The following is a 57,671-nucleotide window of genomic DNA, read 5'->3' on the forward strand; positions in this document are numbered from 1 at the left end:
GGGCGGGCTGATGGGCACGTCCTTGTAGCCGCTGCGGAACTGCACGGCGTGGACGGAGTCGCTCTGCTCGACGCCGCCGACGATCGCGCGCACCGTGTAGTCCGCCGAGTCGGGGGCCCCGGCGTGGAAGTAGTTCGTCGAGCCGGTGACCGGCGAGGCGTTGACCTTCGTACCGGCCCGGTAGACGTTGAAGGACACGTCGTCCGCGTCGGTGGCGAGCCAGCGCCAGCTGATCAGGTTGCCCGCGTCGGTGTGGACGCTGACGACGCCGCGGTCCAGTGCCTCCGCCTGGCGCGCGGTGGCGGCCTGCGAGGTCTGGCCGGTGGCGACCAGTCCGACGGCGGCCAGCAGACCCGCTGTGACGGCGCCGATCAGGGTACGGGTGCGGGTGGTGCGGCGCCCGCGGGAGGAACGGGGATGCTCAGGAGCCACGGTACGTGCCTTCCGGAGTGGGGGTGGGTCGGGTACCCCTCAGTGCCCGCCGGGACCGGAAAGGTTGCCGTCCGGGCGTACCGGATCTGCGGCGGTCGCCCGGCGGCGTGTTCACCCGTATGCCGCAGCGCGGTGGCGGGCAGGGCGGGGTGTGAGCAGGCTGTCCGCAGAGCTGCCGATTCGTAGGGGCGGCGGAGCCAGATGGGGGTGCGACGTGCCGGACGCCGGTGCACCGGTCCCAGGAACGCCCTCCGCCGACGCGATGGCGGGCGCACTCCTGGACACACTGTTCAGCCAGTCCGCGGTGGGGCTGCACGTCCTGGACACGGAACTGCGGGTGGAGCGGGTCAACGCGCTGTCCGAGGCGGTCGCCCCCGACCGGATCGTGGGGCTGTACTTCACCGACGCGTACCGGCTCCAGGATCCCGAGGACGCGGAACGGCTGCTGCGCGGGGTGCTGGAGAGCGGGGTGCCCGCCGTGAACCGGGTGATCCGCGGACAGCTCAGGGGGGCGCCCGGTCCCAACCGCAGCCTGATGGTCACCGTCCACCGTCTGGACGCCCCCTCCGGCAGGCCGCTCGGTCTGCTGGCGGCAGTCGTCGACGTCAACGAACGGGAGAAGGCGCGCGCCCGCGCGGACTGCCTGGAGTCCGTACGCAGGGAAGTGGGTCATTCCCTCGACGTCGCGGCGACCTGCGAGGGGCTCGTCGCTGCGCTGGTGCCGAGGTTCGCCGACTTCGCCATGGTCGAGGTGGTGGACGAGGTCCTGCGCGGCTCGGATCCGCCGCTCAGCCCGTTGGGCCGTGACGTCCCCCTGCGCCGTGCCGCGCTGCGGGGCGTGGGCGGGGACGGCCTGGTCGGTGAGACCCGACGGCTGCCCGACCGCACCCCCTTCGCGCTCGCCGCCGCAGATCTGCGGCCACGGCTCGTCGCGCTCGGCTCGGACACTCCCTGGCTGGACGCGGATTCCGGTACGGCGCGGCTGGTCAGGGCGACCGGCGCCCACTCCCTGATCGTGGTCCCGCTCAAACTGCACGGCGCCGTTCTCGGCCTGGTGAGCCTCTACCGGTGCCGGGGCAGCGAACCGTACGACGAGAACGACCTCGCCCTCGCGCTGACGGCCGCCTCCCAGGTGGCGCTGAGCATCGAGAACGCGCGGCGCTACGAGCACGACCATGTGATCGCGTCGACCGTCCAGCGCAGACTCCTGCCCCAGCACGACGGCGTCCGGATCGCCGTCGAGACCGCTCATGTGATGCTCTCGGGGCGCAACAGCGGATGCTGGTTCGACACCATCGGGCTGTCCGGTGCGCGGACCGCGCTGATCGTCGGCAACGTCGAGGGGCATGGACTCCAGACCGCCATCACCATGGGACAGCTCCGCACCGTCATCCACGCCCTGGCCGGTCTCGACCTGGAGCCCGATGAGGTACTGGCCCGCCTCAACGACACGGCCGACCGGCTCGCGGTCGAGCGCCGGTCCCTGCCGCCGGGCGACTCCCTGCACCGGCAGTCGCTGACGGCGAGCTGCCTTTACGCGGTCTACGACCCGTTCTCCCGGACCTGCACGGTGGCGCGGGCGGGTCATCCGGCGCCGGTCGCGGTCGCTCCGGACGGCCGCCCGATCGTCCTCGACGTGCCCGAGGGACCGCCACTGTTCTCCGAGGACAGTGCCCCGTTCGCCACCGCGACGGTCGAGCTCGTGGAAGGCAGTGTGCTGGCCTTCCTCACGGGTTCGCTGCTGCCCCCGGACCGGTCCGTGACCGGAGTGCAGGACGCTCTCGCCTATCCGGATCGCGGCTTGCAGGAGCTGTGCGACGCCGTCATCTACAGCCTGCCCGCCGAAGCCCATCCCGACGGCGCCGCACTCCTGCTCGCCAGGACAGGCGTCGTCCCGCCCGAGCGGGTCGCGACATGGGAACTGGCCCACGACCGGACCACGCCCGCCATCGCCCGCACCCTGGTCCGCGACCGGCTCGAAGGCTGGAACCTCGACGAGGAGACGATCGAGGCGACCGAGCTGATCGTGAGCGAGCTGATCACCAACGCGGTCCGCTACGGCACCCCGCCGCTGCATCTGCGGCTCCTGCTGGACCGCACCCTCACCTGCGAGGTCCACGACACCAGCCCGGTGGCCCCGCATCTGCGCCACGCCCGCACCGTCGACGAGGGCGGCCGCGGGCTGTTCATCGTCTCCCAGCTGGCCACGCACTGGGGCACCCGGTACAGCACCGACGGGAAGGCCCTGTGGACCGAGCAGGAGATCCCGCCCGACGACGGTTCCTGACGGCTCGGCACGGGCCGCTCCACTCGCAGCATCGCCCGGGGAGACGGAGCATGAGGACATGGGCACGGGCATGGAGACCTTCCGCGGGGAACCGCACCCTCTGCGTGCCGTCGCGTTCGTGCTGGCCGCCCTGTGCACGCTGGTGATGGCCCTGACCGCGACTGCGCGCAGCACCCTGGTCTCGCCGTCCTTCTATCAGTCGGTGCTCGACGACCAGGGGGCCTACGACCGGTTGTACGACGAGGTGCTCGTCGATCCCGGGGCCTCGGGTGTCACCAGGGACCTCCTCGCGCGGCTGCCGGTCCCGGAGGCGATCATCACCTCGAACATCAAGGTGGTGCTGCCGCCGGAGATGGTCCGTGACCTGACCCACCAGCAGATCGACAACGTGGTCGGCTATCTGCGCGGTGACGTCGACACGCTCCGGCTGACCGTGGACCTGCGGCCGGTCGCCGGCAACCTCGGCGACCTCACCCAGATCTACTTCGGCGATCTCGTCGCCTCGCTGCAGAACCGGGCCGAGCCGGACTTCGCCGCCTTCTCGGCCGATCTGGACCGGGCGCTGGAGGGTCTGGTGGCCGGGCGGACCCCGGACGGTCTGCCGGCTCTGCCGCTCTCCGCCGGGCAGGCCGAGCAGGCGACCAACGCGCTGCTGCAGTCCGTGCCGGCCGGCAGCCGGGCTGCGCTCCGTCCCGAGGTCTCGGTCGCGCTGGCCGAGGGCGATGTGGCCACGGCGCTGGCGGCGGTGGCGCCCGGAGCCGTGTCGGAACGGACCCGGGCATCGGCGGCCGAACTGCGGGCCGCTGTCGGCGACGGGACCTGGGACGTGACCCAGGCGCTCGCCGCGTCCGGAAACGGTCTGGACGCCGTCCACCGGGCGCGGGCGGTGACGCACGAGGGTCTCGGTCTGGTGGAGGCCATCGCCTCCGTGCTGGGCGTGGCGTCCCTCGCCGTGCTGTGGTTCGCCTCCGCGGCCGGTTCCGGCAGGCGGCTGACGGTGATGGGCTGGGCCCTCGCCTCGGGGGCGGTCCTCACCGGACTCGCGGTACTGATCGCGCGCCTGCTCACCGGCGGACGGGTGGTGGCCCCGCCGGACTCCTGGCCATCGAGCGTGACCGGCCTGGTGGACGACCTCCAGCATGCCGCCTTCGACCGGATTGCCGTCACCGCGCTGACCGCCGCGCTGGTCCCGCTCGTGATCGGGGCGCTCCTGGTGGCGGCGGGCTGGGCCGTCGAGACACGGCCCCGGGCCGCGTTCACCGTGCCGCGCGTCCGCGGTCTGGCCGCGGGGGCCGGCTGCGCGGCGATGGCGGGGGTGCTGCTCGTACCCCTGGGCGTGAACCAGTCCGTACCTCGCGCCTGCCAGGGCAGCGCCAGGCTGTGCGAGATGCGGTATGACGAGGTTGCCTACGTGACCTCGCACAACGCCAACTCGACGACGTACGACCGCTTCATCGGACCGCTGCAGGACCCGGACATCACGGCGCAGCTCGACGCGGGTGCGCGGGCGCTGCAGATCGACACGTACCACTGGGAGACGTCGCAGGAGATCACGCAGCGGCTGGACACCCCCGACTTCTCCCCGGAGCAGCGGCGGCTCATCGCCTCGGCGATCGACCGGCTCAACCCACCGCGCGAGGGCCTGTGGCTGTGCCACGCCGTATGCCGGGCAGGGGCGATCGAGCTGGTGCCCACCCTCACTGCGCTCGGCACCTGGATGCGGGAGCATCCGAGCGAGGTGGTCACGCTGATCGTGCAGGACGCGATCAGCGGCGAAGAGACCGAACAGGCCTTCCGGCAGGCCGGACTCGATGACCTGCTCCACACACCGGACCCCGACCCGGGCAAGGCATGGCCGACGCTGGGCGAGATGGTCGACAGCGGCCGGCGGCTCGTGGTCTTCGCCGAGGAGGCCGACGGGCCCGCGCCCTGGTACCGCAACTTCTACCGGTACGGGATGGAGACACCGTTCGCCTTCCGCTCCCCCGCCGAGATGAGTTGTGTCCCGCACCGCGGGGACACCGGCAAGCGGTTGTTCCTGCTGAACCACTTCATCACGGTCGCGGGCGGCAGCCGGCTGGACGCGGGGAAGGTCAACGCCCGTGACTGGGTGCTGGACCGGGCCCACCGGTGCGAGCGGGAACGGGGCAGTCCGGTGAACTTCGTCGCTGTCGACTACACGACGATCGGGGACGTGCGCGGGGCGGTGGCGGCGCTCAACGACGAGCGGGCGGCGGCAGCCGACGCCTCCTGACGCGGAAGCGGACGCGGGTGCGGCGCACCACGGCGGTCGGGCCGTGGTGCGCCGCGGTCAGGGCGTCGGCAGCCGCCCCTGGTTCAGTGGGCGGGCCGCCGACGGATCAGCGGTGGCCGCCGTGGCGGTGGCCCCAGGACTTGGAGTCGACCTTGTGGCCGTGTGCGTCCCGCAGGGTCGCCGTGTCGCTGTTGTCCCAGACGTAGCGGCGGAGGTCCTGGTAGACGTCGGTGCGGCTGTCGCGGCCGACGCCGGTGTGCACACGCACCGAGGAGCGGCCGGGCAGGCGCAGGTCGAACCTGTAGGTGCGGTGGCTCTCGTCACGCAGGGTCCAGCCGCGCAGGTTGACCGAGTGGCGGCTCGTGTTGGTGACGGTGACCCACTCGCCGTTCAGGCTCCGGTTCGAGCCGTTGTCGCGGCCGGGGCTGTTGTACTGGATCTTGCCCAGAACGACGGCCGAGCGAGGGGCATGACCGCGGCCGTGGCCGTGGTCGTGGTCGTCTGCGACTGCCGGGAGGGCGGCGGCGGCGACCAGCGCGCCGGAAGCAAGAACAGCAGCAGTGATCCGTCGTGCGGAACGGGACATGAAGACCCCTCAAGTGCAGGCCCGGACCCTGCGGTCCGGGCGTTGTTCGGTCCCGGCGTAGTGCCGGGAAGGCATACTTTGACCCGGTTGCCCGGTGTCCGGATACCACCCCGGCACGTGTTACAAGATGCAGACATTTCCGTCACAGGCGGTTGTACGCGACATCCACTGAAACCTCCGGGTACCTGTCAATCGCTGCCCGCTGCACCCACCCGCGCGGCGTCGGGTTGACGGAAGCCGGCGCACCACGCACCCGCCCACCACACCTCCGACCGGGGCCGGCCGCCCTGGTGCCGGGATCCGTAACAACGGCCACGCCACCGGAAATGAACACCCGTTCCGTTACCCCGGGAAAGCAGCACGGAGGTTCCCTCGAACATCGATCGAAGCCGGTGATTGCGCGGGGCTGCCGGGAGTGATTGCGCGGGACTGCCGCAAGTGGTTGAGTGGAACTCAAGGTATGAATCGAGGTTCAGAACATCATGGCCTACCGATCCACCGCCCGCACCGAGGCGACCCGGCTCGCCCACCGGGAGCGGCTGCTGGACGCCGCACGGGAACTGCTCACCGAGGGCGGCTACGCCGCGGCGAGCATCGCCGCGCTCGCCGACCGCGCAGGCGTCGCCACCGGCAGCGTCTACAACCACTTCGCCTCCAAACAGGAGCTCCTGGCCGCTGTTTTCCGCCATGTCGCCGGTCATGAGCTCGCCGCGGTGCGGGAGGCGGTGCAGGCGGGAAGTGGGGCGGCGCAGCAGGTGCGGGCGCTGGTCGAGGTGTTCTCGTACCGTGCGCTGCGCAGTCCCCGCACGGCGTGGGCGCTGCTGGCCGAGCCCGTCGATCCGCTCGTCGAGCAGGAGCGGCTGACGTACCGGCGCGGTTACCACGCGCTCGCCGAGTCGGTCGTCGCTGCGGGTGTGGCGACGGGTGAGCTGCCTGCCCAGAACCCCCGGCTCTCGGCCGCGGCCGTCATCGGAGCGGTCAGCGAGGCGCTGCTCGGGCCGCTCTCCCCCGTCGGCGAACGCACCGACCCGGGCCCGGTCGTGAACGGCATCACGGCGCTCTGCCTCCGGGCGGTCGGGGCCCCCGCCGGCTGACCCGGCCGGCCACCGCTGCTGCTGCTGCCGAGCGCCGAACGTCCCGAACCCCAGACAGGAGTCCCGCCATGACCACCACCGCAACCCCGGTCGTCCCGCACACCGAGGCCACGGCACCGCACCGCACGCACGAGGTCACCAACCAGGCGCCGCCCCGCACCGGCCTCGACGAGTACGGCACCAACACACCCCTGGCGGAAGCCGTCGACGCGTTCGGTGCGGGGTGGCACGGGCAGGAACTGCACGAGATCGGCCGGCTGGTCGGCTCGGAGGCGTTCCAGCACAACGCCGAGCTCGCCCACACCTCCCCGCCGGCCCTGCGCACCCACGACCGGTACGGGAACCGGATCGACGAGATCGACTTCCACCCCGCGTATCACGAGGTCATCGGAGCGGCCGTGGAGCACGGCGCGCACACGGCGGGCTGGGCCGATCCCAAGCCGGGAGCCGCCGTCGCACGGGCGGCGACGTTCATGCTGTTCGCCCAGATCGAGCCGGGCCACGGCTGTCCGATGTCGATGTCGCACGCCGTGGTCCCGGTCCTGCAGCGCGATCCCGAGGTGGGCCGGGACTGGCTGCCCGGTCTGCTGAGCCGTTCGTACGACCCGCGGCCGATCGCCCCGGCCGCCAAGTCCGGCCTGACCTTCGGCATGGGGATGACGGAGAAGCAGGGCGGGTCCGACGTCCGCGCCAACACCACCCGGGCTGTCCCGTTGCCCTCCGACGCGGACGGCCGGGCCCATCTGCTGACCGGCCACAAGTGGTTCTTCTCCGCCCCGCAGTCGGACGCCTTCCTGGTCCTGGCGCAGGCCGAGGCGGGCCTCACCTGTTTCCTGGTGCCACGGGTGCTGCCCGACGGGACCCGCAACAGCGTCCGGGTCCAGCGGCTGAAGAACAAGCTCGGCAACAAGTCGAACGCTTCCGGCGAGGTCGAGTTCGACGGCACCTGGGCCGTGCGGGTCGGCGAGCCCGGCCGGGGCGTTCCCACGATCATCGAGATGGTCAACCACACCCGTCTGGACTGCGTGCTCGGCACCACTGCGGGCATGCGGCAGTCGGTGTCCGAGGCGATCTGGCACGCACGCCACCGCAGCGCGTTCGGCGCGCGGCTGGCCGACCAGCCGGCGATGACCGCGGTCCTCGCGGACCTCGCGCTGGAGACGGAGGCCGCGACCTGGACGTCGATGCGGCTGGCCCATGCGTACGAGGCGGACAGTGGCGAGCAGGAGGCGATGTTCCGGCGGCTGGCCACCGCGGTGTCGAAGTACTGGATCTGCAAGCGGGGCCCGCACCACGCCTACGAGGCGCTGGAGTGCCTGGGCGGCAACGGCTACACGGAGGACTGGCCGCTGGCGCGCCGGTACCGCGAGCAGCCGGTGATGGCCGTGTGGGAGGGCTCGGGCAATGTCATCGCCCTCGACGTGCTGCGCGGGATCACCCGGACCCCGCAGTCCCTGGAGGCGTTCTGGGCCGAACTGGACGGCACGTCCGGGGCCAGCGCCGTACTGGACGCACACATCGCCCGGGTGCGGCGGGAGCTCGCCGAGGACCTGCGCGACCCGGTCGCCGCGCAGACCCGGGCGCGGGCCACGGTCGAGGGCATGGCGCTGGCGCTGCAGTCCTCGCTGATGCTGCGTCACGCCCCTGCGCCGATGGCCGAGGCGTTCGTCGGGGCCCGGCTCGGTGAGGGCCGTGGTCACCAGTACGGGATCCTGCCGCGGGGCACGGACGCGGCGGCGGTCGTGGCCCGGCACATCGGCGAGGCCTGAGCCCGCGGACACGGGCCGGGCACGCCCGGACGATCACATCCGGACCGTGACGGCCGCGGCCGTCACGGTCCGGCCGGCCGGACGGGGCGGTCCGCGGCGCCGGGCCGGCGCCTGCCGGACCAGCCGAGCAGGACCACCGAGCAGACGGCGGCGAACGCGCACCAGGTGGAGATGAACTCCAGACGCCACAGCGCGGCGCAGACCGCGGCCCCGCCCGCGACCAGCACGCCGAGCCACACCAGCACCCGGTCGCCGGACAGGAGCAGCGATCCGACGGTGGCCAGGAGGTAGCCCGCCACCAGCAGTTCCGGGCGCGGCAGGTCCAGGACGTACCCGAGGGTGTGCCCGCGGATCTGCGCCGTCACCGGCCGGGTCGCCAGGCTGTACGCGAGAGCGGCCGAGGTCGCCGCCCCCGCCACCAGCGGCACCACGAGCCGGCGCCGGGCCTGCGGCGGGGCGGCGCACAACACACCCAGCGGCACCCACAGCGCCAGGAGCGGCAGGGCGATGACCGCCCAGGCCACGGTGGCCGGACCGGTACCGCCGTCCGACCGCCAGACCACGGACTCGATGATCTGATGGGCCCCCAGGAGCAGCGGCAGCGCCGCGAGCGGAAGGTCCCGGGCCCGGCGGGATCGGGCCACGCAGGCCGCGCCGATCGCCGCGATCGCCGTACCCGCGACGAGATCGGCAGTCGCACTCCAGCACATGGCGCCACCCAGGGGTTCGTCATATCCGTCGGCCCGTCTCCGCCGCGGCCGCTCCCCCGGTCACGCTACGGCCCGGCCGGGCGGGCGCCGAAGCATGACACTCCCACTTCTTGACCGGTGCATGCCGTTGACGTACCGTCACCGCTGTTCTCATACAAGAACTCGGTTCACCATGCGGAACAGAACGGGACGTCGTTCCGATGGTCGAGGGATTGCCTACCACCGCACCAAACAACTCATTGGTGCCTGCGGGGTACACCGCAGGCGGTGAAAGGAAAACCCAGTGCGTACCAGAAATCAGCATGCCAGACGCAGAGGCGGCCGGGCAGCCGCCGCGTTCGTCGCGATCGCCTCACTCGTCCTCGCGGGACTCACTGCACTCTTCGCGACCGGTTCCGCGACGGCGGCCCCCGCAGCCGGTTCGTACAGCCTGTCGAACGCAGGCAGCGGTCTGTGTCTGGAGGTTCCCGGTGCGGGAACCTCCGACGGCGTCCAGCTCGGACAGCGGTCCTGCAGCGGAGCCTCGAACCAGACGTGGCAGCTCAAGGCCTCCGGCAGCGGCTACACCCTGACCGCCGCGCACAGCGCCAAGTGTGCCGGGGTCCGCGACGCCTCGACGAGCGCGGGCAAGGCCGTGGAGCAGCAGAGCTGCACCGGCGGAGCCGGCCAGGTGTGGACGCTGACCCAGGTCAGCGGCAACACGTACCAGGTCGTCAACGCCAACGGCGGCAAGTGCCTGAACGTGAAGGACAGTTCGACCGCGGCCGGCGCCCTCGTCCAGCAGAACTCCTGCGACTCGGTGACCAGCAAGCGCTGGACGTTCACCGCGGCTGGCTCGACCCCGACCGACCCGCCCACGGATCCGCCGACCGACCCTCCGACCGACCCCGGCTCCCCGCCCGCATGGCCGACGGCCACCAGCAGCCAGGCCGTGACCTCGACGATGAAGGTCTCCGGCACCTACGACGGCGGTCTGAAGCGCTTCTACGGAAGTGGCGACCTCGGCAGCGACGGCCAGGACGAGGACCAGCCGGCCCTGATCGAGCTGGCGGACGGCGCCACGCTGCAGAACGTCATCCTCGGCTCCCCCGCCGCCGACGGCGTGCACTGCCTGGGCGCCTGCACCCTGAAGAACGTGTGGTGGGAGGACGTGGGCGAGGACGCCGCCACCTTCCTCGGCAGTTCCTCCTCGCTGGTGCGCACGATCGACGGCGGCGGCGCGAAACTGGCGGACGACAAGGTGTTCCAGCACAACGGCGGAGGCACCCTGATCATCAAGAACTTCCAGGTCAGGGACTTCGGCAAGCTCTACCGCTCCTGCGGCAACTGCTCGACCCAGTACGGACGGCACGTCCAGGTGCAGAACGTATGGATCACCGCCCCCGGCGACGGTCTCGTGGGGATCAACCCCAACTACGGTGACACCGCCCGCCTCTCCGGCGTGACGATCTACGACGACGGCGACCGGGACATCGACATCTGCACCAAGTACAAGGGTGTGACGAGCGGCGAGCCCAGCCAGACGGGCACCGGCCCGGACAGCACGAACTGCCTGTACGCCACCTCCGACATCACCTATGTCGACTGATCACCGGTGACGTGCCGGACCCGCCCGCCCCGGACACCGGGGCGGGCGGGTCCACGACCGTGGTCATGGCCCGCCGGTGGGAGCCCGACCGGTGTCAGGCCGTCGCGTCCGACCAGGCGTACGGCGGCGGCACGGGCCCGTTCCCGGGGCCCGCGCCCGCCCGGCCCAGCTCGCGGTCGGCCACACTCATCAGCTGACCGGCGACATCGCGCATCGCGCGGCTCGCCGCCAGTTCGTCACCGATGGTGGGCACGTCCGGGTCCTGCGGGCTGCACCGGGCGACCCCGTGGCCGGTGAGTTTCGCCGTGCCGGTGTCCAGTACCGCCTCCGCCTTCGTCGTCCCGTCGTCCTCCGACAGATCGACACGGACCGTCCACTCCATCGTGCGATTCATCGCGCACCTCCCGGGCCGCACCGGCAGGCGGGCGCCCGCCGCCGTACGGGTCCGTTTCCAGCATCCACCCAACCGGCCCCGCACGCCCGTTCCGGCTCGGCCTGCGCGGATCCCCGGACCGAAATAGGATGCAGTGACCACGCCCGCAGCAGCCGGGCCTCGGCCCTTGCCCTGCCCTCCGGGTCACCAGCGTCGACCTCCCGGATCGACCCGCCACGGCTGAACCTGTGGCGCGGATGGCCATCACCTGCCCTGCGGAGCGGCCCATGAACCGGCGTCGCCCTCCCCGCCCGGCCAGTGCCGAGGAGCTGCTGACCACCCTCCAGCACCTCACTTCGCGGGCACGCCGGGAGGTGGAGCTGCACCAGGCGCGGGTGGAGCTGGCCGAGGCACTGCAGCGCGGCATGCTCCCCTCCGTCCTGCCTGCCCTGCCCGGTCTGCAGACCGCCGCCCGGTACACCCCGGCGCAGAGCGGCCTGGACATCGGCGGTGACTGGTACGACGGGTTCCGGCTGCCGGACGGTTCGCTGGCCTTCGCCATCGGGGACGTGCAGGGACACGACGTCGAGGCGGCGGCCTTCATGGGTCAGATCCGGATCGCGATGCGCGCGCTCGCGGCCACGGCGGCCGACCCGGGCGAGGTGGTGAGCCGGACCAATGACCTGCTGCTGACCGTGGACTCCGGACTCCTGGCCACCTGCACCTTCGTCCGGCTCGATCCGCGGACCCGGGAGCTCCAGAGTGCCCGTGCCGGTCATGTGGGCGCGGTGTGGGCCACGGCCGACGGGCGCTCGGGCGTCACCGAGGACGAGGGCGGTCTGCCGCTCGGGATCCAGAGCGGTGAGGAGTACCCGGTCACCACCCGACGGCTCACGACCGGCGGGGCCTTCGTCCTCCTCACCGACGGCGTGATCGAAGGGCCGTCGTACCCCATCGACGAGGGGCTGGACGCCGTCGTGCGGCTGGTGAGCGCGCGCGTCGGCGACAGCGCGGACGAGCTGGCCGACGCGATCCTGGGGACGGCGGAGCGTACCGGGCACGAGGACGACGCCGCCGTGCTCGTCCTGCGCCACGAGGCCTTTCCCGCCGCCCCGGGATGAGGCCCGGGGACCGGCGCGTGTCACGCAGCCGCCTCCTGTCACGGCCGGTGTCTGATGAGAACCGTGATCCGCAGCGAGAAGAACCGACGCACGGCCGTGGCATTACTGCGCATCCTGGCCGTCGCCGGCGCCTACTACGTGGCCGCGGACCTGGGGCTGCTCCGGAAGGTGACCGTGCACGGGGCGGTGATCACCCCCCTGTGGCCACCGACCGGAATCGCGCTGAGCGCCCTGCTGTACATGGGGCTGCGCGTCTGGCCCGGGATCCCGCTCGGCTCCCTCCTCGTCATCGCCACCCTCAGCGGATCGGTGACGCCTTCCACCGCCCTCGTCGTGGCGGGCAACACGCTCGCGCCCGTCTGCGCCTTCCTGCTGCTGCGCAGAGTCGGCTTCCGTACGGAGCTGGACCGGCTGCGCGACGGTGCCGTCCTGGTCTTCCTGGGCGCGATGGCAAGCATGGTCATCAGCGCGACGACGGGAACCGCCGTGCTGGTGGCAGACGGCAAACTGCCCTCGAGCGGGTTCTGGTCGGTCTGGGCGGCGTGGTGGGCCGGGGACGTCATGGGCGTCCTCGTGGTCACCCCGCTGCTGCTCGTGCTGCGCAGGATGCGGATGCCGCGGCTCTCCGACCGGTGGGCGGAGGCGGGGGCGCTGCTGGTCGTGGCGGTCGTGGGCACCTTGCTGGCCACCCGCAGCTCGCTGTCGATGCTCTACCTGGTGTTCCCGATCCTCATCTGGGCGGCGCTGCGCTTCCAGCTCGCCGGCAGCGCGCCGTGCGCCCTGCTGATGTCCGTCCTGGCGATCATCGCGGGAACGGACCGGGTGGGTCCGTTCGCCGGCCACACCATCCTCCAGATCATGGTCAACCTCACGGTCCTGAACGGCGCCGTCGCGCTGACCGCGCTCCTGCTGGCCGCCGTCGTCGCCGAGCAGCAGAACGTCCGGCGCCGGATCGAGCGGGCCTGCGAGGAGCTGGCCGATGTGGTGGAACAGCTCGCCCCGGGCAGATCGGCGGCCGCTTGGCCGTCCCGGGCGAGGGACGAACGCGAGAGCCGCTGACCGGACCGGGGCGGGCAGGAGCCGGATCAGCGCGGGAAGTGCCGGTCCAGGAAGTCGTTGCGGAACGTGCCTGCCGGGTCGTACCGGGCCATCAGTTTCTCGAAGTCCTCGTACTGCGCGTACAGGGTGCGCAGGACATCGGGGGTGGTACCGAAGACCTTGCCCCAGTGCGGACGGGCACCGTACGGCGACAGGGCCTCCTCAATCTCCGCGAGCACCGGCGCTACGGCCTCGCCGTCGGGGACCCAGGTGAAGTGGAAGGCCACCGAGTCCCGGCCGGACGCGGGGCTCAGCCACAGGTCGTCGCCGGCCACGGTGCGGATCTCGGAGATCTGGAGCAGCGGGGTGATCCGGTCCCGGAGCCTGCCCACGGCCTCGTACGCGGCGGCGGCGTTCTCTCGTGCCACGAAGTACTCGGACTGCAGTTCGTCGCCGTTGCTCGGGGTGAACTCGAGCCGGAAGTGCGGCAGCCGCCGGTGCCAGGCACCGGGGACCCCCTCCTGCCGGGTGCAGTTCCCGGCCGGTACCCCGGGGATCGGGTGCCGCGGACCGTCGGCGAGCCGAGCGCCGAGCCACTCCGCCGGAGCCTGCCGCGGCCCCTCGTCCCCCACCCGCTGCTTGAGCCACACCTGTCCCACCGGCCCCGGCCGCCAGTCGGTGAAGACGCTGACGCTGTACGCAGCCGACATCACCTCGTCGAAGGCGCCGGTCAGCACGGACTCGGGCAGGTCCTCGTAGACCCACTGCTGGACGTCGAAAGCGGGTACCAGGTCCAGCGTCAGCCGGGTCACCACGCCCAGGGCTCCCATGGACACCACCGCGCCGGGGAAGTCCGCGTCGCCGCGCCGCAGGGTGACCGTCCCCCCGTCCGCCGTCACCATGTCCAGGGCCCGGACGGCCCCCGCGAGGGAGCGGTTCCCGACGCCCGAACCATGGGTTCCGGTCGCGCAGGCACCGGCCACCGAGATGTGCGGCAGCGAGCCCAGATTGTGCAGCGCGAAGCCGCTCTCGTCGAGCTCACCGGCGAACTCGCCGAAGCGGAGCCCCGCACTGACCGTGACCGCCTGCGCCGCCGGATCGATGTCGACCACCCGCGGCAGCCCTGCCACCGAGACGAGGTCCCCGGCGGTGTCGGCGACCGTGTTGAACGAATGCCGGGTGCCCAGGGCCCGCACCGTGGTGGAGGCGGCGACCGTCTCCTGCAGTTCGGCCTCCGTGCGGGGCAGGCACAACCGCCTCGCCCCGAACGTGATGTTGCCGGCCCAGTTCGTCTCCGCGGGAGTCACCGTGCGTTCCTCTTTCGCTCGTGGCCGGGCACTGTCCCCGGCACCGCATTCTCCCAGACGGCGACGGGGACGGCGGAGGCGAGCAGGCTGCAGCGATCAACCTCGGCGCCACGCAACGTAGTTGTCGAGGGCTGGTACATATCCGCACACCATCCGATTCCGGCAGGGCCCAAATACCAACAGCCGACCACAGAACCTGAGATCCAGTACGGAACGGGACGAGTCCCGGGTCACCTCGCATGTCTGAACTTCACTGGAACTCCAGCGAAATGGCACGTGTGTGGATATCGTGCACCGAGCGAGGGCGCATCCGTCAGTCCACAGGATCGGCGGATGCGCCCCGTTTGTGGCGATGCAACTGTGACTGGGGGGTTCATGGGGCATGTCGAGCTACCCGAATCCGAAATATCAGGACCCGTGGGACTGGCGGGGGCGCCTCGTCCACGGACCGCTTCGAACAGGCCTCGCAGCCAGGAGTTCGACCGGCTGCGGCAGGGCCAGACCGTACAGCGCGACCGTTCCGCCCGGCCCGGGCCGAGGAGAAGACCTGGCCGGTATCTGCCACTCGTCATCGGCTTCGACCTGTTCGGCCTGGGGATTCCCGCCTGGCTCGTCCTGCGCACCGACGGACAGCCCAGGGCCCTGGCCGGCGCGGCCGCTGCCGCGATGGTCTGGTCCGGCGTACGGGCCGCCCGCGGCCGGTACACGGTACGGAGCACGGGCCGGCCGCCGGGGGCACTGACCGCCACCGGGGACTGGCTGCTGCTCGTCGGGCTGATGGCGGTGCTCTGGACCGTGGCCGACGGCACGATCGATCCGGCGACCGCCGTCGTGGCGCTGATTCCGGGCCTGCTGACGACGGCGGCGATCTCCGGGGCGCGGCGGCTGCCGTGGTCCGGGCGGCGCCGGACGGTCCGCCGTGTCCTGGTGGTCGGCGAGGCCGCGGGGGTGGACCGGGCGGTGCGGCTGCTCGTCTCCCGGGCGGACCACGGCTATCTCGTGGTGGCGGCCGTGCCCGTGGGTACGGCCGCCCTGAACTGCGAGGCCCCGGTTCCGGGGCGGCTCGCGCCCGAGCCCGCCGACGACGACGCCTCGACGGTACTGGGTGCGGCCTTCGCCCACGAGGCGGACCTGGCACTGGTGGTGCCGGGACCGCAGCTCGCCGAGGAGCGGTTGCGGCGGCTGTCCTGGGGGCTGCACGACGGCGGGCTCGACCTGTCCGTGCTGTCGCACCTCTCGGAGATCGCCGACAGCCGGGTCCGCCCCTCGTCGGCGGCCGGGCTGACCCTGCTGCACATCGTGCCGCCGCTGCGGCGCGGCCCGCAGCAGGCACTCAAGGCCGCGGTCGACCGTACCGGCGCGGCGCTCGGCCTGATCGCGCTGGCCCCGCTGCTGCTGATGGTCGCGGCCGCGGTCCGGCTCACCTCGTCCGGGCCGGTCTTTCACCGGCAGATCCGTCAGGGGCAGCACAACAGGCCGTTCACCATGTGGAAGTTCCGCTCGATGGTGGTGGACGCCGAACAGCACAAGGCACAGCTGGTGACGTCGAACGAGAACGACGGTCCGATGTTCAAGATGCGCCGGGACCCCCGGGTGACCCGCATCGGCCGGCTGCTGCGCCGCTCGTCCCTCGACGAGCTGCCCCAGCTCTTCAACGTGCTGCGGGGTGACATGTCCCTGGTCGGCCCGCGGCCGCCGTTGCCGGACGAGGTGTCCCGCTACGACGAGCGTGAGCTGAGGCGGCTCGCGGTCAGGCCGGGCCTGACCGGCCTCTGGCAGGTCAGCGGACGGTCCGACCTGTCCTGGCAGGAGACCGTCTCGCTCGACCTGTGGTACGTCGACAACTGGTCGGTGGCCACGGACATGGGACTCATGGCCCGTACGCTGCGCGCCGTCACCGACGGCCGCGGGGCGTACTGAGCGCGGGCGGCGTCGGATGAGAGGAACGAGAGCGGGCCGGGTGGCCGGTCGCGCAGTCGCGGCGGTCCACCCGGCCAGAGGGTCCGGACCCGGGAGCCGGTCAGACCTGTGCACCCTGCCGTTCCAGCCACCAGGCATAGGTCCGCGCGATTCCGTCGCGCAGCGGGATCTGCGGCTCGAAACCGAGGGAGGACAGCCGGGACACGTCCAGGAGCTTGCGCGGGGCGCCGTCCGGCTTGGCGGTGTCCCATTCGATCTGACCCTGATACATCGTCACTTCGGCGATGGTCGAGGCGAGTTCACGGATCGTCAGGTCCTGGCCGGAACCGATGTTGACGGGCGAGTCACCGTCGTACCGCTCCAGCAGCAGTACGCAGGCGGCGGCCAGGTCGTCGACGTGCAGGAATTCGCGTCGGGGGCTTCCGGAGCCCCAGAGCGTGACGGCCGGGGCGTCGCTCCGGCCCGCCTCGTGGAAGCGGCGGATCAGCGCGGGCAGGACGTGCGAGGTCTCCAGGTCGAAGTTGTCGCCCGGTCCGTAGAGGTTGGTCGGCATGGCGCTGATGTACGAGGCGCCGTACTGGCGGCGGTAGGACTGGGTCTGCACGATTCCCGCGATCTTCGCGAGGGCGTAGGCCTCGTTGGTCGGCTCCAGCGGGCCGGTGAGCAGTGCGGTCTCGGGGATGGGCTGCGGGGCCAGTCTGGGATAGATGCAGGACGAGCCGAGGAAGAGCAGCCGCTCGACCCCGGCGGCGTGCGCGCCTGCGATCACGCTCAGCTGGATGTGCAGATTGTCCTCGATGAACTGCACGGGATACGTGCTGTTGGCCATGATTCCGCCGACCTTGGCGGCGGCCAGCACCACGGCCTCGGGACGCGCGTCGCGCAGGAAGGCCCCGGTCCGCTCGGCGTCGCGCAGATCGAGGCGGTCGCGCCCGCGGGTTATCACTTCATGGCCGTCGGCGGTCAGCCGGCGCACCAGCGCCGACCCCACCAGACCGCGGTGGCCCGCGACGAACACACGGGCGCCGGGGCGTAGCAGGGACGGGACGGATTCCTGGGGAGGGCCGGGGAGATCAGTCGTCATGGCTCGGATTGTGCCAGCAGCTGTATGACGCGGTGACGTTTTACCGCAGATCGCTCAAACTCTGAAATTTCGGTGTTGCCCGACCGCCTCTCTCAGGCGGCCGCAGAAGGGGGAGACATGGCGAAGACCGCGCTCATCACCGGCGTGACCGGCCAGGACGGTTCGTACCTGTCCGAGTTGCTGCTCCAGAAGGGATACACGGTCCACGGCCTCATGCGCCGCTCGTCGAGCTTCAACACCGAGCGGATCGACCACATCTACCAGGGACCGGAGGAGGAGAACCGCTCGTTCGTGCTGCACCACGCCGATCTCGCGGACGGGGTCGCCCTGGTGAACCTGATGCGCGACATCCGGCCCGACGAGGTCTACAACCTCGGCGCGCAGTCGCACGTCCGGGTCTCCTTCGACGCCCCGCTGTACACGGGCGACGTCACCGGTCTCGGGACGATCCGGCTGCTGGAGGCCGTGCGCGCCAGCGGCATCGACACCCGGGTGTACCAGGCGTCCTCGTCGGAGATGTTCGGCGCCAGCCCGCCGCCGCAGAACGAGCGGACCCCCTTCCACCCGCGCAGCCCGTACAGCGTCGCCAAGGTCTACTCGTACTGGGCGACCGTCAACTACCGCGAGGCGTACGGCATGTTCGCGGTCAACGGGATCCTGTTCAACCACGAGTCACCGCGTCGCGGAGAGACCTTCGTGACCCGGAAGATCACTCGCGGGGTGGCCCGGATCAAGGCGGGTCTGCAGACGCATCTGCACCTGGGGAACCTGGACGCGGTGCGCGACTGGGGGTACGCCCCCGAGTACGTCGACGCGATGTGGCGCATGCTCCAGTGCGACACCCCGGACGACTACGTGGTGGCGACCGGCGAGGGGGTCAGCGTCCGGCAGTTCCTGGAGTACGCCTTCGAGCACGCCGGCCTCGACTGGCGCGAGCACGTCCGGTACGACGCGAAGTACGAGCGCCCCAGCGAGGTCGACGCGCTGATCGGGGACGCGTCCAAGGCCGCGGAACTACTGGGCTGGAAGCCCGCCGTGAAGTCGCAGGAGCTGGCCCGGATCATGGTCGACGCCGATGTCCGGCAGCTGGCCGACCAGCTCACCGGAGCGGCCGTGCGGGTGGACCGGTGAGCTGCCACGGGCGTCTCGGACGCAGCCGCAGCGGTGCGTTCGTCACCGTCCTGGCCCTCGCGGCCGGAGTCCTGACCGCTTCCGCGGTCACTTCTCCCCCGGCAGCCGCGCTGACTCCGCCGGTCGGCTTCACCGCCGACAACCTCGCCACGTACCAGACGAACGGCATCGTCTGGACCCTCGCCGAGGCGAACGGGGTCGTCTACGCGGGCGGAACCTTCAGCAATGTCCGCCCGGCCGGCTCCCCCGCGGGCAGCAACACCACCTCGGCGGTCAACTTCGCCGCGTTCAACGCGGCCACCGGAGCGCCCACCGGCTGCTCGCTCTCCTTCACGCGCAGCAGCGGCACCGCGACGGTGCGTGCGCTCGCGGTCTCCCCCGACAAGTCCACGCTGTACGCAGGTGGTTACTTCAACGCGGTGAACGGGACCGCCGCCAACGGACTGGTCGCTATCAACACCGCCACCTGCACGCTGCGTCCAGGGTTCGCGCCCAGCTTCGGTGCGACCGTGCGGGCGCTCGACGTGGCGGCGAACGGCACGGTCTACGCGGGCGGCGACTTCCAGAGCGTCAACGGCCAGAACCGCCGCTTCTTCGGCGCGGTCACGGCCGCCGGTGCGCTGACGGCCTGGAATCCGGACGCCGATGATCCCGGCAGGACTCTCAAGGTCACCCCGGACGGGCAGAGCGTGCTCATCGGCGGGGACTTCGTCACGGTGGGCGGCGCGAACTCGCACGCGCTCGCGGTGACCGCCGCCGGCACGGGCGCGCTGACCCGCGCCTACACGAACAACTTCATCCCGTCGTCCGCCGTGATCAAGGACATCGTCACCGACACCGTGTCCGGCGGGTGGTACGTGGGCGGCGAGGGTGCCGGCGGCGCCTCGTTCGACGGGCGTCTCGCCATGGATCTCACCACGTTCGACCAGCGCTGGCGGGACACCTGCCAGGGTGCCACGCAGGCCCTGCGGGTCTATCGGGGGGTGCTGTACGCGGGCAGCCATGTCCACGACTGCTCCACCATGGGCGGCTTCCCCAACCAGGTCCGCAAACACCTCACCGCGCAGGCCGTCGACGATCCGGCGATGCTCGGCTGGCTGCCGGACACCAATGACGGCATCGGTGAGCCGGTTGGACCGCGGGCGCTGACCGTCTCGTCCCGCGACGGACGCGATTTCCTCTGGGTGGGCGGCGAGTTCACCACGGTCAACGGAGTCGCACAGCAGGCGCTCACCCGGTTCGCCGACTCCCCGGACACGGGGGCGCCCTCCGCGCCCGTGGTCAGCCTCTCCGCGCCACGGTCCGGTGAGGTGCGGGTGAGCTGGCGTGCGAGTCTGGACCTGGACGACAGCCGGCTCACCTACCGGGTGTATCGCAACGGCGGATCGACGCCGGTGCACACGACGACCGGTTCCTCGCTGTTCTTCAGCCGGCCGCAGCTGACCTTCACCGACACCGATGTCGTGGCGGGCCGGAGTTACGCGTACCGGATCACGGCGAGCGACGGCACCAACACCAGCGCCCTCTCCGCCAACGTCTCCGTCACCGCGGCGGCTTCGGCCGGCCCGTACGCGGAGCGCGTGCTCGCCGACGGGGCGGATCTGTACTGGCGCTACGACGAGGCGGGCGGCGCGTTCGCCTCGGACGCCTCGGACAACGACGACGGCGGGGTGTACATGAACGCCCCGTCGTACCGCTCGGCCCCGTCCGCCGTGACCGGCTCCACGGCCCTGTCCCTCAACGGCACCGACGAGTACGTCTACAGCGACCGGCTGCATCACTACACCTCGCCGACCCCGTACTCCATCGAGACGTGGTTCCGCACCAGCACGACCCGCGGCGGGCGGATCGTCGGGTACGGCAGCAACATCGGCACCGCCCAGGGGCACACCAGCGGGATCTCCGACAAGATCCTCTACCTCACCGACAACGGGCGTCTCGCCTTCGGCGTCCAGGTAGGCAGCTCCAGCAGCCGGCCGACGATCACCTCGGCCGCCTCCTTCAACGACAACGCCTGGCACCACGCGGTCGCCACCCAGGGCCCGTCCGGCATGCGGCTGTACGTGGACGGTGCGCAGGTCGGCACCAACGCCACCACCGGCAACCGCTCGTACAACGGATACTGGCGGGTCGGCGGGGACGCCATGGCCACGGCCTGGCCGAACCGTCCGACCAGTACCTACTTCGCGGGACAGGTCGACGAGACCGCCGTCTACCCGTCGGCCCTGACCGCCGCCCAGGTGGCCGCGCACCACGATCTGGCGGACACCCCGTCCGGGCCCGGCGACACCACGGTCTCACTGACGCCGACGGAGGACGCGTACGTCAACGGTGTCGCGGCCAACACCACCTACAACGACAGCCAGCTCGCCTCCCGGGGCACCACGCCGTATCTCGGATACCTCCGCTTCACCCTGCCCGGCGCCCCCGCCGGGCAGGAGCTCAAGAGCGCCCGGCTCACCTTCCGTACCTCGTCGGACTCCACCGCGGGCTCGGCCGACAGCCACACTCTCGTGCCGGTCACCGGCGCGTGGACCGAGTCGGCGGTCACCTACAACACCCGGCCGTCGCTCGCCGCGACGGTGCTGGGGACCATCTCCGGCGCAACCACCGTCTCCACCGACTACTCGGTGGAACTGAACGCGCCGGCGCTGGGCGGAGCCCTGGGCTCCGCCTACTCACTCGCCCTCACCAGCAGCGGGACGGACAGTCTCCGCATCTGGTCGAGCGAGGTCGCAACCGCGGCCTACCGGCCGCAGCTCGTTCTCACCTTCGGAGCTGAATGATGAACGAAAGTACGGGGCGCAGACCCGGCGCACGCAGCCGCACGCGTGCCGCGGCCGCCGCGCTCTGCCTGCTCGCCGGGGCCCTGAGCGCCGCCGCTGCCGGGGGCTCCCCGGCAACGGCCCTCACGCCGCCGGTCTCGATCACCGCGGACGACCTGTCCACCTGGCAGACCAACGGCATCGTCTGGTCGATGGCCGCGTCGGCCGACGGGGTGGTCTACGCGGGCGGTACCTTCTCCACCGTACGGCCGCCGGACGCAGCGGCCGGTACGTCCGAGCAGCCCGCGGTGAACTTCGCCGCGTTCGACGCCGCGACCGGCGCGCCGACCGGCTGCAGCCTGTCGTTCACCCTCTCCTCCGGAACCGCGACCGTGCGGTCCCTCGTGCTGTCCCCGGACGGTGACACCCTTTACGCGGGCGGTCAGTTCGGGGCGGTCAACGGGGTCGGGGTCAGCAACATCGCGGCCGTCGACACGGCCACGTGCACCCCGCGCGATGACTTCAAGGTCGCCGTGTCGGCGACCGTGCGGGCACTCGCCGTCACCGACGACACGGTGTATCTCGGTGGTGACTTCAACAGCGTCGCGGGGCAGACCCGGAACAAGTTCGCCGCCGTGACCACCGGCGCCCAGCTCAAGCCGTTCACCGCGAACACGGACGAGGTCGGGCGGGCCGTGGAGGTCACCCCCGACGGTCAGCACGTGGTGATCGGCGGCGACTTCTTCACCGTCAACGGGACGAACTCGCACGCGCTGGCCGTGGTGGACGCGACCACGGGTGCCCTGGACAAGAGCTATCCGGGGTTCATTCCGAACACCTCGACGGTGCAGGACCTGACCTCGGACGCCACCCAGTTCTACACCGCCAACGAGGGCACCGGGGGCGGTGTCTTCGACGGCCGGATCGCGCTCGACCTGAGCACCTTCTCCCAGGTCTGGCGCGACACCTGCCTGGGCGCCACGCAGGCGCTGCTGGTGCACAACGGTGTGCTGTACAGCGGCAGTCACGCCCATGACTGCGCGTCCATGGGCGAGTTCCCCGACCAGCCGCGCAAGCACCTGCTGGCCCAGTCGGTCGACGACCCGAAACTGCTGCCGTGGTTCCCGGACACCAACGACGGCATCGGGGAGCCGGTCGGCCCGCGGGTGATGGCGCAGACGGACAAGGGCGGTCACCACTACCTGTGGGTGGGCGGTGAGTTCACCACCGTCAACGGCACCGCGCAGCAGGGGCTGACCCGGTTCGCCGACGGCCCGGACACGGGGGCGCCCTGGGTGCCCAACGCCAGTGTCTCCACGGTCCGGACGGGCGAGGTGGACGTGAACTGGCAGACCAGCTTCGACACCGACGACGGGGACCTGACGTACCGGATCTACAAGGACGGCGCGAGCACTCCCGTACACACCGTCACGGGGTCCTCGCTGTTCTGGGACCGTCCGCAACTGACGTGGACGGACCAGGACGTGGCACCCGGTGAAACGCACACGTACCGGATCAGCGCGAGCGACGGCACCAACACCAGCGCCAAGTCGCCCGCGGTGACAGCGGTCGTGGCGTCCGCGGCGGAGGCCTACCCCGCCAAGGTGATCGCCGACGGCGCTTCGCTGTACTGGCGCTACGACGAGGCCACCTCGACGTTCGCCGCCGACGCCTCGGGTGGCCTGGACAACGGATTCCTGCGCAACGCGCCGTCCTACCGCCAGACTCCGGCCGCGATCGCCGGACCGTCGACCGCGATGGGCTTCAACGGCACGGACGAGTACGCCTACAGCAACAAGCGGCACGCCCAGCCGGCCAAGTTCTCGGTGGAGACGTGGATCAAGACCACGACCACCAGGGGAGGGAAGATCATCGGCTTCGGGAACCTGACCATGCAGAACAGCGGCCAGTACGACAAGCATGTCTACATGCGCAACGACGGACGGCTGATGTTCGGGGTCCACAGCGGTGGCACCCGGACAGTGGCCACCTCCGCCGCGTACAACGACGGTGCCTGGCACCATGTGGTCGCCACCCAGGGCTCCGGCGGCATGGCGCTGTACGTCGACGGGCAGCTCCGTGCCTTCAACCCGCTGTACACCGGCAGCGAGAGCTACCAGGGCTACTGGCGGGTCGGCGGGGACAACCTCGCCAGCTGGCCGAACCGTCCGACGAGCAACTTCTTCGCCGGGCAGATCGACGAGACGGCGGTCTACCCGACCGCGCTGAGCAGCTCGCAGGTCGCCGCCCACTACGCGCTGAGGACGGGTGGATGAGGTACCAGTTCCTGGCCGGCGCCGCCGTCGTCGTCATGACGGCGGCGCTGGCCGCCTGCGGCTCGTCCTCCGACGGGAGCAAGGAGAAGGTCGCCGGCGCCGGGCCTGCCGCCGCGTCACAGCCGGTGGCGGGGCCGGAGGCCGGAGACGGGGCCGCGCCCTCCACCGGGCCGAAGGCCTCCCCCACCAGTGCCCCGCCCAGGATTCCGAGCGACGAACTGACCCCGGCCACCGGCTCGTTCACCAAGAAGCAGAAGGAGTACCTCGTCGACCGAGTGCCCAAGGGCATGGACCCGGCCGCCGTCCTCCAGACCGGACAGGAGACATGCGACCGGCTGACCTATCTCGTCAAAGGGGACCGGGACACTGCCGTCGGCGCGATCGTCACGGGTGAGATCGCCGGCGCGGAGCCGGCCGTCGCGCACCTGTGCGTCCAGCACCAGGATCTGGTGGAGCGGGCGGCCGGGGGCTACGCCGACGGTACGTACGAGGGCAGGCAACTGCGTCCGGGGCGCTACCGCGACGTCACCCCCACCAGGACCTGCAGCTGGCAGATCGCCGGGGCGAACGGGAAGGACCTGGCGTCGGGCTCCTCCGACGACGGGAAGCGGACCGCGATCACGATCCCGGCGGCGGCCCGCGGCTTCACCTCCACAGGCTGCTACGCCTGGCTGCCCGAAGGAGACAACGGATGAGCAAGCTGCCCATAGCCGTGGCGATCCCCACGAAGAACGAGGGGCTCAACATCGCCGAGGCGGTGAAGTCGGTCCTCGGCCACTTCGAGGCGGTCGTCGTCGTCGACTCGCACAGCACCGACGACACGGCGAAGATCGCCGCAGAGTGCGGGGCCGAGGTCGTCATGTACACCTGGGACGGCGGGCATCCCAGGAAGAAGCAGTGGTGCCTGGACCATGTCCGCACGGACCTGGACTGGATCCTGTTGCTCGACGGGGACGAACGGCTGAGCCCGGGGCTCCTGGCGGAACTGCGGCAGGTCTTCGCCGATCCGGACGCACCCAGGCCGGCGGCGTACGACATCCCGCTGGGGTACTGGTTCTCCGGGAAGCGGCTGCGGCACGGGTACACCATCCGCAAGCGCTCGCTGACCGACCGCACCCGCAGCCACTATCCGGAGGTGGGCGATCTCGCCGCGCCGGGCATCGGCGAGGTGGAGGGGCACTACCAGCCGGTCGCGGCGAGTGCCGGATCCCTCCGCAACCCGATCGAGCACCAGGATCTCGATCCGGTGACCGCCTGGTTCGAGCGGCACAACCGGTACTCGGACTGGGAGGCGTGGCTGGAGCACCATCCCGACGTCAAGGAACAGGTGCGCCGGGTCAAGTCCCGGCAGGGGCAGCTGTTTCACAAGGCGCCGTTCAAGCCGCTGGTGTCCTTCGCGTACATGTACCTGTACCGGCGGGGCTTCCTGGACGGGCGGGCGGGGTTCGACTTCGCCCTGGCCATGAGCTTCTACCGGTGGCAGATCGCGCTCAAGTCGCGTGAGACACCTGCTGCTTGAGTCAACGGCGCTTCCGGCGGACCACGTCCTCGTAGGTCCGCCGGAGCGTCCCGGTCACGATGCCGATGGTGAAGTGCTCGTTGACCAGCTCCCAGGCTGCCCGGCCCGCCTCGGCGTTGGCCTCGGGCTCCAGCAGTTCCAGGACGGCCTGCGCGACCTTCTGCGCGTTGGCCTCGTCCTCACCCACCCGGCTGTCGATCACCCGGCCGGCTCCGGCCTGCGCGACATCGGGGCCGAGGCCGCAGGTACGGGTGATGACAACGGGGGTGCCGACGGACATCGCTTCGAGGACCGAGACGCCCAGGGGTTCCTCGATCGACGGCAGGACGTACACATCGGCCTGCCGTCCGGCGGCCAGCACCTCCTCGTGGCCGAGCGGCCCGACATGGTCGAGCGAGTCCAGTACGCCCAGGCTGCGGGCCAGTCGCAGCGTGCCGGGGAGTGCTCCGGTGTCGGGACCGGCCAGGACGAACCGCGCGTCCGGGTGCTTCGCGAGGACGGCGGGCATCGCGGCCACGAAGTCCTCCGGCCGCTTGCGCTCCTGGATCCGGGCGAGGAAGAGCACCGTCGGCGGGCGGGACGGGTCGCGGGCCGGCTTGAGCGCCTGCGGGCGCACGCCGTTGACCAGGCGCACCGTCCTGGTGAGCGCGACGGGGGCCGCGACGGCGTTCACATCGATCCGTTCGGCCTCGGTCAGGTGGAGCACCGCGTCCGCGCCGCGCAGGACCTTCCGCACCCCCAGCAGGTCGGTCAGTTGTGCCACGCGCTTCTCCGTGGGGTCCACCATGCCGTGCGTCTGGACGACGAGCGGGGTTCGGGTGGCCAGCGCGAGCAGCGCGGCGGGCAGCGTCACCAGGTCACGCATCAGGTGTACGTGGACGAGGTCGGCGCCGCGCATCATGCGGCGCGCCGACAGCAGGAGCGCTCCGGAGGTGATTCCGCTGACCTCGAACATCGGCAGCAGGTGGCGGGCCTGGAAGAGGTGGACGGGCACCCCCTCCACGTCGCCGGGCAGCGGGCCGCCGAAGCCGTCGCCCAGGGCCATGATCCGGGCGTCGTCGCCCCCGGCGCGCTGGACCTTCGAAAGGTTCAGGGCCACCCGGGTCGGACCCCCGAAGGCGTGGTCCGGGGTGTGCAGTGTGACGATGTGCAGGATCTTCACCAGGATTCCCCTCGACCTCGGCCGGCTGTTCACAGACTAGTCATCACATCACCTCAAGTGGGTTGATTCGTTAAGGTGTTCAAAGGGTCACAGGCTCACGGAACGGGGGGACGATGACGTCCGTGCACGGGGCACCGCCGTCCGCGCCCGTACGGGACGGCAACCCGCGGCCGTCGGTCGAGCCGCCCGCCAAGCCGATGTCCTGGGCGATGCTGTCGCGGGCGATGGCCGTGCCGCTCATCCTGGGCCTGGTCTGCTTCCTGCCTGCGTTGATCGCCGCCCAGCCCGGGACCGGTTCCCGGGACACGGCGTACTGGCTGCAGCTCGTGCTGACGTGCTACTCCGGGGCCCGGCTGGCCACGATGGTCCTGTCCACGCGGCGCCGGCTGCTGCAGGGCGTCTTCTGGATGTTCGTGTACATCGCGATGGGGGTGGCACCGTTCGCCCAGGCGGTCATCGGTCAGACACCGACGCCGATGGTCGGACCGCGGGCCGATCTGGTCACGGCGATCGCCCTGATCCTGGTGGGGTGTGCGGCCTTCGATCTCGGGGCGCTGCTGGCGTCCCGGCGTCCGCTGCGACGGCGCACCCCGGCCCGCGTGGGCGGCGGCGGTCCTGCCACGGCGCACCCGGTCAGGCTGCGGCTGCTGGTGCTGCTCGCGCTCGCGGCGAGCGGCTACTACGTGCTGAAGCTCGGCGGGCCCGCCGTGTTCTTCTCCAGCAGGCAGGAGATCAGTGCCTCGGTCGCGGAGAGCGGCGTCGCTTCCGGGGAGTCCAATGTGGGCTCGGCGTTCCTGAAGGGTTTCGGTACGGTGCCTGCCCTGCTGGCGCTGCTCTTCTGCACCCGACGGCTGGTGACCTCGCGCCGGGCGCGGCGCTCACCGTCCACCGTCCTGGTGTGGATCGCCCTGGCAGCCGTCAACCTGGTCGTGAACAACCCGATATCCAACGCCCGTTACTGGTTCCTGACGGTGCTGGTCTCACTGTTGTTCACGGCGTTCCCCAGCAGTGCGGCGATGTACCGCTCGGTGCTGGCCATGGGGGTGGTCGGCGCCCTGGTGCTGTTCCCGTACGCGGACCGGTTCCGCTACGACGACACCGGGTACCGGCCGGTGCAGTCCTCGTCCGTGTTCGAGCCGCTGGCCACCAAGGACTACGACCAGACGGTGATGTTCGCCAACACCATCTCCTGGGTCGATACCCGTGGTCACACGTACGGCCGCCAACTGGCGGGGTCCGCCTTCTTCTTCGTACCGAGGGCGGCGTGGAGCGGCAAGCCGGAGGACACCGGGGTGCGCGTCGGGCAGTGGATGGGGATGAACATGACCAACCTCTCCGCGCCTCTGTGGACCGAGCTCTGGGTGGACTTCGGGGCGCCTGGCATGGTCGGCGGTCTCGCCCTGATCGGTTACGCCGCCGCCCGCACCGACCGCCGGTACGCGCGGGCGGTGTCGCGCGACGGTCCGGGGCCCGGCAGTGTCCTGGCGATCACGGCGCCGCTGATCGCGGGATACACCTTCATCCTGCTGCGCGGCCCGCTGCTCCAGGCCGTCGGGAAGCTGGCCATCGCGGCGCTGTGCCTGGCGCTGGTCACGAGTTTCACGGACCGGAGCCGGCGGCGGTCGCGCTGACCGCGGCGAGCCCGGGCTCGCCGCGGCGGGTCAGCCGCGCCACCCGGGTCCAGGTGGCGACCGCCTTGCAGACGGATCCCAGGCACAGGCCCCAGGCGGCGCCCATCACTCCGCCGAGGACGTAGCCGCCGGTGAGGAAGGCGACCGCGGCGAGGGAGAAGACCACCTGGATCGAGAGCGTGGTGCGTGGATCGAGGAGTCTGAGCGCCAGTAGCCCGCAGGTGCCGACGGCCATCGCGGCGTACTGACTGCCGGTCGCCGGGAGCAGTGCCGCCGCCGTCGGCCAGGTGTCACCGAGCAGATGCCGGCCGACCGAGCCGGGGAGCAGGGCGAGGACGGTCGCCCAGCCGGCTGCGGTCAGTGCCAGGACGGCGGCCAGCGCGGCGGTGGCCCGCACCCTGAGCCGTTCGGTGGCGAGCCGTCCGATGACCGGGGGGCCGAAGCCGGTGGCCGAGGTGAAAAGTACGTTGAGCGGGCCGAAGAGGGTGGTGGCGCCGCGCAGGGCGCCGACGACGAGGGGGTTGCCGACCGCGCCGAGCCCGAGCACGGAGAGCTGGCTGGTCGCATTGCCGACGCCGAACTCGACGACGAACCGCCGGCCGAGGTGCCCCTTCCTGACCAACGGTTTCAGCAGCACCGGGGTGCCGGCCGTCCTGCGGTGCAGCACGGCCGCGGAGAGCAGGAGCGCGGGCAGGGCGGAGAGGCCCCAGACAAGGACCAGCCAGGCCGCCGGGGTGCCGTGCGGCTGTACGGCCAGCGTACCGAGGACACAGACCAGTCGGAGCGTGTCGGCGGCCAGTGCCAGATGCTGCGCGTGCAGAGTGGCGAAGGCGTAGCGGGCCGTGTCCTGCGCGAGGACGACCGGCAGCACGATCCCGAGCATGGTCAGGGCGCGCGCCGTCTCCCCCGGCAGCATCGCGCAGACGGCGGCGAGCAGGCCGCCGGCGACGGCCGAGACGAGCAGGGTGAACCCGAGAGCGGACCGGCAGGCTCCGCGCGTCTCGTCACTCGCCCCGCGGCGCAGCACCAGTGGCTGGCCGGTGTAGGCGCCGGACACCCCGAGGAGCACGGTGAAGACGAGGTAGACGGCGGAGAAGCGCGCGAAGTCGGCGACGGTGGAGAGCCGGGCGGCCACCACCAGCACCAGGATGTTGGTGAGCGCGGCCACCCCCTGGTCCGCGACCGAGCAGACGACCGCGGTGCGTGCCCTCATCTGTGTCCCGCGGTGCTGCTGTGGTCGCTGCCGCCGCGCCCGTTGCCACTGTCCAGCGTGCGCAGACCGAGCGTCTCGGTGGGGTCACCGGTGTGCCCGGCGCCGTCCGCCAGGTCGGGGCCGTCCGCCTGCGCACCGTCCTGCCCGGCGTGGCCGTGTGCGGTTGCCGGCCGACCGCGACCGCGGCGTTTGGCCGTCTTCCGACGGGCCCTGCGCTCCAGGCGCCCGTAGCCGGGGTGCAGCAGGGTACCGAGCACGGAGCCGCCTGCCGCGCCGATGATCTCGCGGATCCGCTCCAGGTCGCTGCGGTGCACCTCGCGCGGGTCACAGACCACCACGACACCCTCGACGCGGTCGATGAGCGCGACGGCGTCGGCGTACGAGAGGACGGGTGGGGCCAGCACGATGACGACCGCTCCGGGCCGGCCGCCTTCGGCGAGGATGCGGCCGACGGGTGCGGAGGTCAAGGCGCGCGGCACGTTGTCCGTACGGCGGCCGGCGATCAGGGTGAAGGCCCCCGATCCGGGCACGTCCACGTTGGTGCGGCTGTCCGAGGGCCAGGTGCGCTCGTCGCGTTCGGCGGCCCAGCTGGGCCGGCCGCCGCGGCCCGCCGCGCCGAGTTCCGCGGCCAGGGACGGGGCCCTCAGATCGGCCTCGACCAGCAGGACGTCGCGCCCCATCTCCGCGAAGGCTGCCGCGAGGTTGGCCGCGGCTGCGGTCGCCATGGCGTTGTCCCCGCGGGGCGCGGTGACCAGGAGCCGGCGGCGCTCGGTGAACGAGGGGTCGTACGCGAGCCGGAAGGCGACGGCCCGGTACTCCTCGGCCAGTCTGCTGCCGCCGCGCCCGATGGCGAGCAGTGTTCCGGTCGCGGCCCGTTCCCTGGGCAGGGTGCCCAGCAGCGGGGCGCCGAGCGAGCGGACGAGTTCCCTGGTGGACCGGACGGCTGGGTCGAAGACAAGCCGAACCCAGGACAGCAGCAGGCCGAGCGCCAGGCCGACGACGCCGCCGAGTCCGAGGAGCAGGGGGAGCCCGGCGCCGCTGGGCGTCTCGGGCACGACGGGCTTCTTGTTCAGATAGCCCGGTGTCGTGTCGAGCGCACGCAACTCCGATATTTTCTGGCTCAGTTCGGAGATGGAGACGATGAGGTTGGCCCGTGCGCTGGTGACGTCGTTGCCCACGGTGGCGGTTTCCTGCTCGGCCAGCCGGTCGCGTTGTTCGGTGAGCGGCTTCAGCTGGGCACGGTAGCCGTCGACCATGTTGTCGATGCTGTTCTCGGTACGTTCCCGGCGTATCTCCAGATAGGCCTCGGCGAGGGCCTGGGCGCGGGCCTTCGCCTGTTCGGGGGTGCGGCTGGTGTAGGAGAACCTGAGCACCAGAGTGTTGGGCGGGTTGGTGACCTGGAGCCCGGAGAGCAGTGTCCCCACCTCCACGGCGTCGCCGGACTTCGCCAGCGAGCCGACGGCTACGGTGCCCACGGCGTCGCTGACCGCGGTCTGGCGCTCGGAGCCGATGTTGATGCCCTTGTCGGCCGAGGCGCCCGCGGCGAAGGGGTCCGAGGTGGCGGAACGTACGGACACCTCACCGGTGGAGGTGTAGGTGTCCTCGCCGCTCAGGGCCAGCCAGCCGGAGCCGAGCAGTCCGACGACGACGCCGCACGCGAGCAGGGTGCGGTAGCGCAGGAGCTGGCGGAACTGATCCCTGAGCAGCGCGGGTTCGTCCTGGTCCTCCAGGGCGCGGATCGGGTGGGTCATCGGCGGTCTCTCCCTTCGGTGTCCTGAAGGACCTCGGTGAGCAGTGCGTCGAAGCGGGCGAGACCGGCTTCCCGGCCGAGGTGGCGAGCCACGTACCGGGGTCCGTGGGAGCCGAGTTCGTCGGCTGCGGCGGGTTCCTCGATGAGCTTGCGGACCGCCGCGAGTACCGCGGCCGGGTCCTCGGGTGCGACGAGGAGTCCGGCGCCCGAGCGCTGCACCTCCTGGGCGGTGCCGCCCCCGTCGGCCACGGAGGCGACGACGGGGCGGCCCGAGACGAAGTACGAGGTGAGCTTGGAGGGCACGCTCATGTCGAGCACGGACGCGCGCTGGGTCACGGCGAGTACGTCGGCGGCGGCCAGAACGTCGGTGAACTCGTCCGCGCCGGCGGGCGGCAGGAAGTCGAGATTGGTCAGGCCGGAAGCGCGGGCCAGCAGGGCCTCGCGCTGATTGCCGTCGCCCATCAGGACGATGCGGATCTCGGGGGCGAGCCGCGCCGCGTCGACAAGGACCTCCAGCCCCTGTTTGAGCCCCATGTTGCCGGAGTGCAGGACGACGGGGGTGCCCTCGCGCCAGCCCAGGCGGGCCCTGGTCGTGGCACGGTCGGCCGAAGGGGGCGGGACATGGCTCCAGTTGGGAACGAGCCGGATGCGGTCCGGGTCCACCCCGTAGGCGGTGACCCGGGGGACGAAGGTCTCGTGGATGACGCCGACCAGCGTCGCGGACCCGAGGGCGTACCTCTCGGCCCGTGCCGCCAGGGCGGCTGCCCGGCCGCCGCCCCGGATGCCGCTCTGCGCGGCGGCGGCGCCCATCAGGTCCTGCACGACGGGTATGTGGGGAATCCCGTGGCGGCGGGCCAGCCGGGCGCCGATGACGCCGCCGGCGAGGCTCGGCAGCTGGGAGATCACCGCGTCGGGCCGCAGCGCGGGCGGGGCCGCGAGGCCGTGCGCGAGCACACTCGCCTCGAAGGCGGCTCTGCGCAGGGCGCTCTGCCGGGGCGGCACATAGTGTCTTCGCCGGTGGACCGTGACGCCCGCGCGCCGCTCCTCGGCCCGCCACACTCCCCGATAGGCCGCCTCGGTCCGCCAGGACGGGTAGTGCGGCATGCCGGTCAGCACATGGGTGTCGGCCCCTGAGCGGGCCCAGTGCTCGGCAAGCTGGGCGGCGTACGGACCTATGCCGGTCAGCTCCGGCGCGTAGTTCGTCGAGACCACCAGCAGGCGGCGGCCGTCGAGCGGTCTGTGGTGCTCTGTTTCTGGCATCGGACGATCGCCTTCCCCCGGAGCCACCTGTGTTCCCCCCAAGGAACAGCCCCAAAAGTGAGCTTATCCGTTCACGAGATGCGCAAGTGGTCTTCACAGTAAGGTCGTTGCACGATCAACACCGATACCGATATCCCACCGGACCGGATGCCATGTCCGGACACCTTCCGGTGGGACACGGACATCACGTTCACACCGTGGGGGGAGAGAACGGATGGTGCACAGGGTCGGCTACGCGCCGGGGGTCTACGACCTGTTCCACATAGGCCACCTCAACATCCTGCGGCACGCCCGCAGTCAGTGCGACTACCTGGTCGCGGGGGTCGTCTCGGACGAGATGGCCGCGCTCGCCAAGGGCCACAAGCCGGTCATTCCGCTGCCGGAGCGGCTGGAGATCGTCCGGAGCGTGCGGTACGTGGACGCGGCGTTCGTCGAGACCGTACCCGACAAGGTCGAGACCTGGCAGCAGGTCAGGTTCGACGTCATCTTCAAGGGGGACGACTGGCGCGACACGGAGAAGGGCAAGCGCCTCGAACGCGACTTCGCCGAAGTCGGCGTGGAGGTCGTCTACTTCCCGTACACCGTGCACACGTCCAGCACCCAGCTGCGCCGGGCGCTGGACACGCTGGTCAGCCTGCCCGGAGCGCTCTCAGCTCCCTGAACCACTTGCCGAGGAACGCCACCAGGAACAGTGCGTGCACGGCGGCGAGCACGGCGTATCCGGTCCGGAACGCCGTCTCGTCGCCGAGCAGCAGGAACACCAGGCAGAACACGCCGTAGTCGGCCGGCAGCAGCACCACGGCCCGTAGCCGGGAGACGGGTGCGGGCACTGCCGCCCCGCCCGCCGGAGCGGGACCGGCGGCCGCCTTCCCCAGCTGTTCACGCAGCAGCCCCGCACAGAAGGTGAGCACCGCGACGAACAGGAAGCCGAGCGGCAGGAGCAGCCAGCCGTCCGCCGGCAGACCGAAGTAACGGTGGAACGAGATCAGTACGACGGTGTGGACCAGGATCATCTTGGCGCAGTCGACGACGTGGTCCAGCCACTCCCCGTCCGGCCCGCCGCGGCCGGTGAGCCGGGCGAGCTGCCCGTCGGCCGAGTCGAGCGCGAAGCCCACGGCCAGCCCCAGGCAGACCAGGACGGCCAGCCCCCAGGAGGGGCGGACCAAGGCCACCGCAGCAAGGGCGGCGAACGTGAACGCCGCACTCACCAGGGTGACCTGATTGGGTGTCATACCCAGTCGGAACGCGGCGGCTGCGAAGATCCGCCCGGCCGGCCGGTTCACGTACCGCGAGTACAGCGACACCCCCTTGGCCGACTTCTGCGCCCCGCGCAGCTCACGCAGCACCGCGCCCGTGCTTTTCATACGCCCCCCAGCGTGTCGCCGTTCCCACAGCTCCGGCGGCATCTAGGACCTCGCCGCCGGAGCCGCATCATGGCACGCGCATCCCCCTCCGGGGGCGGGATCACCTCGACCCGGCCTGCCGGGTGCCCCACCTCAGGCGGCGGCGGTCCGGCACTCCGGGTGGCCCCAGCCATGGTCGTTCTTGGCGATCATGTCCTTGGCCGCGTACGGCTTTCCGCAGTGGCACCGCCCGGAGAACTTGGCGCGGATGGTCGCTCCGGCCCGGGCCGCGCTCCCTGCCTTCTTCGTCGCGCCGCCTGTCCGCCGTCCTTCGGTGGCACGGGAGGGTGCGGGAACCGGCAGGTCCGCGGAACCCTGCGAGGTGCCCGCCGCGCGCTGCGCGACGGCCACTTCACTGGCAGCCTGGTCGGCCAGGGCGTTCAGCGGGTCGCCGTCCACCTGGTGGGCCGGCACGTAGACGAACTCCACGGCCCGGCCGGTCAGCAGGGAGTCGATACGGGCCACCAGGTCGCGGTTGGCGACGGGTTTGCCGGCCGAGGTCTTCCAGCCGTTGCGCTTCCAGCCCGGCAGCCACTTGGTCACGGCGTTCATCGCGTACTGCGAGTCCATCCGGACCTCGAGCGCCACGGCCGGGTCGAGTGACTCCAGCAGTTCCTGCAGGGCGGTGAGCTCGGCGACGTTGTTGGTGGCGGTGCCCAGCGGACCGGCCTCCCACCGCAGTGGCCTGCCCTCGGCGTCGGCCACCACATAGGCCCAGGCGGCCGGCCCCGGATTACCCTTCGACGCCCCGTCACACGCGGCGATCATGCGCTCGTTCATACCCCTGATCATGCCAGCGTCCGGCAGCCCGGATCACGCCGGTTCCGCTCCCGGTGTCCGCACCGCGTCGCCCCGGCGCCGCACCCGCCCCACCTGCCACTCTCACCGTGCGTGACGCTTCGGGGTGCGATGCTCACGCACCGCTGCTTCTCTGAAGGGGCCCGCTCTTCCCTACCGTTCAAGGAGCGACGATGAGCGTTGCAGGAGAAACCGGCCGAGCCCAGCAGATGCGCGAGAAGGCCAGGCACATGACCGAGGCCGCGGAGCGCACGAGCGACCCGGAGCAGCGGCGTCGGCTCCAGGAGAAGGCCCGGAAGCTGCACGAGCAGAGCGAGCAGCAGGGCGTCCGGAGCGGCAGCGACCGCCCCGTGTAGCCACCCGCGCACACGAACGACGGGCTGCCACCCTTCCATGAGGGGGTGGCAGCCCATCGTCGTACGTGGGCCGCGCACGCGCCTGCCCCGGACGCCGAAGGCCCATCCGGGGGTGGCTGATCACCACCTCTTACGATGGGTCCTCACCGAGGACGTCACGTCGTCGTCGCACAGGAGCGAGGGGTCTTGCATGAGCCGTCAGCCGGTAACCGTGGTCACCGGCGGCAGTCGCGGGATCGGGGCCGCAGTCTGCGTACGCCTGGCGGCCGACGGTCATCACGTCGCCCTGGGCTATCGCTCCGACGCGGCAGCGGCCGAGGCCGTCGCCGTGGCCGCACGGGAGGTCGGCCGGCGCTGTGTGACGGTGCGGATGGACACGACCGACGAGGCCGGCGTCGATCTGCTCTTCGACACCGCAGCGGCTGAGCTCGGCCCGGTCACGGGCCTGGTCAACAACGCCGGGGTCGGCGGCCCGACGGGCCCGCTCGCCGATGCCGACGCGGCCGGGCTCCGGCGCGCTCTGGACGTCAACGTCGTCGGTTACTTGCTGTGCGCGCGGCGCGCCGTGCGCGACATGAGCGCTTCGGGCGGCGGGGCCATCGTGAACATGTCGTCGGCGGCGGCCACGCTCGGCGGTCCGGGCGAGTACATCCACTACGCCGCGGCCAAGGCAGCCGTGGACGCGATGACCATCGGGCTGTCCAAGGAGGTCGCGGCAGCGGGCATCCGCGTCAACGCGGTGGCCCCCGGCATCATCCGAACCGATTTCCACGCGGACCCGGAACGCCCCGACAAGGCTGCCGCCGGGATCCCCCTGGGCCGGCCGGGACAGCCCGAGGAGATCGCCGGCGCCGTCGCGTGGCTGCTCTCGGACGACGCCTCGTACGCCACCGGGGCGATCCTGAGGGTGGCGGGCGGGCGCTGACGCCCGGTTGTACGGTGCAGCGGTGACCGGTCCCGGCGGCCTTCCGCTGCTCTTCCTCGATGTCGACGGCCCCCTCATCCCGTTCGGCCCGCGCACCGGCGGGCACCCCGTGTACCCGGGAGGGCCGCCACCGGCAGCCGGGGCGAATCCGCTGCTCGACAGGATCGACCCGGCTCTCGGGCCCAGGCTGACGGCGCTCGCGTGCGAGCTGGTCTGGGCGACGACGTGGGCGGACGAGGCGAATGCGGTCGTCGCACCGCGACTCGGGCTGCCGGAACTCCGTGTGGTCACCTGGCCCGCCCCTTCGGACGAGGACGAGCGGGACGTACGGGCGGGACTCCACTGGAAGACGCGTCCTCTCGTCGCCTGGGCCGCGGGGTGCGCCTTCGCATGGGTGGACGACGAGATCACCGAGCGGGACCGGCGCTGGGTGGCGGCCCACCATGCCGGGCCTGCCCTGCTCCACCGCGTGGACCCCGGGCTGGGCCTGACCGACGCCGACCTGCGGCTGCTCGACGTCTGGCTGCGCACGGTGTGAGGACCGCGTGCCCGGGTCACACCGGAGCGGTGCCGCGCACCAGCAGGAGCGCCACGTCCGCCCCCGCGACGACAGCCGCCGCGGCGAGGGGCGCCTTGCGCCAGGTCCGGGCGAGCAGGAGCCCCGCGAGCGCCGCCGGCGCCGCGACGGCGAGCGTCACCGCTCCCCACGGGCCGGCCGGCCCCGCCGGGCCGAGGGCCAGGACCACGGAGGCCGCCACGAGGGGCACCGGCAGCAGCAGTCCGGTGGCGGTGGCGCCCAGCCGGTGCGGAAGGCCGGACACGCCGTTGCTCAGATCGTCCTCGATGTCGGGGAGGACATCACCCAGGTGGGCCGCCAGGCCCAGCAACGCACCGGCGGTCACCGCCCACCACGTCGGCCCGGGGCGGCCGGGCAGGGTCAGCGCGGCCACGGCGGGCAGGGTGCCGAACCCGATGACGTACGGAAGCCAGGACAGGGCGGTGGCCTTCAGTTTCAGGTTGTACGCCCAGGCGGCAGCCACGGCCGTCAGATGCACTGCGCCGGCGAGCGGTCCGCAGGCCAGGGAGAACGGCACGCACAGCAGGGCGGCGGTGCCTGCCGCCGCCCAGACCGCTCTACGGCTCACCGACCCGTCGGCCACCGGCTTGCCCCTGCGTCCGGCGGCGGCGTCCCGCCGCGCGTCGAAGGCGTCGTTGCACCAGCCCACGGAGAGCTGGCCGCTCAGCACGGCGGCAACGAGGAGGGAGCAGCGGATCCCGTCGAGGCCGACACCTGCGCCCAGGGCACCCGCGGTCGCGGTCACCGCGACCACCGGCCCCGGATGGCAGGAGCGGGCCAGCGCTGCTGTGCGGCGGAGCGGCCATGTGGTCGCGGCGTAGGCGCGAGACGGGTCCGGAGTGCCCATCCCGTGATCGTAGGTACTCCGGGCACGGCGGACCTGACAGCCGCACGGGTTGTTTGCGGTGTTTTGTCCATCACGCGGGGCAGGGATCATCCATGACGCCTGAGAAGCAGGGCCCAGGATGACCCGGATCGCCGCCGTGCACGGCGCCCTGGCCCCGTACCGCCACACCCAGCGCGAGGTCACCGACATGGTGGCCCGCACCTGTCTGCCGCCGGGGGCCGACCGGCGCGTCCTGGACCGGCTGCACGAGAACGCCCGGGTGCGCACCCGGAACATGGTGCTGCCGCTGGACCGCTACACGGAGCTGGACGGTTTCGGGGACGCCAACGACGTGTTCATCAAGGCGGCGGTGGACCTCGGTGCCGAGGCGTTGCGCGGGGCGCTGCGGACGGCGGGGCTGCGGCCCGCCGATGTGGACCTGCTGATGTTCACCTCCGTCACCGGGGTGGCGGCTCCCTCCGTCGACGCCCGGCTCGTGGGGCGCCTCGGCCTGCGGCCGGATGTGAAGCGGCTGCCGGTCTTCGGGCTCGGCTGCGTCGCCGGGGCAGCGGGAATCGCCCGGCTCCACGACTATCTGCTCGGCAGGCCCGACGACGTGGCGGTGCTGCTCTCTGTCGAGCTGTGCTCCCTGACCTTCCAGCGCGGCGACGCGTCGCCCGCCAACCTGGTGGCGACCGCACTGTTCGGTGACGGCGCAGCCGCCGTGGTGGCGCTCGGTGAGGGCCGGGCGTCCGCTGCCGGGCCCGAGGTGGTGGCCACCCGCAGCCGGCTGTATCCGGACACCGAGCACGTGATGGGCTGGGACATCCGGGATTCCGGCTTCAAGGTGGTGCTCGATCCGGGCGTGCCGGATGTCGTGCGCCGCTATCTGGCGGACGACGTACGGGACTTCCTCGCGGAGCACGGGCTCAAGCCGAAGGACGTCGCCCACTGGGTGTGCCACCCGGGCGGTCCCAAGGTGCTGGAGGCCGTCACGGATGTCCTCTCGCTCCCCGACGGGGCGCTCGACGTCACCTGGCGCTCGCTGGCCGAGGTCGGGAACCTGTCCTCGTCCTCGGTGCTCCACGTCCTGCGGGACACGCTGGAACAGCGGCGGCCCGAACGGGGTTCGCCCGGCCTGCTGATGGCCATGGGCCCCGGATTCTGCTGCGAACTGGTGCTGCTGCGCTGGTAGGTCGGAGGACACATGATCTGGTACACCGCGCTGGTGCTGGCCGTGGCGGGCGAACGCCTCGCCGAACTCGCCGTCGCCCTGCGCAACACGCGCTGGGCGCTGGCCAGGGGAGGTACCGAGTCGGGTCGCGGTCACTATCCGGCGATGGTCGCCCTGCACACCGGCCTGCTGGCAGGGTGCCTGGCCGAGGCCGGACTGGCGGACCGGCCGTTCGTGCCCCTGCTCGGCTGGACGATGGCGGCCGTGGTGGTGGCCGCACAGGCCTTGCGCTGGTGGTGCATCCGTACGCTCGGACCCCGGTGGAACACCCGCGTCATCGTGGTCCCGGGGCTGCCGCTGGTGACCGGCGGACCGTACCGCCTGCTGCGCCACCCGAACTACGTCGCCGTCGCCGCCGAGGGGATCGCGCTGCCGCTCGTCCACGGTGCGTGGGTGACCGCGGTGCTCTTCACCGTGCTCAACGCGGCGCTCATGGCCGTACGTGTCCGGTGCGAGGAGGCGGCGCTCGCCTCCGCGCCGGCCGGGGGCGTGCCGGCGTGATCGATGTCCTGGTCGCGGGCGGCGGCCCGGCCGGCCTGGCGGCGGCGATCCGGGCGGCATCGCTCGGCATGGAGGCCGTCGTCGTCGAGCCCCGCACCGCGCCCGTCGACAAGGCGTGCGGCGAAGGCATCATGCCCAGCGGGGTCGCGGCGCTGCGGGCTCTGGGCGTGGAGGTCTCCGGCCACCCCTTGCGCGGGATCCGCTATCTGGAGGGCGCGCGGAGCGCGGAGGCCGAGTTCCGTGGCCGGACCGGGCTCGGTGTCCGGCGGACCGCGCTGCACACCGCGTTGCACGCCCGGGCGGTGGAGCTCGGCGTACGGATCGTGCGGGGCAAGGTCGCGGACGTGCGGCAGGGCCACGACCGGGTGACTGCCTGCGGGCTGACCGCCCGCTGGCTGATCGCGGCCGACGGGCTGCACTCGCCCGTGCGCCGCGGGCTCGGCCTGGACGGCCCCGCCACGGCGGTGCGCCGGTACGGGCTGCGCCGGCACTACCGCGTCACCCCGTGGACGGAGTTCGTGGAGGTTCACTGGTCCCGGCACGGCGAGGCATATGTGACGCCGCTCGGGGACGGCCTGGTGGGCGTGGCCGTGCTCAGCGGGGAGCGCCTTGGCTACGAGAGACACCTGGCGGCCTTCCCTCGCCTGGCAGCCATGCTCCTCGGCCGGGACACGGGTTCCGTGCGGGGAGCCGGTCCCCTGCGCCAGCAGGCGCGGGCGCGGCAGGCCGGACGGGTCCTGCTGGTCGGCGACGCCGCGGGCTATGTGGATGCGCTGACCGGCGAGGGGGTCGCGCTGGCCGTGGCGACGGCCCGCGCGGCAGTGGACTCTCTGGCCTCCGGTCGTCCGCAGGACTATCCGGCCAGTTGGGGCCGACTGACCCTCCGTCATCGACTGCTCACCGGAGGGCTGTTGGCGCTTGCCCGGCGTCCCGCCACGGCGCGGATGATCGTTCCCGCGGCGCACCGGGCTCCGGCCCTGTTCCGTGCGGCGGTCCGGGCCCTGCAGTAGGAGTCCCGGTGGTGCAGCGAAGTGCCGGGCGGGCGGTGCAGGATCCGGGCAGGCCCAGGTCAGCGGCCCGGCGGACGGCTCCGCGGTCCCCCAACACCACGTGATCATCATGAAGTTGCTGTGGCAGACTTCGCCGAAGGAACGGTTTCACCTCATCTGCAACGGAGCTCGTCATGACGGCAGGGACGTCCCAGCCCCCGATAGACACCAGCAGGCCGCAGTCGGCGCGCGTCTACGACGCGCTCCTCGGAGGCAAGGACAACTACCCCGTCGACCAGGCGGTGGCAGAACAACTGCCCGTCGAGGCGAAGATCGGCGCGCGGCAGAACCGTGCGTTCATGAACCGTGCCACAGCCTGGCTGGCCGGGGAGGGCGTCGACCAGTTCCTCGACATCGGGACCGGGATTCCGACGGCGCCGAACCTGCATCAGATCGCCCAGGGGATCAACCCCGCCTCGCGGGTGGTCTACTGCGACAACGACCCGATCGTCCTGCGCCACGCCGAGGCGCTGCTGGTCAGCCGGCCCGAGGGCGCCACCGACTACGTACCGGCGGACGTCCGTGAACCGCAGACCATCATCGAGGCGGCCCGCAAGGTCCTGGACTTCCGGCGCCCCGTCGCCCTCTCGATGCTCGGCCTGCTGCACTTCCTGCCCGACGACGTGGACCCGATCGGCATCGTCCGCACGCTGACGAGTGCGCTGGCACCGGGAAGCCATGTGGTGCTGTCCCAGGGCGCGTCCGACGTCAACCCGGAGCGGGGGCAGCAGGGGGCCGACGAGTACGACAAGGGCGGCATCCGGCTGGCACTGCGCACCCGGGACGAGTTCGCCCGGTTCCTCGACGGGCTGGACGTCGCCGAGCCCGGCCTGGTGACGGCCCCCGAGTGGTTCCGCGGGACGCCCGCGCCGGAGCCGGAGCACAGCGGACTGTACGTGGCCGTCGCCCGCGTTCCGTAGCGGATCAGCCGAACAGCCGAACAGCCGAACAAGGAGAGATTCCACGATGGATTCGGAACAACGCCCCACCGCCGCATCGGTGTTCGACGCCCTCGGCGCCGAGTACGAGCGTGCGTTCGCCGGCTCCACCGCGCACCGCGCCTCTCTGGATCTCCTGCTGGAGCAGCTCGATCCGGGCAGCCGGGTGCTGGACATCGGCAGCGGCACGGGGCGGCCGACCGCCGAGGTCCTGACCGACGCCGGCCACGAGGTGCTCGGCGTCGATGTCTCCCCGGTCATGGTGGACATTGCTTCCCGGCAGGTACCCGGGGCGGAGTTCCGTTGTGCGGATGTCCGTGAACTGCCGTTGGTGGACGGGAGTTTCGACGCGGTCTGTGTGTACTTCTCGCTCCTGCAGCTCACGCGCGCCGAGCAGGCGGACGTACTGCGTCTGGCCGCCCGGGCGCTTCGGCCCGACGGTCATCTGGCGGTGGCGACAGTGCCGTTGGACGTGGAGGGGGTGAGCGGCACGTTCATGGGCCAGCCGGTGCAGGTGACCAGTTTCGGTGAGGACGCGTTCACCGAGCTGGTGACATCAGCCGGGTTCACGGTCCTGGCACAGGAGGCCGGCCTCTTCGTCCCGGACCATCCTGCGGCGGTGCCCGAACCGCATCTGTTCGTGCTGGCGCGGCGGCGCGCCTGACTCGGCGTTGCAAGCACAGTCTCAGTCCAGCTCAGGGGCAGGGGCAGGGGCCGGCTCAGAAAGATTTCCTCGCGAACGTGTCACGTTTCCCCGTCGGGGCGTTTCAGTGCAGTGCCGGACCGGCCACCGAGGCTGGCAAGAACACACCGGCACCCGCCCGATGAGGAGCCTCCACCATGTCCGTCGCCCACGTCGTCGTCACTCTCGTCGCTGCCGCCATGGCCGGGTACTCGGCCGGCGCCCTGCTCTTCCGCGCCCAGTGGGTCGTCCAGGCCCTGACCGACTACAGCGTCCCCCGCTCCTGGTGGACCTGGCTCGGTGCGGCGAAGGCCGCCGGGGCCGTGGGCCTGGTCGCCGGACTGTTCGTTCCGGTCGTCGGGTTCCTGGCCGGGACCGGCCTGGTGCTGTACTTCGCCGGTGCGGTCGTCACGGTGATCCGGGCCCGCTGGTACGCGCACATCCCCTTCCCCCTGGTGTACGCGGCACCGGTCGTCGGGGCCATGGTGCTGGGGCTCGCAGCCTGAACCGCCCTTCGAGAGGGTCGCTTACGGATGCCGAACCCCGCGCGAGGACATACCTTCCAGGTGGCTCATACCGCACTTCGGGAGGTGCTGATGCGGAAGGCGAGTCGCACTCGACGCCGCACCTCCCGGGTGGTGGCTCAGGAGTCGGCACACCGTGGGTGTGCGCCGGAGCCCCCACCCGTTGCGGCGTTCACCCGGACGGCGGCTCGTTGCGCGTCGACCGTTCTGCTCGCCGTCTCGATCGTGCTCTTCACGCTGTCCCCGCCTTCGTCCGGCGACGCCCGCCTCCTCCAGCCACCGGGCAGCGGTGGCGCCGTCACCGAAGGGTGCGACGAGGGGCCCGCGTCGTGCCACGGCGGCGTTGAGTGGCTGTACCGGTACAGCTACTCACTGGGGGTGCACCCCTTCACCAGCGCCCACGACGTACGCCGACAGCTCACCGACAACTTCTGGCTGTTCCCGGTGAGCGGTGGATGTCCGGCCCGGATCCGGCAGGCGGACGAGTGCGATCTGGTGGGCGGAAACCCGGTCCGGGTGGAGGCCGTCGGTGACACCGAACTGCAGATCGCGACCCTGCCCGGCCACGACCTGGGCGTCGGTCTGCACATCCGGTTCGCGTTCAGCCGCACCTTCGGCTTCCACTACCTGGTCGTGAGTGCCTGGCAGGACCGGCCGACGCGGTGCACGGAGAGCGTGTGGTGCGGTGCGGCGAGCCGTGCCGGCGCCTGGGCGCTGTGGAAGGTGCTGTCCGGGACGCTGGCGGTCACCGCTTACGCCGCCTGACCGGCCGGGCCGATCCGGCGGTCTCCACCTCCGCCTCGCCGGACGGCGCATTCCGTCTCACGCGGAGTGGGCGTCGAGGGCGGTCCGAAAAGGCCGCCTCGTTCGTCGGCGGCCTCGCCCTTGAGCACGGCGACCCAGCCCGCACCCCCTGGGCAGCGATCGCCTTCGCGGCTGTAGCGCTCCTGGCCACGGCCGGCATCGCCGCTCGCAGCACCCGCCGCCGCACACCGAGCGAAACACTCTCGATCCCGTCGCATGGGCAGCGAACTGTTTGGTTCCGAACGGGCGGGCGCCGACTGTTTCAGAGCGGCCGACGCGAAGAGGCGGCGCTACTTCCCGGCGTCCCCGTTGGTGCCTGGTCCTTCGTCGGGCGCCGACGCGTCCAGCGCGGCCGTGAGCCGGTTGAGCCGGTCCCGCAGGTCGCTGATCTCGTCGAGGTCGAAGCCTGTCGCCGCGGCGATCCGGCGGGGCACGAGCAGTGCCCGCTCACGCAGGGCCGTGCCCTCGTCGGTGAGGTGCGCGTGCACCGAGCGCTCGTCCCGGGCGCTCCGCTCGCGCCGCACCAGGCCGGCCGCCTCCAGCCGCTTCAGCAGCGGAGAGAGCGTGCCGGAGTCGAGCCGCAGGTGCTGCCCCAGCGTCTTCACCGGCAGCTCGCCGTGCTCCCAGAGCACCAGCATCACCAGGTACTGGGGGTAGGTGAGCCCCAGCTCCTTGAGGAGTACCCGGTAGACACCGCCGAAGGCACGCGAGGCGGCGTTCAGGGAGAAGCAGATCTGCTGGTCCAGGCGGAGGTAGTCGGCCTCGGACGAGGCCGCGGCCGTGCGGACGGGGCTGGGCGTGGCGGTCATGGACTCAGCATAGCTCCGCACACCCGATTTGATTGTGCACAATTTAATTGTGTGCTTCACTTCAGGGGAAGCGGCCGGACACCGCCGCCGGAACATGACCTTCGAGAGGAACGTTCTCCATGGAAACGATCTACACCGCCGTCGCCACTGCCACCCACGGCCGTGACGGCCGCACCGTGAGCTCCGACGGCAGGCTGGATCTCCAGCTGGCCATCCCGGTGGAGATGGGCGGCAACGGCCAGGGCACGAACCCGGAGCAGCTGTTCGCCGCGGGGTACGCGGCGTGCTTCGCGAGTGCCCTGGGCCTCGTGGGCCGTCAGGCCAAGGTCGATGTGACCGACGCCGCCGTGACGGGTGAGGTGGGCATAGGCAAGCAGGGCGAGGGCTTCGGCCTCGCGGTCACGCTGCGCGTGGAGCTTCCCGGGTCCGTCGACGAGGCCACCGGCCGCAAGCTGGTCGAGCAGGCTCACCAGGTCTGCCCCTACTCGAACGCGACCCGCGGCAACATCCCGGTCGAGCTCGTCATCGAGTAGCGGACGGACCTGGCGGCCGGGATCCGGCTCGCGACGTCGAGTGCGGTGCGCGTCAGGCGTGGAACCCGTTGCAGACGACGGACGTGTACGCCGACGGCCCGCCCTCGACGTGGTAGATCACGACGGTCCAGTCGCCCCGGTCGTCCCCCACCGGGATCGCGTCGACGGCACGTTCACCGAAGTGGGCCCGGAAGTCGTCGGGGTACCTGAGCTGGACGGTGCCGCCGGAGGACCATCGCGAATAGAGGTCGACCGGTTTGCTGGTGAATCCGATGCCCTTGCTGACTGACGTGAGTGGCCTGCCGGTGGCACGGTCGGTCTCGTGCGGGGGCCGCACCCCGACGGATACGTAGTAGGGCTCGGGCCGTTTCCCCTTCCCGGCGTCCTTGGGGCGCATCGAAACCGCGGCCGTGTCCGAGCCGGTGGTGTGCGAGACGGAGGACGCCAGGCCGTCCGGCGGCAGGGTCTCGGTGAGCACGTCCCGATCGCAGGACCCGCTGCCCAGGGCGGCCTGCGCAGGAACCGGCGACAGGGTCCAGCGGTCGTGCGAGACACGGTCGTTCGCCAGGTGATCCGGAGGCCCGGCGGCCGGACTCCCGCCGCCCGGACTCCTGCCCGCCGGACTGGAGGCGGACGGGCGCCCGGACAGGGTGGCCTCGGGCGTGGCCGTGCCGCCGCCCTCGTTGTCCGATTCGGGGAGCAGCCAGACCGTCAGTGGTGCGGCCAGTGCCACCGCGCACACCGCGAGCCACGTCGTACCCCTCGGGGCACGGCCGGGGCGGCGTTGCCGGTCCGGGCGGTCCGGGGCGGTGGTTCCGGGCGACCGCGTGGACTCGGTCACCACCGGTCCCCCGGCTTCCCGCGTGGCCGGCCCGCCTTCCTCCGGCCGGGTGCGGGCCCCCGTTCCCGGAGCCCGCACAGTGTCCCGCTCCGACCCCGTCCCGGTCCCCGGCTGCGGCTGCGCACCGGTCACCGTGGACGGCCTGTCCCCGTACTCGGGTACGCGCACGGGGTCGGCCGCCTGCGCCACCGCGCGGTAGTGGGGGTCGGACGCCAATGGGGAGTCCACGGCGCACCCGGCGATCACGGCGGCCGGGTCCGGCCGCTCCTGCGGATCCTTGGCGACGCAGGCACGGATGAGTGCGGCCAGCGCCGGCCGCACCCCCTCAAGGTCGATGTCCTCGTACACGGAACGGAAGTTCACGGCCGCCGCGTCGCCCGCGCCGTACGGGGGCCGGCCCGTCGCCGTGTACGCGAGGGTCGCGCCCAGCGCGAAGACGTCCGCCGCCGGCCCCACCTCGTTGCGCAGCAGCACCTCGGGGGCTGTGAAACCAGGCGTCCCGGGCGTCACCCCCTCCCGGGTGAGGATCGTCTGCTCCAGCCCTCGCGCGATCCCGAAGTCGATGAGCTGCGGTCCCTGCGGCGACAGGATGACGTTCTGCGGTTTCAGGTCCCGGTGCGTGACCCCGTGGACATGGACGGCGGCCAGTCCCTCGGCGAGCGCGGCGAACAGGCGCAGCGCGCTGTCCGGCGGGAAGGGTCCGCGCGCACCCACGGCGCCGCGCAGGGTGGGCCCGGCGACGTACTCGGTGGCCAGCCAGTAGGGGGACGTGTCGAGCGAGGCCTGGATCAGCTGCGCCGTGTACGCGCTGCGTACGGTCTCGACCGTCGCGGCCTCCCGTCTGAAGCGGGCCAGGGCGTCGGGGTGATCACTGATCTCGTCGCGGATGACCTTCACGGCCACCAGCCGTCCACCGGGAGACCGGCCGAGGTACACCTGCCCCATGCCACCCGCGCCGAGGCGGGCAAGCAACTGGTAGGCGCCTATTCGCGCGGGGTCCTGAGGCCGCAGTGCATCCACGGCCCGACTGTGCCATATCCGCTCGCACGGCGGACCGGCAGTCGACAACTCGCGCCGCCCTTCGGGGCGGTGGCCCGTCGGCGCGGCAACCGGGAACAGCACCGAGGACGGTCCGCCGGGAACCAGTCCTTTCGGTCAGAGCCGGCCCGGCCCCGACGCGCCGGACGGACACATCGGCAAGGTGAACGCCCAACGTGGCCCGGTGGAAGCGGACTTCGCACCGCCGAGCCGGCACCCCGAAGAACCGCGACACCCTTTCACGGTACGGGCCACCCGGGTTCAGCCGTCGGCGTCCGCGCGCTCCCCGACCGCCGCCCCCGCGCTGCGGGCCGAGTCGGCGATGGCCTGGAGCGCGGCGACATGACGGACCAGGGCGTCCCTTCCGGCCGGCGTGAGCGAGAGCCAGGTACGGGGACGCCTGCCGACATGCCCCTTGCGGATGTGGACGTAGCCAGGAGACTCCAGGGCCGTGGCGATCTTGCTCAGCGCCGAGTCGGACAGGCCGCAGCGGTCGCGGACCGTCGCGAAATCGGCCTCGACGCAGGCGGAGAGGAAGGCCGCGACCGCCAGCCGGCTGGGGTGGTGGATGATCTCGTCGAGGGCGGACGCCGGTCTTGCGTCGTCAGCGGTCACGCGCGGGCCTGGAGCCCGCGCCGGATCCGGCCGCCGCGCGCGACGACCCTGCCCCAGGTTCCGAGTCCGGCGACCACGGCCACGACCGCGGTGCCGGCACCTCCACCGGCCCCGAGCAGGGTGCAGACTGCCCAGGCCGCACCGGCTGCGGCAAGTTGCACGAGGACCTCGACCAGGTTGGCGCGCCGGAAGCGGGCGGACAGCGGGAGCCGTACGCCGGTGGCGTACGTCCGGGTGCGCATGAGCAGCAGGAACACGACCCAGATGGCGACGGCACCCGCCCACACCGGGCCCGGACGACTCGCGTGCGTGAGCCCGTTGCCGACCACCACGACACCCGCCGCCACGGCAAGAGCTGCCAGTGGGCCGTACCACCAGGGAGAGGCCACCTGTCCGGGCAACGCCCTGGCGGACTCGACGGAGGCCAGCGCATGGACCGCTGCCCGGGCCGACAGTTCCTGGTCGTGCGGGGCGGACTCCGTAGCGCGCTCATGCGTGGACATCGCGACTGCAACACCTTCCGGACAGGAAACCTGGGGTTGCATCATCGCATGTACTTTCCTGAATGGAAAGTACATGCCGAGCGGACTGCCACACCGGGCCGGAAGCCGTCGATACCCCGGAGCCTCAGTGCGGGAGCGAGAGCTGCCTGGACACACGTACAGCGGAGGACAGCAGCCCTTGCCGGACCTGAGTGGTCCGGTACATCCGGTCCGACCGGAAGGAGATCCCGAGGGACCCGACCTGATCGCCGCTGTACACAGGCACCGCGACACAGGTGGTTCCGCGGGCGTACTCCTCCCGGTCCATGACCAACGGCGCTGTCGACGAGGCGTCGAGCTGCTGGATCAGTTCCTCCGGGCGCGTGATGGTCCGGGGCGTGAGTCCGGCGAGGGAGTGCCGGGACAGGTAGTCGGCCCGCGCCTCCTCGTCCAGTTCACGCAGCACGCTCTTGCCCAGGGCGGTCGCATGTCCGGCGTCCTCGAAGCCCGCCCAGAGGTCGACCCGTGGAGTCCTGGCGCTGTCGACGATCTCCACGACCCGGATCTCGCCGTCCACGTACAAAGTCAGATAGACGGCAGCCAGAAGATCGTTCCGCAGGGCGGTGAGAACGGGGCGCACACGCACCGCCGACTCCTGACCGTCGCGCCCCCCGCCCGGCCCGGCGCCCGCGTCGGCAAGGACGTACGTCCCGTCGCCCAGCTCCGTGACGAACCCGTCCCGGGCCAGCCCGGGAAGCAGCTCATGGACCGTGATCAGGGGAAGCCCCGCTTCCCGGGCCAGCTGCTCCGCGGTGGCCTCGCCCGCGCGCGCCCCGACGGTCTCCAGCAGGCGGAGCGCACGCCTGACGGCCGTGACAGGCTCAGGTTCGGCTTGATCGGCCATGCTCCCAAGCATCTCCCCGCGCCCCGGGAGCGGCAAGGCGTCCCACCGCGGGGCGCCGGCCGGCACCCGGCCGGAGAGGTACGCACAGCGGGTGACGCACATCGGACGGAGTGCGGACCAGGCCATGAACGCGCCGCACGGCACCATCGCGGCCGCGACGACGCGTTTCTCGGCGACAGGCCGGAAATCCGGCGTGCCGAGGGCCTCCCCGGTCGGATGGCGAGGGTACAACCCCGGGCATAGCCTGCCGGGAAGCATCGTCTTGTCAGCCACCCCACATGGTTGAAGGGTTAAAGAACTTGAGCGCCAACGGTGACGGCCAGGAACCACGGGAGCCCGAAGTCGGCCCGGCCCCGGAGGCGAAACCCGGGTTTCGCCCCTACCACCACCCTGCGGCGGGCTGGGGCGCGGCCAAGAGCGTGAGCCGCTTCCTGGTCCGCGAGGGAGCGCTGGTGGACGGCCCGCGGGCGATCATGCGGATGAACCATGAGAACACCGGGTTCGACTGTCCCGGATGCGCGTGGCCCGACGACACCAAGGGGCTGCACCTGGACATCTGCGAGAACGGCATCAAGCACGTCACCTGGGAGATGACCCGCAAACGGGTCGGGCGCGAGTTCTTCGCCGCCCACTCGGTGACCGAGCTGGCCGGATGGAGCGACTACGACCTGGAGAACCAGGGCCGGCTGACGGAGCCGATGGCCTACGACCCCGAGTCGGACCACTATGTGCCGATCAGCTGGAAGGACGCGTTCGAGCTGGTCGGGCGTGCTCTGCGTGAGCTGGACAGCCCGAATCAGGCCGCGTTCTACACATCGGGGCGGCTCGGCAACGAGGCCACGTTCCTGTACCAGTTGATGGCCCGCGAACTGGGCACGAACAACCTGCCGGACTGCTCCAACATGTGTCACGAGGCGAGCGGCCGCGCCCTCAACGCCTCCCTGGGCACGGGCAAGGGAACGGTCGACCTCAAGGACTGGGAGTCCGCCGACGCGCTGTTCATCCTGGGGGTCAACGCAGCCTCCAACGCGCCGAGGATGCTCACCGCCCTCGCCGAGGCCCACCATCGCGGCGCCCAGATCGTGCACGTCAACCCTCTGGTCGAGGCAGCGGCCACCCGCACCATCGTGCCGCACGACTTCGTGGACATGGCCCTGTTCAAGCCGACCCGGACCAGCACTCTGAATCTGCAGCCGCGCATCGGCGGCGACATGGCCCTGCTGCGCGGCATGGCCAAGGCCGTCCTGGAGCAGTCGACCCCAAGGCGCTGGACCAGGAGTTCATCGACCGCCACACCGCCGGCTTCGACGAGTACCGCGCGCTGTGCGAGGAGACGCCGTGGGAGGAGATCGAGACCCAGTCCGGTCTGAGCCGCACCGACATCCTCAAGGCAGCGCGCGTGTACCGCGAGGCTGACCGCTCCATCGTCAGCTGGTGTCTCGGGCTCACTCAGCACGAGCACGGCGTCGACACCGTCCGGGAGATCGTCAACCTGCTGCTGCTCCGCGGCAATCTGGGGCGCGAAGGGGCCGGCCCCTCCCCCGTACGAGGGCACAGCAACGTCCAGGGCAACCGCACCTGCGGCATCGACCACCGCCCCACCGACGCCTTCCTGGACCGCCTCGGTGAGGTGTGCGGCATCGAGCCGCCCCGTGAGCACGGTCTGGACACCGTCCGCACCATCCAGGCGATGCACAGCGGCGACGTGTCGGTGTTCGTCGGCATGGGCGGCAACTTCGCCCTTGCCGCACCTGACACCCCGTACACCTACGAGGCGCTGCGCGCCTGCGACCTCACCGTCCAGGTGAGCACCAAGCTCAACCGCAGCCACCTCGTCCATGGCAGCCGAGCCCTCATCCTCCCGTGTCTCGGCCGTACCGAGAAGGACCATCAGCGCAAGGGGATCCAGAGCACGTCCGTCGAGGACTCGATGAGCATGGTGCACCTGTCGATCGGAATGAAGCGCCCCGCGTCACCGCACCTGCTGTCGGAACCGGCCATCGTCGCCGGCATGGCGCGCGCGGCTCTCCCCGACAGCGCCACTCCCTGGCACTGGTACGTCGAGGACTACGACCGCATCCGGGACACCATGGCCCGCGCGCTGGACGGCTTCGAGGACTTCAACCGCCGGGTACGCCTGCCCCTCGGCTTCCGTATCAAGCAGCCCGCCCGCGAACTGGTCTTCCTCACCCCGTCAGGGCGCGCCGAGTTCTCCGCCGCCGTCCTGCCGGACGTCGTCCCCGCGGCCGGCACGCTCGCCCTGGGGACCATGCGGTCCCACGACCAGTGGAACACCACGATCTATTCCGACAACGACCGCTACCGCGGCATCAAGAACCTGCGCACGCTCGTCTTCATGAACCGGGCCGACATGCGCGAACGCGGCATCGCCGATCTCGGCCACGTCGACATCACGAGCACGGCGAAGGACGGCAGCCGGCGGTCCCTCAACGGCTACCTCGCGATCCCGTACGACATCCCCCGCGGCTGTGCGGCCGGCTACATGCCGGAGATGAACGTGCTGTGTGCGCTCAGCGACTACAGCACCCAGAGCGACCAGCCGATCATGAAACACGTCAAGGTCACCATCGGCCCCGCCGCCTGAGCGGCGAGCGGCCGGTAGGCCCGGCGCCCCGGCAGCATTGCCGCCGGGGCGCCTCTGGCCGTACGAGCCTGCCACCTGATCGTTCGGCTGCACCAGGGATCACGGGCCAGCCCTCAGGCGGCGTCGCTTCCGGCGGTGTCCTGCTGCTCCGTGGCGTTCCCGGACCCGTCCTTGCGCACCGTGCAGTGCAGCGAGTTGTCCCGCACATCGGCGACGATCGTGTCCCCGGGGTCGGTCTCGCCGCCGAGGAGCAGCGAGGCGACGCGGTTGTCGAGCTCCGTCTGGATCGTACGGCGCAGCGGTCGGGCACCGAACTCCGGCTGATAGCCGTGCGCGACGAGCAACTTCTTTGCCGCGTCGCTGACTTCCAGGGTCAGGCCCTGTGCGCGGACGCGGTGCTTGCTCCGGTCCAGGAGGTGTTCGACGATCGCCGACAGGTCTTCCTCGGTGAGACTGTGGAAGATGATGATGTCGTCGATGCGGTTGAGGAACTCGGGCAGGAACCGCCCTCGGAGGTCCTCCATCAACTCGTCCTTGAGCTCGGCCGCGTCGCCCTTGTGGGCGAGGATGCGATGGGCGCCGATGTTGGACGTCATGATGACGACGCAGTGGCGGAAGTCGACCGTGCGGCCCTGGCCGTCCGTGAGGCGGCCGTCGTCGAGGATCTGGAGCAGCGTGTTGAAGACGTCGGGGTGCGCCTTCTCCACCTCGTCGAACAGCACCACGCTGTAAGGCATGCGGCGGACCTTCTCGGTGAGCTGACCGGCCTCTTCGTAGCCGACGTACCCGGGAGGCGCGCCGACGAGCCGGGCCACGGTGTGCTTCTCCTGGAACTCGCTCATGTCGAACCGGATCATGCGGTCTTCCCCGCCGAAGAGCAGTTCGGCCAGCGTCTTGGCGAGTTCGGTCTTGCCCACTCCCGTGGGTCCCAGGAAGAGGAACGAACCCACAGGACGGTTGGGGTCCCCCATGCCCGCGCGATTGCGTCGCACGGCTTCGGAGACCGCGGTGACCGCCTCGCCCTGGCCGACGATCCTGGCGTGCATCTCCTCCTCCAGCCTGAGGAGCTTCTCCTTCTCGCCGGCGGTGAGCTGCGAGACCGGGATGCCCGTGCGGCGGGAGACGATGTCGGCGATGTCGGAAGCGGTGACCGAGACGACGCCTTCGCGGCGCTCCTCGATGCCTGCGAGCTCGCCCTCCACCTCGGCGATCTGCCCTTTCAGGTCCGAGGCCTTCTCGAACTCCTCGCCGGCGACTGCCTGGTCCTTCTCGCGTCGCAGCTTCGCGAGGTGGTCCTCCCTGCTGACGACCTCGGTGGAGCGGCCGGCGCTGCGCAGCCGTACCCGGGCGCCGGCCTGGTCCATCAGGTCGATTGCCTTGTCGGGCAGGAAGCGGTCGCTGATGTAGCGGTCGGACAGTTCCGCCGCCGCCGTCAGGGCCCCGTCGGCGAAGCGGACCTGGTGGTGCGCCTCGTACGCATCCCGCAGCCCTTCGAGGATCTGCACCGCCTCCTCGACGGTCGGCTCGGGGATGAGGACGGGCTGGAAGCGGCGCTCCAGGGCTGCGTCCTTCTCGATGTGCTTGCGGTACTCGTCGATCGTCGTCGCTCCCACCACGTGGAGCTCACCGCGTGCCAGTGCGGGCTTGAGCATGTTGCCCGCGTCCATGGCGCCCTCGCCCGTCGCGCCGGCGCCGACGACCGTGTGCAGTTCGTCGATGAAGAGGATGATGTCGCCGCTTGCCGCCTGGACCTCCTCGATGACCTTCTTCAGCCGCTCCTCGAACTGGCCGCGGTACTGCGCACCGGCCACCATGCCGGACATGTCCAGGGAGACGACCCGCTTGTCCTTCAGGGAGTCGGGCACCTCGCCTGCCACGATCCGCTGGGCCAGTCCCTCCACGATGGCGGTCTTGCCGACTCCGGGCTCGCCGATGAGCACCGGGTTGTTCTTGGAACGGCGCGAGAGGATCTCGATGGTCTGCTCGATCTCCTCGGCCCGGCCGACCACGGGGTCGAGCCTGCCGGCCTTCGCCTCCTCGGTGAGGTCCCTGCCGAACTCGTCCAGGGTCGTCGCCGGCGGCTTTCCGGCGGCGGGAGTGCCGTCCGCGCGGGCCGCCTGGTCGGTGAAGCCCCGCAGCTTCTCCGCGTCCATGTCCTGCGCGCGCAGGAACCGGGTGGCTCCGGAGTCCGGGTCCTCCAGAAGCGCGCCGAGGATGTGCTCGGGGCCGATGTAGGACACGCCGGCGGCCTGCGAGCCGGCATAGGCGGCGGCGAGGGTCCGCTTCGCCGCCGGTGTGAGCCCCGGCTGCGCGGACGGTTCGCCCGACTCCCGGGGCAGCACCTCGGCGATCCGGGCCGCGAGCGCGTCCGCGTCGACACCGGCCTGGGCAAGCAGCCGCCGCGCGGGGTCCACCTGTGTGGCCGCCCACAGGAGGTGCTCCGTGTCGAGGTCGGACGTCCCGTTCTCCGCCGCCTTCTGCGTGGCCAGGCCGAGGAGTTCGTGCGACGACTCGGTCAGGAGCCGGCCGATGGGCACGCGCTGCACGGCCGGTGGCGACGACGCGGGTGACGTCCCGAAGAACCGGTCCAGCATCTCGCTGAAGGGATCGGACGAACCGAAAGGTGAACCGAACGCCATCGACATGTCAGCTCCAGACGGGCATGGGGGTTCTTCCACTCAAACCCCATGCCCGAGGCGCCGCAAACGGAGCGGCCCCGCCCCTCGGGAACTCGGTGGTTGCCCCGGGCGACCGGAAGGACGGGCAGGTCAGACGTCCGCGGACTCCACAAGGGACCGGGGCCGCAGATCGGTCCAGTTGGTCTCGACGAAGTCCAGGCACGCGTCACGGGTGTTCTCGCCGAAGGCGATCGTCCACCCTCCGGGCACCTCGGCGAAGGACGGCCACAGCGAGTGCTGGCCCTCGCCGTTCACCAGGACCAGGAAGCGGCCCTCGGGGTCGTCGAACGGGTTGGTGCTCATATGTCATTACCTCCTCGGGTCCGACGGGCCGTGACAGCCGCATCGAGCGTGTGCGTCAGCCCGCCGGGCTGGAAGGAGCAGTCAAGATTAGGTTAGGCTCCCCTAATTGATATGAGCTTAGCCGTTCCCGCTTCCCTCTCACAAGGAGACGTTCATGCCCCCGGTGACCGAACGGATCCGTACCGCGCACGGCACGGACCTGCCCGTGGGCCGGCCCTGCCGGGCCGGCGCCGGCCGCGTCACCCTCCGGCCGTGACCGGCCCCGCCCGCGACCCGGCGGCCGCCGCCGAGAACGCCTTCGTCGAGTTCGGCCCGACCGGCACGCCCGGCACCGACGCGTTCTGGGCGGCGGCGCGGGGACCCGCTTCGGTACCGGCCGGCGACGGCGGCTGGGTGACCTTGTTCCTCTGGCGCGGGTCCGCGGCAACCATCGGCTTCGAGAGCTGGTCGGAGCCGGTGCCCCTGCGCCGGTGGGGCGACACCGACTGCTGGTACGCCCGGGTGCGCATGCCGGAACGGCTGCGGGTGACCTACCAGTTCCTGGTGGACGACGAGGCGTACGCCGACCCGTTCAACCCGGTCGGTGCCGGCGTCGACCGCTCCGTCGCCGCGACCCCGGACGCCCCGGCCCAGCCGCACTGGCCCGCCGTCGGCGCCGAGGACGTACTCCCCGTCCCGCGCACCCGGCTCCGCTGGAACAGCGAACGGCTCGGCGGACGGCGGACCGTGCGCGTCCACCCGGTGGGTGGCGGCGGACCGGTGGTCCTGCTGCTCGACGGGGACGACTGGCTGTACCTGCACCCGGCCATGAGCGCGTTCGACTCGGCCTTCGCAAGAGGCGAGATGCCGCCCGTCACGCTGGTCTTCCTCCCGGCCAAGGACCGGGCGGCCGAATTCGCGTGCGGGTCCGGGCTGTGGGAGGCGGTCCGGGACGAACTGCTGCCGCTGGTAGCGGAGTCCGGAGTGACCGCGGACCCGGGCCGGCTGGTGGTCGCGGGCCAGAGCCTCGGCGGGCTGAGCGCGCTGAACGCGGCACTCGAGTTCCCGGAGCTGGTCTCCCGGGTCGCCTGCCAGTCGGGGTCGTTCTGGTGGACACCGGGAGCGCCGGCCCTGGCGGACCCCTTGGCCGGGCCGGCCGGCGGCGCGGTGGCCGCACGCCTGCGGGAGCGCCCCGACCTGTCCGGTCTGCGGATCGCGTTCGACGTCGGGGAGCACGAGACGCGCATGCTGCCCCACTGCGAGCCGGTCGAGACCCTGGCCGAACTGGCGGGCGCGACCGTACGGGTGTCCCGGTCGGCGTCCGGCCACGACCGGGCCGGCTGGCGGCACGCCCTGCTCAGGGATGTCGCCTGGGCACTCGGCTAGGTTCGTTCGTTTGGATCAGCCCGCGGGCCCGGCATGATCCAAACGAGGGGCACTGGCGACCTACCTTGCCACCGCCCGGCAATAGGCCTCGTCGGCGGCGAGGAGGTTGCGATGGGTGTCCTCGGCCGTGATGACGCCGTCGTCCAGGACGAGGACCCGGTCGGCGGCGTCCAGTACGGCCGGGCTGCTGGTGATCACGACGGTGGTACGGCCCCGGCGCAGCTTCACGAGATTGCGCGCGATGAGCTGTTCGGTGACCGCGTCGACTGCCGTGGTCGGGTCGTGCAGCACCAGGACATCGGTGTCGGCGGCCAGGGCGCGGGCGAGCGACAGCCGTTGGCGCTGCCCCCCGGACAGGTTCGCGCCGCGGTCACGGACGCCGTGGTCGAGCCCTGCGCGGTGCAGGGCGACGACATCGGTCAGCATCGACGCCTCGACGGCCTCGGGGACCGTCCGGCTCGTGCCCGACGGATCGATGTTCGTACGGAGGGTGCCCGCGAAGATCTCGGCGTCGTACGGGTTCACCAGCATGTGCTCGCGGACCGCCTCGACCGACAGGTCCGCGATCTCCCGCCCACTGACCCGGACCGCTCCCTCGTAGTCCTGCGGCGGGACGTTCACGGCGAGGATCGACGCGAAGTCGGCTGCGGCGCGCGGCTGGTAGGCGGCGATCGCGACGAACTCACCGGCGGACACCCGCAGCTTCAGCCGGCGCAGTGTCCCGTACCGGACGCCGTCGATCTCCAGGTCGCCGCCCTCGGACGGGCGTTGCGGCCCCGGCTCCGCCACCGGCGGGGCGGACAGCACCAGCGCCATCCGCTCGGCCGAGGCGCGCGCCATCATCACGTACTTCGGCATCTCCGAGAACATCTTCAGCGGATCCATGATGAACTGCGCGAGGCCCACCGCCATGACGAGTTCCCCGATGGTGATCTGACCGTCGAACGCCAGCCAGCCCGCCGTCAGGGTCACGGCGGCGGCCAGGACCGCATTGAGGGCCTGTGCGACGCCGGCGTACGCGCCGTTCACCCTGGCGACGGTGATCGCCTGGTGCTTGGCCTCCGTGCTCACCTTCCGGTAGGACACGAACGCCGCGTGGTTGCCACCGAAGCCGTGCAGCGGGCGGAGGCCGGTGATCAGGTCGGCGACCTTCGCGCCCGCCCGTGCCACCCTGGCCTGCTGCTCCTGGGTACTGGCGCCGATCCGCTTGGACATCACGCTCAGGATCGACAGGATCACCACGGTTCCCATGATCACCAGCAGCCCGAGCCGGAGGTCCGCCAGGCCCAGCGCGACGGCCGCGACCAGGACCGCGACCAGCGAGCTGATCAGCAGCGGCACCACCTCGATGATGTCGGCGGTCGAGTCCGCGTCCTCGGTGGCGATGGTCAGGACCTCACCGGACTTCAGATCGATGTCCCTGTCCACCGGCTGGAGTCCGCACGCCGCGACCTGCACCCGCCACCGGTGCGCCTCGGTCGTGTTGGCCTTCTGCAGGATGCGCATCCCGAACCGCCACGACAGCGACACGGTCGTGATGATCACGGCCAGCGCGCCGATCGACACCCCGAGCGAACCGGAGCTCCGGTTCTGCAGGGTGTGTTCGACGATCAGACCGAGCGCGATGGGGAAGGCGGTCTCGCCGGCCTGGTACAGACCCATGAGGACGGTGCCCCAGGTCATGGCACCGACATTGCGGCGCAGCGCGGTCCGCAGGATGTCGGCTCCCTGGAGGGACCGGCGGGTGTCAGGAGTTCGCATCGAGGTGACCGGCAATCGCTTCGGGGGTTCGCAGGGTGAGCAGATCGCGGATGGTGATCACTGGACCGTACTCCCGGCGGAGCAGCCCGATCAGACGCACCGCCAGCATGGAGTGCCCGCCGAGGGACACGAAGTCACTGACCGCGCTGACCTCGTCGTCGTCCAGGTCGAGCGCCTCGGCGAAGAACTCGCACACCGTGATCTCGGTCCCGGTCTCCGGTGCGCGCTCGGCACCGGTGGTCAGCACGCCCAGCGGCCTGGCCTCCGGCAGCGCCTTGGTGTCGGCCTTCCCGTTCACGGTCAGCGGGATGCTGTCGACCTGGGCGTAGTGCGTGGGCCGCAGGAAGTCGGGGAGGGCTGCGCCCACTTCGGCGGCGACCGTGGCCGTATCGGAGCCGTCGAGCACCAGGTAGGCGGCCAGCCGGTACGCGCCGTCGACCTGCGGGTCGGGCTGGGCGACCGCGGCGGCGAACCGCACCGCCGGATGGGCGGCGAACGCGGCGTCGACCTCGCCGAGTTCGACCCGGTGGCCCCGGATCTTGACCTGCTGGTCGGTGCGGCCCAGATACATCAGGTTTCCGTCGGGCCGCCGGATCACCAGGTCCCCGGTGCGGTACATGCGCTCGCCGGGTTCACCGAACGGGCAGGCGACGAACCGGTGCGCCGTCTGCGCGGGCTGCCCGAGGTAGCCGCGCGCGATGCCGATGCCGGAGACGTACAGCTCCCCGGGAACCCCGTCCGGCAGCGGACGCAGCCACGGGTCCAGCACATACACCTCCGTGTTGTCGATCGCGACGCCGACGACCGGGTCCTCGCACTCGAAGGTGCCGACACCAAGGGTGTTGATGGT

General features: G+C 71.5%; 49 protein-coding genes and 1 pseudogene (2 of these 50 cut by a window edge). 28 read left to right on the plus strand and 22 right to left on the minus strand.

The window, feature by feature from the left end; translation table 11 throughout:
- A protein-coding gene (locus tag SH922_RS02670) for a rhamnogalacturonan lyase (RefSeq protein WP_393054231.1) crosses the window boundary here: on the minus strand, positions 1–432 show its beginning. 1,458 nt of this gene lie to the left of the window's left edge; the window shows 432 of its 1,890 coding nt (coding positions 1–432); its start codon is at positions 430–432; its stop codon lies beyond the left edge, outside the window.
- 262 nt (positions 433–694) lie between these two features.
- Here SH922_RS02670 and SH922_RS02675 point away from each other — a divergent pair, with 262 nt between their 5' ends.
- Complete coding sequence (locus SH922_RS02675) at positions 695–2,719, plus strand: SpoIIE family protein phosphatase (RefSeq protein WP_393063448.1); 2,025 nt, start codon at positions 695–697, stop codon at positions 2,717–2,719.
- A gap of 58 nt (positions 2,720–2,777) precedes the next feature.
- The gene (locus SH922_RS02680; protein WP_393054233.1) at positions 2,778–4,973 is read left to right on the plus strand and encodes a hypothetical protein; all 2,196 of its coding nucleotides are present in this window, start codon (positions 2,778–2,780) and stop codon (positions 4,971–4,973) included.
- Positions 4,974–5,079: 106 nt separating this feature from the next.
- Here the strand turns inward: SH922_RS02680 and SH922_RS02685 are convergent, their stop codons facing one another.
- Complete coding sequence (locus SH922_RS02685; protein WP_219568832.1) at positions 5,080–5,559, minus strand: lamin tail domain-containing protein; 480 nt, start codon at positions 5,557–5,559, stop codon at positions 5,080–5,082.
- A 482-nt stretch (positions 5,560–6,041) separates the two neighbouring features.
- Here SH922_RS02685 and SH922_RS02690 point away from each other — a divergent pair, with 482 nt between their 5' ends.
- Both SH922_RS02690 and SH922_RS02695 read left to right on the plus strand, forming a co-directional pair.
- A complete protein-coding gene (locus SH922_RS02690) occupies positions 6,042–6,653 on the plus strand; it encodes a TetR/AcrR family transcriptional regulator (RefSeq protein WP_393054237.1) in 612 nt (203 codons plus the stop codon).
- Between the two features lie 68 nt (positions 6,654–6,721).
- The gene (locus tag SH922_RS02695) at positions 6,722–8,422 is read left to right on the plus strand and encodes an acyl-CoA dehydrogenase family protein (protein WP_393054240.1); all 1,701 of its coding nucleotides are present in this window, start codon (positions 6,722–6,724) and stop codon (positions 8,420–8,422) included.
- A gap of 62 nt (positions 8,423–8,484) precedes the next feature.
- On the opposite strand, the gene SH922_RS02700 is transcribed toward SH922_RS02695, so the two are convergent.
- Entirely contained in the window at positions 8,485–9,132 is a 648-nt protein-coding gene (locus SH922_RS02700) for a DUF6629 family protein (RefSeq protein WP_393054242.1), read from the minus strand.
- Between the two features lie 283 nt (positions 9,133–9,415).
- On the opposite strand from SH922_RS02700, the gene SH922_RS02705 reads away from it, so the two are divergent.
- The gene (locus tag SH922_RS02705; RefSeq protein WP_393054245.1) at positions 9,416–10,720 is read left to right on the plus strand and encodes a pectate lyase; all 1,305 of its coding nucleotides are present in this window, start codon (positions 9,416–9,418) and stop codon (positions 10,718–10,720) included.
- A gap of 94 nt (positions 10,721–10,814) precedes the next feature.
- Here SH922_RS02705 and SH922_RS02710 read toward each other — a convergent pair whose 3' ends face one another.
- Positions 10,815–11,114 carry a DUF1876 domain-containing protein gene (locus SH922_RS02710; protein ID WP_393054248.1) on the minus strand — a complete coding sequence of 100 codons (300 nt, stop codon included), beginning with the start codon at positions 11,112–11,114 and terminating at the stop codon, positions 10,815–10,817.
- A 266-nt stretch (positions 11,115–11,380) separates the two neighbouring features.
- Between SH922_RS02710 and SH922_RS02715 the strand changes: the two genes are divergently transcribed.
- Positions 11,381–12,214, plus strand: coding sequence for a PP2C family protein-serine/threonine phosphatase (locus SH922_RS02715; RefSeq protein WP_393054251.1), 834 nt, complete (start codon positions 11,381–11,383; stop codon positions 12,212–12,214).
- Between the two features lie 63 nt (positions 12,215–12,277).
- Complete coding sequence (locus tag SH922_RS02720) at positions 12,278–13,273, plus strand: MASE1 domain-containing protein (RefSeq protein WP_393054253.1); 996 nt, start codon at positions 12,278–12,280, stop codon at positions 13,271–13,273.
- 26 nt (positions 13,274–13,299) lie between these two features.
- Here the strand turns inward: SH922_RS02720 and SH922_RS02725 are convergent, their stop codons facing one another.
- Positions 13,300–14,559, minus strand: coding sequence for an FAD-binding protein (locus SH922_RS02725; RefSeq protein WP_393054256.1), 1,260 nt, complete (start codon positions 14,557–14,559; stop codon positions 13,300–13,302).
- 417 nt (positions 14,560–14,976) lie between these two features.
- On the opposite strand from SH922_RS02725, the gene SH922_RS02730 reads away from it, so the two are divergent.
- The gene (locus SH922_RS02730; RefSeq protein WP_393054259.1) at positions 14,977–16,479 is read left to right on the plus strand and encodes a sugar transferase; all 1,503 of its coding nucleotides are present in this window, start codon (positions 14,977–14,979) and stop codon (positions 16,477–16,479) included.
- A gap of 100 nt (positions 16,480–16,579) precedes the next feature.
- Here the strand turns inward: SH922_RS02730 and SH922_RS02735 are convergent, their stop codons facing one another.
- Positions 16,580–17,563 (minus strand): GDP-L-fucose synthase family protein, encoded by a 984-nt coding sequence (locus SH922_RS02735; protein WP_393054262.1) that lies wholly within the window; start codon positions 17,561–17,563, stop codon positions 16,580–16,582.
- Between the two features lie 117 nt (positions 17,564–17,680).
- Here SH922_RS02735 and gmd point away from each other — a divergent pair, with 117 nt between their 5' ends.
- Genes gmd through SH922_RS02760 form a run of 5 tightly spaced genes read left to right on the plus strand, consistent with a single transcriptional unit; the run spans position 17,681 to position 25,254 of the window.
- Positions 17,681–18,694 (plus strand): GDP-mannose 4,6-dehydratase, encoded by a 1,014-nt coding sequence (gmd, locus tag SH922_RS02740; protein ID WP_393054265.1) that lies wholly within the window; start codon positions 17,681–17,683, stop codon positions 18,692–18,694.
- Complete coding sequence (locus tag SH922_RS02745) at positions 18,691–21,480, plus strand: LamG-like jellyroll fold domain-containing protein (protein ID WP_393054267.1); 2,790 nt, start codon at positions 18,691–18,693, stop codon at positions 21,478–21,480. The genes gmd and SH922_RS02745 overlap by 4 nt, the downstream gene beginning before the upstream one ends.
- Entirely contained in the window at positions 21,477–23,735 is a 2,259-nt protein-coding gene (locus tag SH922_RS02750) for a LamG-like jellyroll fold domain-containing protein (RefSeq protein WP_393054270.1), read from the plus strand. Before SH922_RS02745 ends, SH922_RS02750 begins: the two co-directional genes overlap by 4 nt.
- Positions 23,732–24,430: a hypothetical protein gene (locus tag SH922_RS02755; protein WP_393054273.1), complete on the plus strand. Its 699-nt coding sequence runs from the start codon at positions 23,732–23,734 to the stop codon at positions 24,428–24,430. Before SH922_RS02750 ends, SH922_RS02755 begins: the two co-directional genes overlap by 4 nt.
- Positions 24,427–25,254 (plus strand): glycosyltransferase family 2 protein, encoded by an 828-nt coding sequence (locus SH922_RS02760; RefSeq protein ID WP_393054276.1) that lies wholly within the window; start codon positions 24,427–24,429, stop codon positions 25,252–25,254. The genes SH922_RS02755 and SH922_RS02760 overlap by 4 nt, the downstream gene beginning before the upstream one ends.
- Before the next feature lies 1 nt (position 25,255).
- Here SH922_RS02760 and SH922_RS02765 read toward each other — a convergent pair whose 3' ends face one another.
- The gene (locus SH922_RS02765; RefSeq protein WP_393054279.1) at positions 25,256–26,416 is read right to left on the minus strand and encodes a glycosyltransferase; all 1,161 of its coding nucleotides are present in this window, start codon (positions 26,414–26,416) and stop codon (positions 25,256–25,258) included.
- Between the two features lie 113 nt (positions 26,417–26,529).
- Here SH922_RS02765 and SH922_RS02770 point away from each other — a divergent pair, with 113 nt between their 5' ends.
- Positions 26,530–28,047, plus strand: a complete 1,518-nt coding sequence (locus SH922_RS02770) for a hypothetical protein (protein WP_393054282.1) — start codon at positions 26,530–26,532, stop codon at positions 28,045–28,047.
- Here the strand turns inward: SH922_RS02770 and SH922_RS02775 are convergent.
- From SH922_RS02775 to SH922_RS02785, 3 genes are read right to left on the minus strand one after another with little or no spacing between them, the layout of a single operon-like run.
- On the minus strand, positions 28,016–29,260 hold the full coding sequence (locus tag SH922_RS02775) for a hypothetical protein (protein ID WP_393054285.1): 1,245 nt from the start codon (positions 29,258–29,260) through the stop codon (positions 28,016–28,018). The two genes, SH922_RS02770 and SH922_RS02775, sit on opposite strands and share 32 nt — an antisense overlap.
- Entirely contained in the window at positions 29,257–31,011 is a 1,755-nt protein-coding gene (locus SH922_RS02780; protein WP_393054288.1) for a lipopolysaccharide biosynthesis protein, read from the minus strand. Before SH922_RS02780 ends, SH922_RS02775 begins: the two co-directional genes overlap by 4 nt.
- Positions 31,008–32,270: a glycosyltransferase gene (locus tag SH922_RS02785; protein ID WP_393054291.1), complete on the minus strand. Its 1,263-nt coding sequence runs from the start codon at positions 32,268–32,270 to the stop codon at positions 31,008–31,010. Before SH922_RS02785 ends, SH922_RS02780 begins: the two co-directional genes overlap by 4 nt.
- Positions 32,271–32,484: 214 nt before the next feature.
- Here SH922_RS02785 and SH922_RS02790 point away from each other — a divergent pair, with 214 nt between their 5' ends.
- A complete protein-coding gene (locus tag SH922_RS02790) occupies positions 32,485–32,931 on the plus strand; it encodes an adenylyltransferase/cytidyltransferase family protein (RefSeq protein WP_219568850.1) in 447 nt (148 codons plus the stop codon).
- On the opposite strand, the gene SH922_RS02795 is transcribed toward SH922_RS02790, so the two are convergent.
- Complete coding sequence (locus SH922_RS02795; protein ID WP_393054295.1) at positions 32,900–33,634, minus strand: CDP-alcohol phosphatidyltransferase family protein; 735 nt, start codon at positions 33,632–33,634, stop codon at positions 32,900–32,902. The two genes, SH922_RS02790 and SH922_RS02795, sit on opposite strands and share 32 nt — an antisense overlap.
- Before the next feature lie 132 nt (positions 33,635–33,766).
- Positions 33,767–34,453: a ribonuclease H gene (locus tag SH922_RS02800; RefSeq protein ID WP_393054297.1), complete on the minus strand. Its 687-nt coding sequence runs from the start codon at positions 34,451–34,453 to the stop codon at positions 33,767–33,769.
- 191 nt (positions 34,454–34,644) lie between these two features.
- On the opposite strand from SH922_RS02800, the gene SH922_RS02805 reads away from it, so the two are divergent.
- The 3 genes from SH922_RS02805 to SH922_RS02815 all read left to right on the plus strand — a co-directional run bounded on the left by SH922_RS02805 (position 34,645) and on the right by SH922_RS02815 (position 36,290).
- Positions 34,645–34,827 (plus strand): DUF6381 family protein, encoded by a 183-nt coding sequence (locus SH922_RS02805; RefSeq protein ID WP_393054298.1) that lies wholly within the window; start codon positions 34,645–34,647, stop codon positions 34,825–34,827.
- Between the two features lie 190 nt (positions 34,828–35,017).
- Complete coding sequence (locus tag SH922_RS02810) at positions 35,018–35,752, plus strand: SDR family oxidoreductase (RefSeq protein ID WP_393054300.1); 735 nt, start codon at positions 35,018–35,020, stop codon at positions 35,750–35,752.
- Between the two features lie 22 nt (positions 35,753–35,774).
- Complete coding sequence (locus SH922_RS02815) at positions 35,775–36,290, plus strand: hypothetical protein (RefSeq protein ID WP_393054302.1); 516 nt, start codon at positions 35,775–35,777, stop codon at positions 36,288–36,290.
- A 16-nt stretch (positions 36,291–36,306) separates the two neighbouring features.
- On the opposite strand, the gene SH922_RS02820 is transcribed toward SH922_RS02815, so the two are convergent.
- Positions 36,307–37,176, minus strand: coding sequence for a UbiA family prenyltransferase (locus SH922_RS02820; RefSeq protein ID WP_393054304.1), 870 nt, complete (start codon positions 37,174–37,176; stop codon positions 36,307–36,309).
- 118 nt (positions 37,177–37,294) lie between these two features.
- Between SH922_RS02820 and SH922_RS02825 the strand changes: the two genes are divergently transcribed.
- The 7 genes from SH922_RS02825 (at position 37,295) to SH922_RS02855 (ending at position 42,848) form a co-directional block, all read left to right on the plus strand.
- Complete coding sequence (locus SH922_RS02825; protein ID WP_393054306.1) at positions 37,295–38,350, plus strand: type III polyketide synthase; 1,056 nt, start codon at positions 37,295–37,297, stop codon at positions 38,348–38,350.
- Positions 38,351–38,362: 12 nt separating this feature from the next.
- Complete coding sequence (locus SH922_RS02830; RefSeq protein WP_393054308.1) at positions 38,363–38,890, plus strand: isoprenylcysteine carboxyl methyltransferase family protein; 528 nt, start codon at positions 38,363–38,365, stop codon at positions 38,888–38,890.
- Positions 38,887–39,900 (plus strand): NAD(P)/FAD-dependent oxidoreductase, encoded by a 1,014-nt coding sequence (locus tag SH922_RS02835; RefSeq protein ID WP_393054310.1) that lies wholly within the window; start codon positions 38,887–38,889, stop codon positions 39,898–39,900. The genes SH922_RS02830 and SH922_RS02835 overlap by 4 nt, the downstream gene beginning before the upstream one ends.
- 173 nt (positions 39,901–40,073) lie before the next feature.
- Complete coding sequence (locus SH922_RS02840) at positions 40,074–40,859, plus strand: SAM-dependent methyltransferase (protein ID WP_393054312.1); 786 nt, start codon at positions 40,074–40,076, stop codon at positions 40,857–40,859.
- A 46-nt stretch (positions 40,860–40,905) separates the two neighbouring features.
- Positions 40,906–41,541: a methyltransferase domain-containing protein gene (locus SH922_RS02845; protein ID WP_393054314.1), complete on the plus strand. Its 636-nt coding sequence runs from the start codon at positions 40,906–40,908 to the stop codon at positions 41,539–41,541.
- A gap of 176 nt (positions 41,542–41,717) precedes the next feature.
- Complete coding sequence (locus SH922_RS02850) at positions 41,718–42,065, plus strand: DoxX family protein (protein ID WP_393054316.1); 348 nt, start codon at positions 41,718–41,720, stop codon at positions 42,063–42,065.
- 240 nt (positions 42,066–42,305) lie between these two features.
- A complete protein-coding gene (locus SH922_RS02855; RefSeq protein WP_393063449.1) occupies positions 42,306–42,848 on the plus strand; it encodes a hypothetical protein in 543 nt (180 codons plus the stop codon).
- Positions 42,849–43,177: 329 nt separating this feature from the next.
- Here SH922_RS02855 and SH922_RS02860 read toward each other — a convergent pair whose 3' ends face one another.
- Positions 43,178–43,696: a MarR family winged helix-turn-helix transcriptional regulator gene (locus tag SH922_RS02860; RefSeq protein ID WP_393054318.1), complete on the minus strand. Its 519-nt coding sequence runs from the start codon at positions 43,694–43,696 to the stop codon at positions 43,178–43,180.
- Between the two features lie 119 nt (positions 43,697–43,815).
- Here SH922_RS02860 and SH922_RS02865 point away from each other — a divergent pair, with 119 nt between their 5' ends.
- Positions 43,816–44,229 carry an organic hydroperoxide resistance protein gene (locus SH922_RS02865; protein ID WP_393054320.1) on the plus strand — a complete coding sequence of 138 codons (414 nt, stop codon included), beginning with the start codon at positions 43,816–43,818 and terminating at the stop codon, positions 44,227–44,229.
- Between the two features lie 52 nt (positions 44,230–44,281).
- Here the strand turns inward: SH922_RS02865 and SH922_RS02870 are convergent, their stop codons facing one another.
- The 4 genes from SH922_RS02870 to SH922_RS02885 form a co-directional block, all read right to left on the minus strand.
- Complete coding sequence (locus SH922_RS02870; RefSeq protein WP_393054322.1) at positions 44,282–46,090, minus strand: protein kinase; 1,809 nt, start codon at positions 46,088–46,090, stop codon at positions 44,282–44,284.
- Positions 46,091–46,369: 279 nt separating this feature from the next.
- Positions 46,370–46,723 (minus strand): winged helix-turn-helix domain-containing protein, encoded by a 354-nt coding sequence (locus SH922_RS02875; RefSeq protein ID WP_393054324.1) that lies wholly within the window; start codon positions 46,721–46,723, stop codon positions 46,370–46,372.
- Entirely contained in the window at positions 46,720–47,226 is a 507-nt protein-coding gene (locus tag SH922_RS02880) for a hypothetical protein (protein ID WP_393054326.1), read from the minus strand. The genes SH922_RS02875 and SH922_RS02880 overlap by 4 nt, the downstream gene beginning before the upstream one ends.
- 124 nt (positions 47,227–47,350) lie before the next feature.
- A complete protein-coding gene (locus tag SH922_RS02885) occupies positions 47,351–48,109 on the minus strand; it encodes an IclR family transcriptional regulator (protein WP_393054328.1) in 759 nt (252 codons plus the stop codon).
- Between the two features lie 278 nt (positions 48,110–48,387).
- Between SH922_RS02885 and SH922_RS02890 the strand changes: the two are divergent.
- Positions 48,388–50,714: pseudogene (locus tag SH922_RS02890) on the plus strand (FdhF/YdeP family oxidoreductase).
- 113 nt (positions 50,715–50,827) lie between these two features.
- Here the strand turns inward: SH922_RS02890 and SH922_RS02895 are convergent.
- Both SH922_RS02895 and SH922_RS02900 read right to left on the minus strand, forming a co-directional pair.
- Positions 50,828–53,359: an ATP-dependent Clp protease ATP-binding subunit gene (locus tag SH922_RS02895; RefSeq protein ID WP_393054330.1), complete on the minus strand. Its 2,532-nt coding sequence runs from the start codon at positions 53,357–53,359 to the stop codon at positions 50,828–50,830.
- Between the two features lie 123 nt (positions 53,360–53,482).
- Entirely contained in the window at positions 53,483–53,695 is a 213-nt protein-coding gene (locus SH922_RS02900; RefSeq protein ID WP_393054332.1) for an MbtH family protein, read from the minus strand.
- A gap of 252 nt (positions 53,696–53,947) precedes the next feature.
- On the opposite strand from SH922_RS02900, the gene SH922_RS02905 reads away from it, so the two are divergent.
- Positions 53,948–55,060, plus strand: a complete 1,113-nt coding sequence (locus SH922_RS02905; RefSeq protein ID WP_393054334.1) for an alpha/beta hydrolase-fold protein — start codon at positions 53,948–53,950, stop codon at positions 55,058–55,060.
- A gap of 60 nt (positions 55,061–55,120) precedes the next feature.
- On the opposite strand, the gene SH922_RS02910 is transcribed toward SH922_RS02905, so the two are convergent.
- Together SH922_RS02910 and SH922_RS02915 are read right to left on the minus strand one after the other, a co-directional pair.
- Positions 55,121–56,821 (minus strand): ABC transporter ATP-binding protein, encoded by a 1,701-nt coding sequence (locus SH922_RS02910; RefSeq protein ID WP_393054336.1) that lies wholly within the window; start codon positions 56,819–56,821, stop codon positions 55,121–55,123.
- On the minus strand, positions 56,808–57,671 hold the 3' end of the coding sequence (locus SH922_RS02915; protein WP_393054338.1) for an amino acid adenylation domain-containing protein. 10,035 nt of this gene lie beyond the right edge of the window; the window shows 864 of its 10,899 coding nt (coding positions 10,036–10,899); the start codon falls outside the window, past its right edge — the gene reads right to left on this strand; it ends in the stop codon at positions 56,808–56,810. The genes SH922_RS02910 and SH922_RS02915 overlap by 14 nt, the downstream gene beginning before the upstream one ends.

Origin of the sequence: Streptomyces sp. LN549 (genome assembly GCF_043203805.1) — a bacterium.
In the GTDB taxonomy this organism is placed as follows: Bacteria; Actinomycetota; Actinomycetes; order Streptomycetales; family Streptomycetaceae; genus Streptomyces.

Coding starts and splice junctions, on each gene's coding strand:
- SH922_RS02675 (WP_393063448.1), top strand. CDS start 695: ATGGCGGGCGCACTCCTGGACACACTGTTCAGCCAGTCCGCGGTGGGG.
- SH922_RS02680 (WP_393054233.1), top strand. CDS start 2,778: ATGGGCACGGGCATGGAGACCTTCCGCGGGGAACCGCACCCTCTGCGT.
- SH922_RS02685 (WP_219568832.1), bottom strand. CDS start 5,559: ATGTCCCGTTCCGCACGACGGATCACTGCTGCTGTTCTTGCTTCCGGC.
- SH922_RS02690 (WP_393054237.1), top strand. CDS start 6,042: ATGGCCTACCGATCCACCGCCCGCACCGAGGCGACCCGGCTCGCCCAC.
- SH922_RS02695 (WP_393054240.1), top strand. CDS start 6,722: ATGACCACCACCGCAACCCCGGTCGTCCCGCACACCGAGGCCACGGCA.
- SH922_RS02700 (WP_393054242.1), bottom strand. CDS start 9,132: ATGTGCTGGAGTGCGACTGCCGATCTCGTCGCGGGTACGGCGATCGCG.
- SH922_RS02710 (WP_393054248.1), bottom strand. CDS start 11,114: ATGAATCGCACGATGGAGTGGACGGTCCGTGTCGATCTGTCGGAGGAC.
- SH922_RS02715 (WP_393054251.1), top strand. CDS start 11,381: ATGAACCGGCGTCGCCCTCCCCGCCCGGCCAGTGCCGAGGAGCTGCTG.
- SH922_RS02735 (WP_393054262.1), bottom strand. CDS start 17,563: ATGACGACTGATCTCCCCGGCCCTCCCCAGGAATCCGTCCCGTCCCTG.
- gmd (WP_393054265.1), top strand. CDS start 17,681: ATGGCGAAGACCGCGCTCATCACCGGCGTGACCGGCCAGGACGGTTCG.
- SH922_RS02750 (WP_393054270.1), top strand. CDS start 21,477: ATGATGAACGAAAGTACGGGGCGCAGACCCGGCGCACGCAGCCGCACG.
- SH922_RS02755 (WP_393054273.1), top strand. CDS start 23,732: ATGAGGTACCAGTTCCTGGCCGGCGCCGCCGTCGTCGTCATGACGGCG.
- SH922_RS02760 (WP_393054276.1), top strand. CDS start 24,427: ATGAGCAAGCTGCCCATAGCCGTGGCGATCCCCACGAAGAACGAGGGG.
- SH922_RS02770 (WP_393054282.1), top strand. CDS start 26,530: ATGACGTCCGTGCACGGGGCACCGCCGTCCGCGCCCGTACGGGACGGC.
- SH922_RS02775 (WP_393054285.1), bottom strand. CDS start 29,260: ATGAGGGCACGCACCGCGGTCGTCTGCTCGGTCGCGGACCAGGGGGTG.
- SH922_RS02780 (WP_393054288.1), bottom strand. CDS start 31,011: ATGACCCACCCGATCCGCGCCCTGGAGGACCAGGACGAACCCGCGCTG.
- SH922_RS02785 (WP_393054291.1), bottom strand. CDS start 32,270: ATGCCAGAAACAGAGCACCACAGACCGCTCGACGGCCGCCGCCTGCTG.
- SH922_RS02790 (WP_219568850.1), top strand. CDS start 32,485: ATGGTGCACAGGGTCGGCTACGCGCCGGGGGTCTACGACCTGTTCCAC.
- SH922_RS02795 (WP_393054295.1), bottom strand. CDS start 33,634: ATGAAAAGCACGGGCGCGGTGCTGCGTGAGCTGCGCGGGGCGCAGAAG.
- SH922_RS02800 (WP_393054297.1), bottom strand. CDS start 34,453: ATGAACGAGCGCATGATCGCCGCGTGTGACGGGGCGTCGAAGGGTAAT.
- SH922_RS02805 (WP_393054298.1), top strand. CDS start 34,645: ATGAGCGTTGCAGGAGAAACCGGCCGAGCCCAGCAGATGCGCGAGAAG.
- SH922_RS02810 (WP_393054300.1), top strand. CDS start 35,018: ATGAGCCGTCAGCCGGTAACCGTGGTCACCGGCGGCAGTCGCGGGATC.
- SH922_RS02820 (WP_393054304.1), bottom strand. CDS start 37,176: ATGGGCACTCCGGACCCGTCTCGCGCCTACGCCGCGACCACATGGCCG.
- SH922_RS02825 (WP_393054306.1), top strand. CDS start 37,295: ATGACCCGGATCGCCGCCGTGCACGGCGCCCTGGCCCCGTACCGCCAC.
- SH922_RS02830 (WP_393054308.1), top strand. CDS start 38,363: ATGATCTGGTACACCGCGCTGGTGCTGGCCGTGGCGGGCGAACGCCTC.
- SH922_RS02840 (WP_393054312.1), top strand. CDS start 40,074: ATGACGGCAGGGACGTCCCAGCCCCCGATAGACACCAGCAGGCCGCAG.
- SH922_RS02845 (WP_393054314.1), top strand. CDS start 40,906: ATGGATTCGGAACAACGCCCCACCGCCGCATCGGTGTTCGACGCCCTC.
- SH922_RS02850 (WP_393054316.1), top strand. CDS start 41,718: ATGTCCGTCGCCCACGTCGTCGTCACTCTCGTCGCTGCCGCCATGGCC.
- SH922_RS02860 (WP_393054318.1), bottom strand. CDS start 43,696: ATGACCGCCACGCCCAGCCCCGTCCGCACGGCCGCGGCCTCGTCCGAG.
- SH922_RS02865 (WP_393054320.1), top strand. CDS start 43,816: ATGGAAACGATCTACACCGCCGTCGCCACTGCCACCCACGGCCGTGAC.
- SH922_RS02880 (WP_393054326.1), bottom strand. CDS start 47,226: ATGTCCACGCATGAGCGCGCTACGGAGTCCGCCCCGCACGACCAGGAA.
- SH922_RS02885 (WP_393054328.1), bottom strand. CDS start 48,109: ATGGCCGATCAAGCCGAACCTGAGCCTGTCACGGCCGTCAGGCGTGCG.
- SH922_RS02895 (WP_393054330.1), bottom strand. CDS start 53,359: ATGTCGATGGCGTTCGGTTCACCTTTCGGTTCGTCCGATCCCTTCAGC.
- SH922_RS02900 (WP_393054332.1), bottom strand. CDS start 53,695: ATGAGCACCAACCCGTTCGACGACCCCGAGGGCCGCTTCCTGGTCCTG.
- SH922_RS02910 (WP_393054336.1), bottom strand. CDS start 56,821: ATGCGAACTCCTGACACCCGCCGGTCCCTCCAGGGAGCCGACATCCTG.